Here is a 53,884-nt window from a genome sequence, read left to right as displayed (position 1 = left end):
GCCGATGGCAGTGGCTTGGCTGGTGATCGAGTCGCGCTGGTAAACCACCCCGGCGATGACCTGGGCGCGGATACGCTCCAGTTCTTCTGCGCTCGGTGGCTTGGCCTTCAGTTCATCCAGCAGGCGCCACAGGCCGGCTTCAGCCTGGGCCACGGTCTTTTTCTTCTGCAGGTTCGGGGTGGCGGTCAAGGTGAACAGGCTGTCACCGCGGGTGTAGGCGTCGTAGCTCGACGAACCGCCGGACACCAGCTCTTCGCCGCGCTCCAATTGCGTCGAGATGCGCGCGCTGTAGCCGCCGTCCAGCAGGGCCGAGATCAGGCGCAAGGCGTTGACCGAACGCTTGTCTTCAGCGGTGGCGAGACTGGGCACGTTGAAACCAAGGATCACGCTCGGCAGTTTGGTCTGTACGTGCATTGTCAGCAGGCGTTCGCCGGGCTCGGCCAGCTCCAGCGGGATTTTCGCCGGTGGCACGTCGCGCTTGGGGATCGGGCCGAAGTAGCGTTGGGCCAGGGTCTTGACTTCATCCGGGGTCACGTCGCCCACCACTACCAAGGTGGCATTGTTCGGCACGTACCAGGATTGGTACCAGTGGCGCAGCTCTTCAACCTTCATGCGGTCCAGGTCGGCCATCCAGCCGATGGTCGGCGTGTGGTAGCCGCTGGCCGGGTAGGCCATGGCCTTGAAGCGCTCGTAGGCCTTGGACATCGGGTTGTCGTCGGTGCGCATCCGGCGCTCTTCCTTGATCACCTCGATCTCGCGGCTGAACTCGTCGGCCGGCAGACGCAGGCTGGCCATGCGGTCGGCTTCCAGTTCGAAGGCAACGCCCAGGCGGTCACGGGCCAGCACTTGGTAGTAAGCGGTGTAGTCGTCACTGGTGAAGGCGTTTTCTTCGGCGCCCAGGTCACGCAGGATCAGCGAGGCTTCGCCGGGGCCGACCTTGGCGCTGCCCTTGAACATCATGTGCTCCAGGGCGTGGGACAAACCGGTCTGGCCCGGGGTTTCATAGCTGGAGCCAACCTTGTACCAGACCTGGGAAACCACCACCGGGGCGCGATGGTCTTCGCGCACGACGACCTTGAGGCCGTTGTCGAGGGTGAATTCGTGGGTGGGTTGTGGGTCGGCAGCCAAAGCTGAAAGGGGCAGACAAACTGTGCTGAGCAGCAGGCCTGCGGCGCGGCGGGCTAGAGCATTCATTCGTTTTTAAACCTGTTGAGCTGCCCGCTTGGTCTTAGCGTAGGCGGGCGAGGAGGTGCTAGGATACTGATCCGACCTAGGGACGGCCACTACGGCTGTCTTGTTGAGGCCCTATTTAGGCCTTACAAAATGTTGCGCATGAACGAGCTGGCTAAAAAACAGTCTGTTACGCATCGAATTTTATTTACCGACGTGCCCCTCGGCGCGTCGCTACCTTGAGATAGCCGTCTCCATGTTTGGTTCCAACGACGACAAGAAGACCCCAGCTGCGGCTGGCGAGAAAAAAGGCCTGTTCGGATGGCTGCGCAAAAAGCCGCAGGAAACCGTCGTCGAACAGCCACAGGTTCAAGCAGAACCGATCCCTGAATCCCCAGTAGAAGCCGAACCGGTTGCCGAAACCCCAGCCCCGGTGGTGTTGCCGATGGCCGAGCCGGTGTTGCAGCCGGTGGTTGAGGCAGCGCCTGAGCCAGAAGCCGAGCCTGAGCACAAACCGTGGCTGGTGTTGCCGGTGGCGGAAGAGCCCGTGGCACTGGTTGAAGACGAGCAGGCCGGGCATGTGACGCCGCCGATTCCGGCCCTCGTGGAGCCTGCGCCGGTTGTGGTCGAAGCGCCGCCAGTGATTGAGGTGCCTGCACCGGTTGTCGCCGAGCCTGCTCCGGTCGCAGTCGCCGCGCCAGCCATCATCGAAGAGCCTGCTGCTCCTGTCGAAACCAGCAAGACCGGCTTCTTTGCCCGCCTCAAGCAAGGCCTGAGCAAGACCAGCGCCAGCATCGGCGAAGGCATGGCCAGCCTGTTCCTCGGCAAAAAGACCATCGATGACGAGCTGCTGGAAGACATCGAAACCCGTCTGCTGACGGCCGACGTGGGCGTCGAAGCCACCGCCGTGATCATCCAGAGCCTGACCCAGAAGGTTGCGCGCAAGCAGTTGACCGACGCCGATGCACTCTACAAGTCGCTGCAGGCCGAGCTGGCGGCCATGCTCAAGCCGGTGGAAGCACCGCTGGTCATTGATACGCAGAAAAAACCGTTTGTGATTCTGGTGGTCGGCGTCAACGGCGCCGGCAAGACCACCACCATCGGCAAGCTGGCCAAGAAGCTTCAGCTGGAAGGCAAGAAGGTCATGCTGGCCGCCGGTGACACGTTCCGTGCTGCTGCCGTGGAGCAGTTGCAGGTCTGGGGCGAGCGCAACAAGATCCCGGTCATCGCCCAGCACACCGGCGCCGACTCGGCCTCGGTGATCTTCGATGCGGTGCAGGCTGCCAAGGCCCGCAACATTGACGTGCTGATCGCCGATACCGCCGGTCGCCTGCACACCAAAGACAACCTGATGGAAGAATTGAAGAAAGTTCGCCGCGTGATCGGCAAGCTCGATGCCGACGCGCCCCACGAGGTGTTGCTGGTGCTGGACGCCGGTACCGGCCAGAACGCCATCAGCCAGGCCAAACAATTCCACCAGACGGTCCAACTGACCGGCCTGGCATTGACTAAGCTCGACGGCACGGCCAAAGGCGGCGTGATCTTCGCCCTGGCCAAGCAGTTCGGGTTGCCGATTCGTTATATCGGCGTCGGTGAAGGCATCGACGACCTGCGCACTTTTGAAGCCGAACCCTTTGTACAGGCACTGTTTGCCGAGCGGGAGCGTTCATGATTCGTTTCGAACAGGTCGGTAAACGCTACGCCAACGGGCATGTCGGCTTGCATGAGCTGAGTTTCCGGGTGCGTCGCGGCGAATTCTTGTTTGTGACCGGCCATTCGGGTGCCGGTAAAAGTACCTTGCTGCGCCTGCTGCTGGCCATGGAACGCCCAACCACCGGCAAATTGCTGCTGGCGGGCCAGGACCTGGCCACCATCAGCAACGCACAGATTCCATTCCTGCGCCGGCAAATCGGCGTGGTGTTCCAGAATCACCAGTTGCTGTTCGATCGCACGGTGTTCAACAACATCGCCTTGCCGTTGCAGATTCTCGGGCTGTCCAAGGCCGAAATCATCAAGCGCGTGGATTCGGCCCTAGAGCGCGTCGCGCTCTCGGACAAGACCGACCTGTACCCGGGTGACCTGTCCACCGGCCAGCAACAGCGCGTCGGCATCGCCCGCGCCATCGTCCATCGCCCGGCCTTGCTGCTGGCGGACGAACCCACCGGTAACCTCGACCCGCGCCTGGCGGCAGAAATCATGGGGGTGTTCGAAGACATCAATCGCCTCGGCACCAGCGTGCTGATCGCCAGTCACGACCTGGCGCTGATCGCCCGCATGCGTCACCGCATGTTGACCCTGCAGCGCGGCCGCCTGATTGGCGACGGGGAGGCTGGGGTATGAGTGCTACACGCAGCCCTAAGGTTTCCGAACGCGTCGCGCCGAAAGCGGCCGACCCGCAACCTCAGAAGAAGAAACGCGACGAAGACGACGGCCCGGACTTCGGCACCCTGGTGCACGCCTGGATCGAAAGTCACCGCGCGAGCCTGGTAGACAGCCTGCGTCGCCTGGGCAAACAGCCGATTGGCAGCTTCTTTACCTGCCTGGTCATGGCCGTGGCCTTGAGCCTGCCGATGGGGTTGTCGCTGCTGCTCAATAACGTCGAGCGCCTTGGCGGCTCATGGCAGCGGGCGGCGCAGATTTCGCTGTACCTGAACCTGGATGCCAGCACCAAAGACGGCGAGTCGCTGCGCGACGAGATCAAAGAGCTTCCAGGTGTGGCCGAGGCTGAATACATCAGCCGTGATCAGGCCCTGGAAGAGTTCCAGCAACAGTCCGGCTTGGGTGAGGCGCTCAAGGAGCTGCCGCAAAACCCGCTGCCGGGCGTGGTGCTGGTAACGCCGAATGAGGTGGACAAGACGACCCTGGAAACCCTGCGACAAAAACTCGCAGAGCTGCCGAAGGTGCAGCAGGCCCAACTTGATCTAGTCTGGGTGGAGCGGTTGGCGGCAATTCTCAAGCTGGGCGACCGGTTTGTGTTCGGCCTGACGGTGTTGCTGGTTTCTGCATTACTTTTGGTGATAGGTAATACCATTCGTCTTCATATTGAAAACCGCCGCACCGAGATAGAAGTGATTAAACTCGTCGGCGGCACGGACAGCTATGTGCGTCGTCCTTTTCTGTACATGGGCGCGCTTTATGGCTTCGGTGCGGGGATTTTGTCCTGGGGCGTACTGGCTTTTGGCCTGAACTGGCTGAACGACGCGGTGGTGGGGCTTGCCGGCTTGTACGGCAGCGATTTTGCCCTGGCCGGCGTGCCGGCAGCCGATGGTCTGTCATTGTTGCTTGGGGCAGTGCTCTTGGGGTATATCGGTGCGTGGATTGCGGTCGCACGGCATTTACGTGAGCTGGCACCGAAGTAGTTAATGTCAGGGTAATGTGGTTTCGTTTGTATTGACCGTATCAGTGGTTTAGGGAACTTGTCCTACGGTTCCCGGTCAATTTTCGCAGTGCTGAACTGCACGAGTTATGTGAGTCGGAGGTTTTTTCGTATGACCACTTCTTTGCAACCTGCTTATGCTCTGGTCCCGGGTGCGAACCTGGAGGCCTATGTGCACACGGTCAACAGCATTCCATTGCTGACGCCCGAGCAGGAGCGTGAACTGGCCGAGAGTCTCTACTATGAGCAGGATTTGGGGGCGGCTCGGCAGATGGTGCTCGCCCACCTGCGTTTTGTCGTACATATCGCCCGTAGCTATTCCGGCTACGGTCTGGCCCAGGCTGACCTGATTCAGGAAGGCAACGTTGGCCTGATGAAAGCTGTAAAGCGCTTCAACCCGGAAATGGGTGTGCGCCTGGTGTCGTTTGCTGTGCACTGGATCAAGGCGGAAATTCACGAATTCATCCTGCGCAACTGGCGCATCGTGAAAGTCGCGACCACCAAGGCTCAGCGCAAACTGTTCTTCAACCTGCGCAGCCAGAAGAAACGCCTGGCCTGGCTGAACAACGAAGAAGTGCATCGCGTGGCCGAAAGCCTTGGCGTAGAGCCACGTGAAGTGCGCGAGATGGAAAGTCGCCTGACCGGCCATGACATGGCCTTCGACCCGGCCGCTGAAGCGGACGACGACAGCGCCTTCCAATCGCCGGCCAACTACCTGGAAGACCACCGGTACGACCCGGCGCGTCAACTGGAAGATGCTGACTGGAGCGACAACTCCAACCACAACCTGCACGAAGCGCTGGAAGTGCTGGACGACCGCAGCCGTGACATCCTCTACCAGCGTTGGCTGGCAGAAGAAAAAGCCACGCTGCACGACCTGGCGCAGAAGTACAACGTGTCGGCTGAGCGGATTCGCCAGCTCGAGAAGAGTGCGATGAACAAGCTGAAACTGTCGATCGCCGCCTAAACGGCAGCGAAGTGACAAAAAAATGCCCCGATCGAGAGATCGGGGCATTTTTGTTTGTGTTCGCACAACTCGAATTCAGCTCGGTCCACTGTGGGAGCTGGCTTGCCTGCGATGAGGGCCTGTCAGCCAACACACCTGCAGGCCGACACACCGCTATCGCAGGCAAGCCAGCTCCTGCAGTTGTTTTGTGGGGTGTCAGTCAGCCCAAGGCGCCTTGCGCGAGTTGTTCAGCTCATTCAGGTAGCTGTCGCCACCCAACTGACTCATCTGCTGCCGAATCCACGCCGCCCGTCGCGCCACATACGATGTTGGATGGCTGGCGCTCCACACCCGTGGGTTAGGCAGCACCGCCGCCAGGTAGCTGGCCTGCTGGCGGGTCAGCGCCTTGGCACTCACCCCAAAATGATGCCGCGCTGCCGCTTCGGCGCCGAACACGCCTTCATCCCATTCCACGCTGTTGAGGTAGACCTCAAGAATTCGCTGCTTGGGCCAGAGAATCTCGATCAGCCCGGTAAACCAGGCTTCCAGGCCCTTGCGGAAATAGCTGCGTCCGGTCCACAAAAACAGGTTCTTCGACACCTGCTGGCTCAAGGTGCTGGCGCCGCGAATCGAACCGCCGCGCTCGTTATGCAGCAACGCCGCCTGGATCGCGTCGAAATCAAAACCCCAATGCTGCGGGAAGCGCTGGTCTTCGCCCGCCATCACCGCCACTTTAAGCTCGTCGGAGATCTGATCCCACCGCACCCAGGTGCGCTGTACGTCAATCGGCTCGCCGTCGACCCAGGATTCGACCTTGCGCTCAACCATCAGCGCAGTTCCCGGTGGCGGCACGAAACGGAACAGCAGCACCAGCAGCACGCTGCCGATGGCAAACCATTTGAGGACTTTGAGAAAACGCTTGAAGAGGAGACGCAGCATAGAGATGGCTTGGCCGAACCCGTTGAGCGGGCCATTATACAGACCCTGCCCACTGAGTCTGACTGGAGTTCCTCATGTTGCGTGGCTTTCTGATGCTGGCTGCCTTTTTCGGTTTCACCGGCGTTGCCCTGGGCGCGTTTGCCGCCCATGGCCTGAAAAACCGCCTGAGCGCCGAGTACCTGGCGATTTTCCACACCGGCGTGACCTACCAACTGGTGCACACCCTGGCGCTGTTCGGCGTGGCATTGCTGGCGGTGCACATTCCCGGTCGACTGGTCACCTGGGCGGGCATCTCGTTCACCATCGGCATCCTGCTGTTCTCCGGCAGCCTGTATGTGCTGACCATGACCGGCATCAGCAAGCTCGGCATCATCACCCCGTTTGGTGGCCTGGCGTTCCTGCTGGGCTGGTTCTTCCTCGGTTTGGCGGCGTGGCGTCTACAGGCTGCCTGACCAAGGGGCTTGGGCCAGCAACGCCAATCACGCTAGAATGCTGGCCCCTAAAAACGATGGCGGCCCGTGGCATGCGCATTCAGTTGAACGGCGAATCTTTTGAACTGCCCGACGGTGAAACCGTTTCGGCCCTGCTGACCCGTCTGGATTTGACCGGGCGTCGCGTCGCAGTGGAGCTCAACCAGGATATCGTCCCGCGTAGCCAACACGCCGAGACCGCGCTCACCGAAGGTGACCAGGTCGAAGTGGTCCACGCCATCGGCGGCGGCTAGCCGCCCCGCGCCAAGAGCGCCAACCCGTATTCTGCAGAACCTCACCCCAACTCGAGGATTTCCCATGAGCATCGTTCGTAGCGACAAGCCTTTCGTCCTGGCCGGTCGTACCTTCCAGTCGCGTCTGCTGGTCGGCACCGGCAAGTACCGCGACATGGAAGAAACCCGCCTGGCCATCGAAGCCTCGGGTGCCGAGATCGTTACCTTCGCCGTGCGCCGTACCAACCTCGGCCAGATCGAGGGCGAGCCGAACCTGCTCGAAGTGCTGTCGCCGGATCGCTACACCTTCTTGCCAAACACTGCTGGTTGCTACGACGCCATCGAAGCCGTGCGCACCTGCCGCCTGGCCCGTGAGTTGCTCGACGGCCACAACCTGGTGAAGCTGGAAGTGCTGGCCGACCAGAAAACCCTGTTCCCCAACGTGATCGAAACCCTCAAGGCCGCCGAAACTCTGGTCAAGGAAGGCTTCGACGTGATGGTTTACACCAGCGATGACCCGATCATTGCCCGCCAACTGGCCGAAATCGGCTGCATCGCGGTAATGCCGCTGGCCGGTCTGATCGGTTCCGGTTTGGGTATCTGCAATCCGTACAACCTGCAGATCATCCTCGAAGAAGCCAAGATCCCGGTACTGGTGGATGCGGGCGTGGGCACTGCCTCCGACGCTACCATCGCCATGGAACTGGGTTGCGATGCGGTGCTGATGAACTCGGCCATCGCCCATGCCCAGCAGCCGATCATGATGGCCGAAGCCATGAAACACGCAATCGTCGCCGGCCGCCTGGCGTACCTCGCCGGGCGCATGCCGAAAAAACTTTACGCCAGCGCCTCCTCGCCGCTGGATGGTCTGATCAAGTAAGAGCCATTGATGACTGAATCAAACGAAACGCCGAACACCCTGGAAGAAGGCGACGAGTCCAAGCACCGCCGCATCAAGAGTTTTGTGATGCGCGCCGGTCGCATGACCGAAGGCCAGCAAAAAGGCCTGGAGCAGGGCACGCCGCTGTTCGTCCTGCCGCTGGTGGACGCACCGGTGGATTACGACCAGGTGTTCGGCCGCTCGGCGCCACGCTCCCTGGAAATCGGCTTCGGCATGGGCCATTCCCTGCTGGAAATGGCTGCAGCTTCGCCGGAGCAGGATTTTATCGGGGTTGAAGTCCACCGTCCGGGTGTTGGCGCGCTGCTGAACGGCGTGCTGACTCAGGGCCTGACCAACCTGCGGGTCTACGACTGCGACGCGATCGAAGTGCTCAACCGCTGCATCGCCGACAACAGCCTCGACCGCCTGATGCTGTTCTTCCCCGACCCATGGCACAAGAGCCGTCACCACAAGCGCCGCATCGTCCAGGCTTCCTTCGCGGAACTGGTGCGCAGCAAGCTGAAAGTGGGCGGCATCCTGCACATGGCCACCGACTGGGAGCCGTATGCCGAATACATGCTGGAAGTGATGAACGTCGCCCCTGGCTACCGCAACCTGGCGGAAGACGGCAAATGCGTCCCGCGCCCGGCCGAACGGCCGATCACCAAGTTCGAACGTCGCGGCGAGCGACTCGGGCATGGGGTTTGGGATTTGAAGTTCGAGAAGCAAAAATAAGTTGAAACTTATATAATGGCTAAGTAGTATTGGAGTCCAACGAGCTGGCTGCTGATAACGGGGTTAATACTCCGGGGCGGTACGCATCGCGAAAGCGGTGTTACTCCGTTAACTATCGTTTTTCGATTCGATGGGAAGAGTGGTTCGATTCCCTCCTCGTTAAAATTACTCAACTCAAAGCATCTATCTGTATATGGTCGGTGCTTTTTGCTGTATCTAGCATTTTTTGTGTGAGATTTTTTGCACCTTTAAAATTAGCAGAGCGCAGGTCTGCATTAGTGAAGTTCACTCCCTTGCAGTCGACGCCCTTGAAAATGGCACTTCGCAAGTTAGCATTGCTAAAGTCAACGCGTTCTATTTTGCATCCTGAAAAATCCATGCCTGATAGGTTTGCTGCGCTAAATTTGGATCTGTTGAGCGTTACGTTTCTTAAAGTCACATGGTGAAACTTGGCGTTGATGAAGTTTGTAGCGTCACATTGGCAGTTCGTTAACTCTACATTTGATAGCTTAGAGTTTTCAAAGTTGACTGCAATCATGTTTGTATCTTTGAGTTTTATGTTCTCTACATGCATTCCTTGTAAGTTTGCCTCAAAGCAAGGGAAGTCTATCGTACCTAATGCTAGCAATCTCTTAATTGTGCTCAGCGTTCTATGTGAGCAGTCGGAGCCTTTGTAGAACCTTAGGTCTGCCAAGGTTTCTTTATGTCTTGAGATTGCGGTGGATCGCTCTGAGGTTTCTTTGGCGATCCTCTCCCTTTTTTCTGTTCTTCGTTCGAACCAAAATAAGACAATACCAACCAGGAACAAATCTATAACAGTTCCGTGCGCTCCGACTAGGACGTTTTCGAAGAAGCTTTTTGTGTAGAGTCCCCATGTAGTATTGGGGAGAATTGAACTTGAGAGATAAGGCCAGAAGCCGGTTGCCAAAATGATAATTATTGAGAAGATAATTAAAACTGTTATAGGTGTGCGCATTTATTAACGTCCGTGTTTATGCATTGTTGCGTTGAGTTGAGCATCAGTCCATAAAGGCTGAATCCCTGTGAGCCTGCATAGGAGGTATTTCGGTTAAGTCAGCGGCGATCCGCCACCACCCCAATCAACACCAGCACCACCAACAACACCGGTGCCAGGCTGTAGTTGTTGAACTGGCTCAACCCGCGAACAATCCACGGTGTGGCATAGATCAGTGCCGCGCCGCTGCCGATCATGCACACCAGCGCCATCAGCGGCACGCGCAGCGCGCCCGCGATGCTGCCCAGTCGTGCTTCGACCCAGCCCTTGATGTCGGCGCCAAACAGCACCAGCAGGCACCCTACCAACGCCAGGGAGATTTCCGACAGGTTGCTACGGCTCCAGCGGGATACGGTGGCGAGCAGGTCGAGTACCAGATCCATTCGATTTCCTTAAGAGCAATCAGCTCAAAAACTTCTGCAGCAGGTCATTGAGAAAGAGTTGCCCGCGGTCGGTGGCCGCCAGGCGTGACGGTTCGACCTGCATTAAGCCACTTTGTTCTGCCTCACGACGGGCCTCATCGAGACTCGCCAGCTCAAGGCCGGTGCGCTCGGCGTAAAGCCTGGCTTCGACGCCGTCGGTGAGGCGCAGGGCGTTCATCAGGAACTCGAACGGTAACTCTTCGTTGGTCAGTTCTTTCGCGCCGGCCTGGTAGTTTTTCGCCGGGTTGAGGTAGTCCTTCGGTGCGCGGGTTTTCCAGGTGCGCACGATGCGCCCGTCCGGGTGGCTGAGCTTGCCGTGGGCACCGGCACCGATGCCGATAAAATCGCCAAAGCTCCAGTAGTTCAGGTTGTGCCGCGCCGGCCGGCCCGGTTGGGCGTAGGCCGAGACTTCGTACTGGGCGTAACCGTGTTCGGCAAGCAACGCCTGGCCGGCTTCCTGAATGTCCCACAGGGTGTCGTCTTCCGGCAGCACGGGCGGCTGGTTCCAGAACACGGTGTTGGGTTCCAGGGTCAGTTGATACCAGGACAGGTGCGTGGGCTTGAGGGCAATGGCCTGGCGCAGGTCGCTCAGGGCGTCGTCCAGGGACTGATCGGGCAAGCCGTGCATCAGGTCCAGGTTGAAGTTGTCGAACCCGGCCTGGCGCGCCATCCCGGCGGCACGCACGGCTTCGTCACCGTTGTGGATACGGCCCAGGGCTTCGAGTTTTTCCTGCTGGAAACTCTGGATACCAATCGACAGCCGATTGATCCCCAGCTTGCGGTACGCCACGAACTTCTCTTGCTCGAAGGTGCCGGGGTTGGCTTCCAGGGTGATCTCGATGTCGCTGGCAAACGGGATGCGCGCTTCCACGCCCTTGAGCAACCGGCCCAGCGCAGTGGCGCTGAACAGGCTCGGGGTGCCGCCGCCGAAAAAGATCGAACTCAGCTCACGGCCATACACCGCGTGCAGGTCCTGATCGAGGTCGGCCAGCAATGCGTCGACGTACTCTTCTTCCGGCAGCACCTTGCTGACGGTGTGGGAGTTGAAGTCGCAATAGGGGCATTTGCGCACGCACCACGGGATGTGGATGTACAGCGCCAGGGGCGGCAGGTGAGGCAGGGCTGCCCGAGGTGTTTGCGCGCCACCGAGAATCAGTGGCTGCGCGGAGGTGTTCTGGGTCATTTCAGTCCCAGACGCTGGCGCAGCAAATCCATTGCGCGAGCACGGTGGCTGATCTGGTTTTTGTCGGCCGGGCTGAGTTCGGCACTGGAGACATTGCGCTCCGGCACCCAGAACAGCGGGTCGTAGCCAAAGCCGTGCTCGCCGCTGGCCGCGTGCAGGATACGACCGTGCCACAGGCCTTCACAGAGGATCGGCAGTGGATCATCGGCGTGACGCACCAGGGCCAGTACGCAGACGAACTGTGCGCCGCGCTTCGCGTCGGGCACGTCCTTGAGGGCGTCGAGCAGTTTGGCGTTGTTGGCCGCATCGCCTTTGCCGTCGGCGTAACGCGCCGAGTAGATGCCTGGGGCACCACCGAGGAAATCCACGGCCAAGCCCGAATCATCGGCCAGTGCCGGCAGGCCGGAAATGCGCGCAGCATTACGGGCCTTGAGGATGGCGTTCTCGACGAACGAAAGGCCGGTCTCTTCCGGCTCTACCTGGCTGAACTCGCCAATCGAGCGCAATTGCACCGAGTCGCCGAGCATGGCCTGGAGTTCTTTGAGCTTGCCGGCGTTATGGCTGGCCAGTACGAGTTGTGTGAGGTTCATCATTCGGCCGGAAACAGTTCCTGGTTGAAACTGAAACCGTGGGCTTTGCCACCGGTTTCAACGTTGATGGTGAAAATCTTGGTTTCCTGCTGCGGCACCGGGTACTGGGCGACGTAAAGCGTAGAACCTTTCTGGGTAATTTTCTTGAACGTCAGCATCTCGCTCTTGCCGCTCAGGTCTTTGATCGTGCCGGTGACGGTGGCGTCTATCGATTCGACGCCCTTGTTCACAAACACATTGATCATGCCCAGCTCTTTGCTGCGTACGATCCCGGCTTCCTGGGCCATTTCCGGTGTCAGGAAACTGGTGGTCAGGGTGTTGTAGTGCACCGTGATATCGCCGAATTCTTTCTGGCGATTACCATCGATAACATCCGCCGCCATAGCGCTGACGCTCAGGCACGCGGTGAGTAAAAAAGTAGCCAAACGACTCATGTTCGTCCTCCTTGAAAATGGTTAGACGGCAATCTGGTGGTCCGTCAGGCCCGGGCTGCTGACCCGGTAGATCCCGATCTCACCCAGCAGGTTGGGCCATAGCTTACTCGCCCAGCCGTGACGGTGCTGTTGATCGACCGCAAGGCGGTTGATGACTTTGGCTTCGCGCTCGCTGCACAGCGCTTCGAAGTCTTCGAAGGTGCAGAAGTGGATGTTGGGCGTGTTGTACCAGGTGTAGGGCAGGAAATCCGACACCGGCATGCGGCCCTTGGTGGCCAGGTACCAGCGGCAGCGCCAGTGGCCGAAATTGGGGAAAGTAATGATGCACTGGCGGCCGACCCGCAACATTTCGTCGAGGATCCGGTCCGGGTAGTGCACGGCTTGCAGCGCCTGGGTCATGACCACGATGTCGAAGCTGTTGCTGGCAAAGTTGCCGAGGCCCTTGTCCAGGTCCTGCTCGATCACGTTGATGCCCTTGGCCACGCACTGGGCGATGTTGTCCGGGTCGTTTTCCAGGCCATAGCCGGTGACTTGCTTGTTGTCGCGCAGCCAGCTCAGCAGTTCGCCATCGCCGCAACCCAGGTCGAGCACGCGGCTGCCGGCGGGGATCCAGTCTTGGATGATTTCCAGGTCGGCTCTCATGGCGTTCTCCCAAAGCGTAAGCAATTCATATAAGCGCTATTCGGTTCATGTAGTTGCTAAAGGCCTGTAGGTAGCGCGGGATCGGGATCAGGAAGGCGTCGTGGCCTTGCGGTGCGTCGATCTCCAGGTAGCAGACGTCTTTCTTCGCGGCCATCAGCGCATCCACCAGTTCTCGCGAGCGGGCCGGGGAGAAGCGCCAGTCGGTGGTGAACGACATCACGCAGAACTTGGCGGTGGCCGCCTCGAAGGTGCGCGCCAGGTCATCGTCGAAGTTCGCCGCCGGGTCGAAGTAGTCCAGGGCCTTGGTCATCAGCAGGTAGGTGTTGGCGTCGAAACGCCCGGAAAACTCCTCACCCTGATAACGCAGGTAGCTCTCGACCTGGAACTCGACGCTGTGGAAGTCGTAGTTGAGCTTCTCGCTCTTGAGGCCACGGCCGAACTTCTCGCCCATGGAGTCATCCGACAGGTAGGTGATGTGCCCTACCATGCGCGCGAGCATCAGGCCGCGCTTGGGGATCACCCCCGCTTCCTGGAACGAACCGCCGTGGAACTCCGGGTCGGTGAGGATCGCCTGGCGCGCCACTTCGTTGAAGGCGATGTTCTGCGCCGACAGCTTGGGGGCCGAAGCGATGGCCAGGCAATGGCGCACGCGGTCCGGGTAGGTGATGGTCCATTGCAGGGCCTGCATGCCGCCCAGGCTGCCGCCGATTACCGCGGCCCATTGGGCGATGCCCAGTACGTCGGCCAGGCGCGCCTGGCTGTGCACCCAGTCTTCCACGGTCAGTACCGGGAAATCCGCGCCAAACGGCTTGCCGGTTTCCGGGTTGAGGCTGCTGGGGCCAGTGGAGCCGTTGCAGCCGCCGAGGTTGTTCAGGCTGACGACGAAGAACTTGTTGGTGTCGATCGGTTTGCCCGGGCCGATGCAGCTGTCCCACCAGCCGGGCTTGCGCTCGTCCATGCTGTGGAAACCTGCAGCGTGGTGATGGCCGGACAAGGCGTGGCAGATCAGCACGGCATTGCTGCCCGTGGCGTTCAGTTGGCCGTAGGTTTCATAGATCAGGTCGTAGGCGGGCAGCGAACGGCCGCAGGCCAGGGCCAGCGGTTCGCTGAAGTGCGCCACTTGGGGCACGACCAGTCCAACAGAATCGGGGGGAAGGCAGCTGGCATCGACCCTGCTCTCGTTTAAATGAGGCGTAAGTCTAAAGACCGCTGCACCCAGCGGCAAGCAAAGGCCTGCTGCTGGTGTTTTTAAGGCTTTTTGTGGCTAGGGAGCTTGCTCCCGCTGGAGCGCGAAGCGGTCCCAGTCCGGCTGCCGCAATTTTGCAGATGCAACGCGGTCGGCCTTTTGGGGCTGCTGCGCAGCCCAGCGGGAGCAAGCTCCCTCGCCACATTGTCGTCAGATCAGACCGAACAGTTCTTTGGGCATGAATGCGTAGAAAGCCAGGCGCGGAATCACCCAGCTTTGCAGCAGCTGAATCGCGATAAACGCGAAGATCGGCGAGATATCCAGGCCACCCAGGTTCGGTATCAGGCGGCGGAACGGTGCCAGCACCGGTTCAGTGATCTGCCCCACCAACTCTGCGCCAGGGCTGCGGCTACCCGGAGCGACCCAAGACAGGATCACGCTGATGATCATCGACCAGAAAATGATCTTCAAAAACAGCGAGAAAATCCCGATCAAGGCCCACGGCAGCAACAGCAGCGTGGTGGCCTGGTAGCCGTTGAGCAGCAAGATGACCGCGAACAGCAGGATTTGCAGGAGCAGCGCCAGCACCAGTGAGGACATGTCCAGGCCGAACATGCTCGGGATTACCCGGCGCAGTGGCTTGAGCAGCGGTTGCGTGGCCTTCACCACGAACTGGCACAGCGGGTTGTAGAAGTTCGCCCGCACCAGTTGCAGGATAAAACGCATCAGCACGATCAGCAGGTACAGGCTGCCCAGGGTCTGGATGATGAAAATGGCAGCGTCATTGATTCCGAGCATGTTTAATTCCTATGTGGGGGACAACTATTTGCCCAGCTGCTCGGCCATTTCGGCCGAACGATGTGCTGCGGCACCCAGTGCTTTTTCCACCAGGGCTTCAAAGCCCCCGGCCTGGAACGATTCGATTGCCGCTTGGGTGGTGCCGCCCGGCGAGGTCACGCGACGGCGCAACTCGGCGGCGTCGACATCACTGGTCACGGCCATCTGCGCGGCGCCCAGTGCGGTTTGCTCGGCCAATTGCTCGGCGACTTCCTGTGGCAGGCCGAGTTTCACGCCAGCAGCGGTCATGGCCTCGATCAGCAGGAAGAAATACGCCGGGCCACTGCCGGACACGGCGGTGACAGCGTCCAGTTGCTGCTCGTGTTCCAGCCACACGGCGATACCCACGGCGGATAGCAGCTCCTGTGCCTGATCACGCTGTTGGGCAGTGACTTCGGACGTGGCGTACAAGCCGCTCACGCCCTTGCGCAGCAGCGCCGGGGTGTTGGGCATGCAACGCACAATCGGCTGGGCGCCGAGCCAGTGGGTCATGCTGGCGCAGGTGATGCCGGCGGCGATGGACACCACCAGTTGATGGGGCTTGAGGCTTGGGCGCAGGCTTTCGCACACGGCTTTCATGGCTTGTGGCTTAACCGCCAGCACCACCACGTCCACGCCTTCAATCGCTTCTGCGTTGTCGGCGAAGGTGTCGATGCCGTGCTCGGCGCTGACGCGGGCGCGAGTATCGGCGCCCGGGTCGCTGGCGCGAATCTGTTGTGCTTCCAGGCCCTTGGCCCGCAGGCCGCCGATCAGGCTGGCCGCCATGTTGCCGGCGCCGATAAAGGCAATACGCGTGTTGCTCATGACAGGTCCTTATTCAAATGGAAGTCAGCCATTTCACGGCTGGCCGTAGTCGCGGGCACCAAACAGGGCAGTACCGATCCGCACCCAGGTGGCCCCTTGGGCGATGGCCGACTCAAGGTCATGGCTCATGCCCATGGAAAGTGTATCGAGCCCCAGGTTCAGGCTCGCTTGCAGGTCGCGTACGGTGGCGAAGGCTGCGTCCTGCTCTGCACGGTCGTCGGTTGGCTCGGGGATCGCCATCAAGCCACGCAGCTTCAGGCGCGGCAGGGCGCTGATGGCTTCGGCCAGGGCGGGCAGGTCGGCGGGTGTACAGCCGGACTTGCTGGCTTCGCCACTGACGTTGACCTGAATGCAGATATTCAGCGGCGGCAGGTCAGCCGGGCGTTGCTCGGACAGGCGTTGTGCGATTTTCAGGCGGTCCACGGAATGCACCCAAGCGAAGTTCTCGGCGATCGCACGAGTCTTGTTCGATTGAATGGGGCCGATGAAGTGCCAACTCAAGGGCAGGTCGGTTAATTCGGCCTGTTTGCCCAGGGCTTCCTGCAGATAGTTCTCACCAAAATCACGCAGCCCGGCGGCATAGGCTTCGCGCACGGCTTGTGCGGGTTTGGTCTTGCTCACGGCCAGCAGGTGCACGCTGCCTGCGTCGCGCTGCGCGGCCTGGGTGGCGGCACGGATCCGCTCGGAAACCAGGCCGATGTTGTCTGCTATGGTCGACATTCAAGTTGCGCCCGTGGATATGGAGTCCGCGGCATTCTACTGGAAATGGAAAGCCCTATGGATATCACTGAACTGCTGGCTGCCGGCGTACGCCGGCGGGCCTCGGACCTGCATCTGTCGGCCGGGTTGGCGCCGATGCTGCGAGTTGATGGCGAAGTCTGGCCTCTCGACTGGCCGGTGCTTGAACCTACGCAAATCGCGGAGTTACTCAGCCCCTTGCTGAACAATCATCAGCAAAAGGATTTCGAAACATCTCTTGAAACGGATTTTGCCTTCGAGTTACCCGAGGTGGCGCGGTTTCGGGTGAATGTGTTCCAGCAGCACCGGGGCATGGGCGCCGTGTTTCGTACCATTCCCTCAACGGTGCAGAGTTTGGAAAGCCTCGGGTTGGGCGAGGTGTTCCGGCGCATCGCGGACCTGCCTCGGGGGCTGGTACTGGTCACCGGGCCGACCGGTTCCGGCAAGTCCACCACCCTGGCGGCGATGATCGATTACCTCAACACCCATCGTCGCCACCACATCCTCACCCTCGAAGACCCGATCGAGTTCATCCATCAACCGAAAAACGCCCTGATCAACCAGCGGCAGGTGCATCGCGACACCCATAGCTTCTCGGCCGCCCTGCGATCGGCATTGCGGGAGGACCCGGATGTGATCCTGGTGGGCGAATTGCGGGATCTGGAAACCATTCGGCTCGCACTCACGGCGGCGGAAACCGGGCATCTGGTGTTCGGCACGCTGCACACCACGTCGGCGGCTAAAACCGTGGATCGAGTGGTGGATGTGTTTCCGGCAGGGGAAAAGGCCATGGTCCGCTCGATGCTCTCGGAGTCATTGCAGGCGGTGGTGTCTCAGGTGCTGGTGAAGAAAGTCGGCGGCGGGCGGGTGGCGGTGCATGAAATCATGCTGGGTACACCGGCGATCCGTAACCTGATCCGCGAGGACAAGGTGGCGCAGATGTACTCGGCGATCCAGACCGGTGGGGCGCTGGGGATGACGACGCTGGACATGAGCTTGAAGGCGTTGGTCAGCCAGGGGCTGATCAGCCGGGAACATGCGCGGGAGAAGGCGAGGGTGCCTGGGGATATTTGAGGTCGCGTGGGCGCTGAAAAACTAATGTGGGAGTCGGGCTTGCTCGCGAATGCGGTGTATCAGTCAAGCATGTATCGACTGACACTCCGCATTCGCGAGCAAGCCCGCTCCCACACAAGCCCGCTCCCAAGTCGGCCGGGTATCAGCGCTGCACTATCCGCAGATTGTTCTGCTCTTTAGGCAGGACACGCTTGGCAATCACGTAGTTCTTGTCCCAGAACGGCTTCTTCAGCGTATCGATGCTCACGGACTTGCCACGACGCGGTGCGTGGATAAAACGGTCGTTGCCTAGGTAAATGGCAACGTGGTTGACCTGGCGGCTCTTCAGTTTGAAGAACAGCAGGTCACCCGGTTTCAAGTCCTTGCGCTCAACCTTCAGCCCGTGGCCGGCGGCCATGGCGTTGGAAGTGCGCGGCAAATCCACGGCTTTTACGTCGTTAAACGCATATTTCACCAAACCACTGCAGTCGAACCCTTTACTTGGGCTGCTGCCGCCCCAACGATAAGGGGTACCGAGCACGTTGACGGCGCGGCTGAGGACGTTGCTGCTTTGCTTGGTGTTGACGGCCATCAGCCCTGGTGCTGTTTTACCGTGGGCCTTGCTCAGTTGAGTCGGGCGTTTCACGGTCAGCTTCACCGATTTGGCGGAGCTGGTGGTAGCGTGAACTTTAGGGGTGAAACCGTTAACGTTGGGAAGTCGTTGCTCACGATTGGTGGCGTGGGCGGCCAGTGGCATTAATAGGCAGATGGTTAGCCATGTCTTGAAAAATGGTCGCATTAGGCGTGGCTCTTTTTGGTTTGCGCGCAACTTTATAACAGCTTTTTGTGTCGTTCTAAGGCCGTTTGTCGACTGAACCCTGGGGTCAAATTCAGGAAAAACGCGACGAATTGCCGCTATTGTCCTACTCAGGTCAGGTGGCATAAGGCTTTGCGGGAAGGAAGATACCATTTGCCGTGCGTCGGGCGCCCGTAAAAAAGTCACAAAGAAAATGAAAAAATTTATCTATCGAGGCAAAAGAGGTACTCCATGAACACCTATCGACAGGATGTTTCGCAACAAGACACCCACAGCAAGGTGATCGGTTACCTGCTCTGGATTTTCGGTTTTACCGGTGCTCACCGCTTTTATTACGGCAAGCCGGTGACCGGGACGATCTGGTTTTTCACCTTCGGTTTGTTCGGGATCGGCTGGCTGATCGACTTGTTCCTGATTCCGGCAATGGACCGGGAAGCGGACCTGCGATTTACGGCCGGGCCGATTGAATACAACGTGGCCTGGATCCTGTTGGCGTTCCTGGGCGTGTTCGGGTTGCACCGCATGTATCAGGGCAAATGGATCAGCGGGATCATTTACTTGCTGACTGGGGGCTTGTTCCTGATCGGTGTGTTGTATGACTTCTGGACGTTGAATACGCAGATTTCGATCCGCAATGCCGAGCGCAACGGCGGTCGTTAAGCCTCACACAAATCCCATGTAGGCACGGTCAATGTGGGAGTCGGGCTTGCCCGCGATAGCATCGCCTCGGTGCATCAGATACACCGAGGTGCCCGCATCGCAGGCAAGCCAGCTCCCACACTGACTGTGCCCACTCTGGATCGGTTTTCAGGCCTGGTAGCTGATCCGCCCATCCACCAAGGTGTACCGCACAGTCGCCGGCAGGCTATGGCCGATGAACGGGCAGTTCTCACCCTTGGACAGCCAGTGCTCCCCGGCAATCGTGGAGCTGGCCGGATCAAACAGCACCAGGTCCGCCGCCGAACCCACTGCCAACTTGCCCGCCGGCAGGCGCAGGGCCTCGGCAGGGCCTGCACTGAGGCGCGCCAGCAGCGTCGGCAGGTCCAGCAAGCCATCCTCCACCAATGTCATTGCCAGCGGCAGCAACAGCTCGACGCTGCTGATACCCGGTTCCGTCGCGCCGAACGGCGCCAGCTTGGCGTCACGCTCGTGGGGTTGGTGATGGCTGGAAATCGCCGAAACCACCCCGGACTTCACCGCCGCCCGCAAACCGTCACGGTCAGCGCGAGTACGCAGGGGTGGCTGCACGTGATACAGGCTGGAGAAGTCGATCAGCGCCTCGTCCGTCAAAATCAGCTGATACAACGCCACATCCGCCGTCACCGGCAAACCGCGGGCTTGGGCCTGAGCGATCAGGGCCACGCCGCGAGCGCTGGTCAACTGGCTGAAGTGCGCACGCACGCCGCTTTGCTCCACCAGCAGCAGGTCCCGGGCCAGGGCCACGGTCTCGGCGGTTTCCGGGATGCCCGGCAGGCCGAGGAAGCTGGCGGTGGCGCCTTCGTGGGCCAGGCCGCCTTCGGCCAGGTCGCGGTCCTGGGAGTGGAAAATCACCGTCAGGTCGAAGGTCGCTGCATATTCCAGGGCGCGGCACAGGGTGCGGGTGCTGCGAAAGCTCTCCAGACCGTTGCCAAAGGCCACACAGCCAGCGTCGCGCAAGGCGATCAGCTCGGCCAACTGTTCACCGTCCAGGCCTTTGCTCAGGGCGCCGATGGGGAACACTTTGCAGTTACCGGCTTCGCGGGCGCGGTCGAGGATCAGCTCGGTCACGGCCGAGGTGTCCAGCACCGGCTTGGTGTGGGGCGGGCAGCACAGGCTGGTGACGCCGCCGGCTGCGGCGGCGCGGGTTTCGCTGGCGATGCTGCCTTTGCGGCTGTAACCCGGTTCGCGCAGGGCGACGTTCAGGTCCACCAGCCCGGGCGCGGCGATCAGGCCTTTGGCGTCGATGGTTTCACTGGCGCTGAAGCCTGCGGGTGCGGCGCCGATGGCAATGATCTTGCCGGCTTCCAGATGCAGATCGGTGACTTGATCCAGGCCGCTGGCCGGATCGATGACTCGGGCGCCGAGAATGCTGAGCTTCACTGGGCGTTCTCCTGCTCGAATTGACGTTGTGCGGTTTGCCCGCTCATGGCCATGGACAACACGGCCATGCGGACGGCGATGCCGTAGGTCACCTGGTTGAGAATCACCGACTGCGGGCCGTCGGCCACTGCCGACTCAATCTCCACCCCTCGGTTGATCGGCCCCGGGTGCATCACGATGGCATCCGGCTTGGCGCCGGCCAGGCGCGCGGTGGTCAGGCCGAACAGGCGATAGAACTCGCCTTCGCTCGGCAACAGGCCGCCCGCCATGCGCTCGCGCTGCAGGCGCAGCATGATCACCACGTCCACATCCTCGAGGCCTTCGGTCATGTCGGTGTAGACCTTCACGCCGTACTGCTCGATGCCGATCGGCAGCAGGGTTTTGGGGGCGATCACGCGGATGTCCGGGCAACCCAGGGCTTTCAGGGCCAGCATGTTCGAGCGCGCTACCCGCGAGTGCAGGATGTCGCCGACGATGGCCACCGAGAGGTTTTCAAAGCTGCCCTTGTGCCGGCGGATAGTCAGCATGTCGAGCATGCCTTGGGTCGGGTGGGCGTGACGGCCGTCGCCGCCGTTGATGATCGCCACGTTCGGGCACACGTGCTCGGCGATGAAGTGCGCAGCACCGGAGTCGCCGTGGCGCACCACGAACATGTCGGCGGCCATGGCTTCCAGGTTGCGCAGGGTGTCGAGCAGGGTTTCGCCCTTGCTCGCCGACGAGGTGGACACGTTCAGGGTGATCACGTCGGCCGACAGGCGCTGGGCCGCCAGCTCAAAGGTGGTGCGGGTGCGGGTCGAGTTCTCGAAGAACACGTTGCAGATGGTCTTGCCGCGTAACAGCGGGACTTTTTTCACCGCCCGACCGCCGACTTCGAGGAACGAGTCGGCCGTGTCGAGGATTTCGGTGAGCAGTTCGCGGGGCAAGCCGTCGAGGGACAGGAAGTGTTGCAGCTGGCCCTGAGCATTGAGCTGCAGCGGGCGCTTGGCATCTAGAGGCGTCATCGCGGGGACTCTTTACAAGGCGGTTTAAAGGGCAAGGTCTTGCAGTTCGAGTTCGAGCGGCGTGGGACCGGACAATTTTACCCGCTGGTGGGCTTCCAGGGACAGGGTGGCACCGACCACGTCCGGGCTGATCGGCAATTCACCGGCATCCAGGTCCAGCAGGCAGACCAGCGTCACGCTGGCCGGGCGGCCGTAGTCGAACAGCTCGTTCATGGCGGCGCGGATGGTGCGACCGCTCATCAGGACGTCATCGATCAGCACCAGGTGCTGGCCTTCGATCTCGAACGGCAAGGCCGAAGGACGCACTTGCGGGTGCAGGCCGTTCTGGCTGAAGTCGTCGCGGTAGAAGGACACGTCCAGGGTGCCGAGGGGCGAGTCGCTGCCCAGTTCTTCCAAGAGCGCCTGGGCCACCCACACGCCACCGGTGCGGATGCCGATAAAACGCGGCTCGCTGATGGCGCGGTGTTCCAGGTGCGCCTTGAGGCGGATCGCCATCTGGCTGATCAGGTCGGCGGGATTGGGCAGGCTCATGGTGGCTCCTTCAAGGCCTTGCGCGGCGGGGGTTGCCTGCAAGGTCCGGGCTCAAACGTAAGAAGACGCGGCAAGCCGCGTCAGTCAGGATTCAAATAAAGCGGTGTTTTCATCCAGCCAGCCCTGCAACAGCAAGGCTGCGGCGATGGCATCCACCGGGTTGTCGCGGTAGCTGCCTTTCTGCCCGCCACGATCGCGGCGCTCGCCCTTGGCTTCAAAGGTGGTCAGGCGTTCATCGTGGGTATAGAAGGGCAGGTTGTAGCGGCCATTCAGGCGTCGGGCGAACTTTTCAGCCCGCAGGCACATCTCGCTCGGGGTACCGTCCATGTTCAAGGGCAGGCCGACCACGACGGCGTCGGGCTTCCACTCCTTGATCAGGGCTTCGACCTGGTTCCAGTCCGGCACGCCGTTCTGGGCTTTCAAGGTGCACAGCTCGCGGGCCTGGCCGGTGATGACCTGGCCGACCGCTACGCCGATCTGTTTGGTGCCGTAGTCAAAGCCGAGGATCAGACGCAAGGCCATCAGGCGTGCCCCGCCTGGCTGGTCAACAGGCTGAGGTTGATCCGCAGCTTGGCGGCGGCGGCTTCAAGGCGCAGTTCGCTGGGGGTGTTGAACAGGATGTCGGCGTCAAACGGGCAGGTCAGCCAGGCATTGCTCGCCAGTTCGGCCTCCAGTTGCCCGGCTTCCCAACCGGCGTAGCCCAGGGTGATTACGCTTTGATCAGGCCCGATGCCATCGGCGATGGCGAACAACACATCCTGGGAAGTGGAAAGCGACAGCCCTTCAAGGTCCACGGTCGCCTGGAATTTCGGCCCGGTGGGGTGCAGCACAAAACCCCGGTCAGTCTGCACTGGCCCGCCGATATAGATCGGTACGTGCTGGCAGTTGGCTGGCGGGTCGATGTCCGGGCGCAGTTGCTCGAGGATATCGGCCAGGTTCAGGTCTTGCGGGCGGTTGACCACCAGCCCCATCGCACCATTGGCGGTGTGCTCGACGATGTAGGTCAAGGTCTGCGCAAAGTTCGGGTCGGCCATATGGGGCATGGCGATCAGGAATTGGTGCTTGAGGTAGGTCGGGCTGACATTTTTCATGTCCGCTAGTGTGGCGTTGGAGGGGCGAACTGACAAGCTGAGGATGCGCAGGAAGTCACCGTCAGCGTCAATTGCTCGACAGCCGATCACCTTTGGCAAAGCGCCAGGTGCGAATGATTTCCAGACGGTCGATGTCGTTCAAGTCCCCGGTAAACGGCGCAAAAGGCGCCGCCAGGCGCACGATGCGTTGCGCCGCCTGGTCCAGTAGCGGTTGGCCGGAGGACTCCAGCACCTGCACTTCGTACAAGGTGCCGTCGCGGTTGATCGACACCAGCAGTCGCAAATTGCCGTAGATCTGCTGGCGGCGGGCTTCGTCCGGGTAGTTCAGGTTGCCGATGCGCTCGACCTTCTTGCGCCACTCGTCCTTATACCAGGCGCCTTTGTCGCGCATGGTGGAGGCAGCATTCAGGCGGTAGATCCGCGGGCGCTTGGCGTACAGCTGTTGTTCGTGGGCCAGTTCGGCTTCCAGGCTGGAGATTTCACTGGAGAGTTGCGAGCTATCAAACGTCGGGGCCGGCGGGGCAGGCGTGGGTTCGGTCTTGGCCTTTTCCCGTTGAGTGGGCGCTTTTTGCGGTTTGGGTGCGACGGTAGTGACAGCGGCCTTGGGTGCAGCCTGTTTCACCTCCGGCTTGGGCGCTGGCGGTGGCGTGACCTTATTGACCTTGTTGTCTTGGAACGGCGCCACTTCGGTGGTCTTGGGCACGGCCTTCTTGTCGAGGGTGCCGCTGCCTTGCTGGTTGTCCTGGGCGAGAAAATCAGCCTTCTCGGGCTTCTTTTCGCTTTTGAAGGTGGCGAGGGTGATTTCCAGGGTCTTGGTGATCTGCTTGGGTTCGGCAAAGGTGAAACCCAGGCCGAGGATCAACGCCAGGTGAATCAACGCCGCGAGAAACAGGGTAAATCCGAGCCGATCAGCCGGGCGCACGCCGCTGTGGGAGAGTTCGGGGGGCAGATCGGGCGGGAGCGTCATGACAAGAAAACCAACATCGCGCGTTTCACAGGTGGCGCATGATAACGCAATGTTGGTTTGTGTCCGGCTGTTCTATGTCACTTGGCTTGTAGCTTGGAGGCAATGGCCGCCATCAGCATTTCGCCGATGTTCGTGCCAAATGCATTGTCGATCTCGCGAATACAGGTCGGACTGGTGACGTTGATTTCGGTGAGGTTCTCGCCAATTACGTCCAGTCCTACAAACAGTAGGCCCTTTTCGCGCAGGGTTGGGCCGACTTGGGCGGCAATCCAGCGATCCTTGTCCGTCAGCGGGCGGGCTTCGCCCCGGCCGCCGGCTGCCAGGTTGCCACGGGTCTCGCCGGCTGCCGGAATGCGTGCCAGGCAATAAGGCACCGGCTCGCCATCGATCATCAGGATGCGCTTGTCGCCGTCCTTGATTGCCGGAATATAGGCCTGGCCCATGATCTGCTGGGTGCCCAGCGCGGTCAGGGTTTCCAGGATCACCGACAGGTTCGGGTCGCCCGCACGATGGCGGAAGATCGACGTGCCGCCCATGCCGTCCAGCGGCTTGAGGATCACATCACCGTGCTTGGCGGCGAATTCACGCAGCACATCGGCGCGGCGGCTGACCACGGTGGGCGGTGTGCACTGTGGGAACAAGGTGGCGAACAGCTTTTCATTGCAGTCGCGCAGGCTCTGGGGCTTGTTGACGATCAGCACGCCCGCGCGCTCGGCCTGCTCCAGCAGGTAGGTGGAGTAGACGAACTCCATGTCGAACGGCGGATCCTTGCGCATCAGGATCACGTCGAGGTCGCTCAGGGGGCTGTCGATTTCGTCTTGCAGTTCGAACCACTTCTCAGGGTTGGCAAACACCTGCAGCGGGCGCATCCGCGCCCGCGCTTCACCGTCGCCCTGGTAAAGGTCCGGCTGCTCCATATAGAACAGGCTCCAGCCGCGGGCCTGGGCGGCCAGCAGCATGGCCAGCGAGCTATCCTTTTTATAGGAGATGCTGGCGATAGGGTCCATGACAATGCCGACGCGAACGCTCATGGGGGATTTCCTCTAGCAAATAAGGGCGCATAAAAGTGGCGTCAGAGTGGCGCTGCGGCTGTTGTGGGTCAAGGAAAAACCACCGCGCGGGTCGGCCGATAGATTGCGTTCTGAGACTGTGCTAAAAAGGCTGCCATGGCACATCAGCCCTTGAATTCCGAGGCTTTTGACGCTCGTCCTGTGCAACATCAGGCAGTACACACCGAAAACCTATTCGCTGTGGCGATGGTAGAGCAGATATGGAACAGCATTCCAACGCCTTGAAAGTGATGGTGATCGACGATTCGAAAACGATTCGCCGCACGGCCGAAACACTGTTGAAGAACGTAGGGTGCGACGTCATCACGGCCATCGACGGTTTCGATGCCCTGGCCAAGATTGTTGACCATCACCCGCACATTATCTTTGTCGACATCATGATGCCGCGCCTGGATGGCTATCAGACCTGCGCGCTGGTGAAGAACAACCCGGCGTTCAAGTCGATCCCGGTGATCATGTTGTCTTCCAAGGATGGTCTGTTCGACAAGGCCAAGGGGCGCATCGTCGGTTCTGATCAATTTTTGACCAAGCCTTTCAGCAAGGAAGAACTGCTGAGCGCGATCAAGGCCTATGTACCGGGCTTCGCCGCAGTAGAACAAGCACACTGACGAGGGCCCCCACGAGGGCTGGCGTCTACTAAAGAAGTGGGGATAACCATGGCACGTGTTCTGATCGTCGACGACTCGCCGACTGAAATGTACAAACTGACTGAAATGCTCGAAAAGCATGGTCACGAAGTCCTCAAGGCCCAGAACGGCGGCGACGGCGTCGCGCTGGCCCGCCAGGAAAAGCCTGACGCGGTATTGATGGACATCGTCATGCCGGGCCTCAATGGCTTCCAGGCCACCCGGCAACTGACCAAAGACCCTGAAACCGGGCACATCCCGGTGATCATCATCACCACCAAGGATCAGGAAACCGACAAGATCTGGGGCGAGCGCCAGGGCGCCAAGGATTACCTGACCAAGCCGGTGGACGAAGAAACCCTGATCGCCACCCTGAACAAGGTGCTGGCCGGCTGACGGCACGTTCCCATGACCGAGTCGCAAACCGCCTTCGAGCTGCTGCTGGACATCGACCGCCGCTGCCGCTTGCTGGCCGCCGACCTGCCGTCCCAGGAAACCCGGCTGCACAGCTGGAGCGGGATCGGGTTTCGCCTGGGTGAACACTGGTACGTGGCGCCCATGGGTGAGGTCGCAGAAGTGCTGCACGAACCGCGCTGCACCTTGATGCCGGGGGTCAAGCTGTGGGTCAAGGGCGTGGCCAACCTGCGGGGGCGCTTGCTGCCGGTGATGGATTTGGGCGGGTTCCTCGGCCTTGACCTGTCGGTGGCGCGCAAACAGCGGCGGGTGCTGGTGGTGGAATATCAGGACGTGTTTGTCGGCCTGTTGGTGGACGAGGTGGTGGGCATGCAGCATTTCGCACAAGACGCATTGTCGACGAGCACCGCAGGCGACGCGCCGTTTATCCAGGGCCAGTTCGACGGCGACCAGCTGTGGCAGGTCTTCAGCCCCTTCGCCCTGGCCCAGGCTCCAGGCTTCATGGATGTTGCCGCATGAGTACCGTTACCCCCGCCAAACCCCAGGAAGCGTCCCGCAGCCGCTCGCAGATCATCGTGCTGTTTATCGCGCTGATCGTGTTCATCATGCTGCTGTTCGCCAACTTCGCGTACCTCAATACCCAGTCCACCTACGACAAACAGTACATCGGTCACGCCGGTGAGCTGCGGGTGCTGTCCCAGCGCATCGCCAAGAACGCCACCGAGGCCGCCGCCGGCAAGGCCGCTGCGTTCAAGCTGCTGGCGGATGCGCGCAACGATTTTGCCCAGCGCTGGGGTTACCTGAAAAAAGGTGACCCCGCCACCGGCCTGCCTGCTGCGCCCACCGCCGTGCGTGCGGAAATGCGCGCTGTGCAGACCGACTGGGAAGCGCTGCTGAAAAACGCCGATGCGATTCTGGCCAGCGAGCAAACGGTGCTGTCACTGCATCAAGTGGCCGCGACCCTGGCGGAAACCGTTCCGCAATTGCAGATGGAGTCGGAAAAGGTCGTCGACATCCTCCTGCAGCGCGGTGCTCCGGCCAGCCAGGTGGCGTTGGCCCAGCGCCAATCGTTGCTGGCCGAACGCATCCTCGGCGCAGTGAACACCGTGCTGGCGGGCGACGAAACCGCCGTGCAGGCCGCCGATGCCTTTGGCCGCGATGCCAACCGTTTCGGCGTGGTGCTCAGCGGCATGCTCAACGGCAATCCCGGGCTGCGTATTACCCAGGTTGAAGATCACGACGCCCGCGCCCGGCTGGCGGAGATTTCCGAGCTATTCGAATTCGTCTCCGGCTCCGTGGATGAAATCCTCGAGACTTCGCCGCAGCTGTTCCAGGTGCGCGCCTCGGCGAGCAATATTTTCAACCTGTCGCAAACCCTGCTGGACGAAGCCTCGCACCTGGCCACCGGTTTTGAAAACCTGGCGGACGGGCGCACTTTCGACACCATCGGCGGCTACGTGCTGGGCTTGCTGGCGCTGGCCTCGATCATCCTGATCGGCCTGGTGATGGTCCGCGAGACCAACCGCCAGTTGCGGGAGACCGCCGAGAAGAACGAGCGCAACCAGAACGCGATCATGCGCCTGCTGGACGAGATTGAAGACCTGGCCGACGGCGACCTGACCGTCACCGCCTCGGTCACCGAAGACTTCACCGGCACCATCGCCGACTCCATCAACTATTCCGTGGACCAGCTGCGCGACCTGGTGGCGACCATCAACCTCACCGCCGGCCAGGTGGCTGGCGCGGTGCAGGACACCCAGGCCACCGCGATGCACCTGGCCCAAGCGTCGGAGCATCAGGCGCAGCAGATTGCCGAAGCCTCCACGGCGATCAACCAGATGGCCCAGTCCATCGACCAGGTGTCGGCCAACGCCGCCGAATCGTCGGCAGTGGCCGAGCGTTCGGTAGAGATTGCCAACAAAGGCAATGAGGTGGTGCACAACACCATCCACGGCATGGACAACATTCGCGAACAGATTCAGGACACCGCCAAGCGCATCAAGCGCCTGGGGGAATCGTCCCAGGAGATTGGCGACATCGTCAGCCTGATCGATGACATCGCCGAGCAGACCAACATCCTCGCCCTCAACGCGGCGATCCAGGCGAGCATGGCCGGTGACGCCGGGCGTGGTTTTGCGGTGGTGGCCGATGAAGTACAGCGCCTGGCCGAGCGTTCTTCAGCGGCGACGCGGCAGATCGAAACCCTGGTGCGGGCGATCCAGACGGACACCAACGAAGCGGTGATTTCCATGGAGCAGACCACCACCGAAGTGGTGCGCGGTGCGCGGCTGGCCCAGGACGCCGGCGTGGCGCTGGAAGAGATCGAAGGCGTGTCGAAAACCCTGGCGGCGTTGATCCAAAGTATCTCCAACGCGGCGCAGCAGCAGACGTCGTCGGCAGGGCAGATTTCCCTGACGATGAACGTGATTCAACAGATCACCACTCAGACTTCGTCGGGCTCCACGGCCACTGCCGAGAGCATCGGCAACCTGGCAAAAATGGCCAGTCAGTTGCGGCGGTCGGTGTCGGGGTTCACCTTGCCGGCGGCACGGCAGGTGGATGAATGAAATGCGCCCTCAAGAACCCCACCGAGCCCATGTGGGAGCGGGCTTGCTCGCGAAAGCAGCGTGTCAGTCGATTCATCTTTAGCTGACCCACCGCATTCGCGAGCAAGCCCGCTCCCACAGTTGATCTCCTTTGTTTTGAGATCGGTGTACGCATGACCCAGCACTACCAGCAACTCATGAATTCAGACGGGAGCGGTTATGGTTGATCGGCACGACTACGTGGCCCTCGAATGGGTCAAGGGCGAAATTGCCGAAACCCTGAAACAGGCCCGTTCGGCGCTGGACGCCTATGTAGATGAAGGCAGCAGCGAAGCCATCGGCCAATGCCTGGAATGCATTCATCAGGTCCACGGCAGTTTGCTGATGGTCGAGTTCTACGGTGCAGCCTTGTTCGCCGAAGAAATGGAGCAACTGGCCCTCGCCCTGCAAGGCGCGCGCGTCAGCCAGCGCGACGAAGGCATTCGCCTGCTGCAACAGGGCCTCGGCCAACTGCCGCTGTACCTCGACCGCGTGCACAGCGCCCGCCGCGACCTGCCCCTGGTGGTGCTGCCGCTGCTCAACGACCTGCGCAGCGTGCGCGGCGAGAGCCTGCTCTCGGAAACCAGCCTGTTCAGCCCGCAACTGCTGGTGATCCCGTCGCTGCCCGAGGAAGCGCTGGCCCAGCGCACGCCGGAGGATTTCCCCGAGCTGCTGCGTCAGTGGCGGCAGATGCTGCAACAGGCGTTGGTCGGCTTGCTGCGCGAAGACCACGGCCCCAGCAACCTGGAAGACATGGCGCGGGTGTTCGCCCGCCTCGAAGCCCTGTGCCATGGTGCGCCGCTGTTACCGTTGTGGCAGGTGACCTCGGCGCTGGTGGAAGGCATGCTCATTGGCGTGGTTGCCAATAGCCCGGCGTTACGCAGTTTGCTCAAAGCCTGCGACAAGGAACTCAAGCGTCTGCTGATCCAGGGTATCAACGGCATCAACACCCCGGCCCCGGATGAGTTGCTCAAGAGCCTGTTGTTCTACGTTGCCAAAGTCACCCGACCGACTCCACGGATGCAAAGTTTGAAAGAACGTTATGGCCTCGATGAAGCCCTGCCCGACAGCGCCGTGGTGGATGCCGAACGCGCCCGCCTGGCCGGCCCGGACCGCGACGCGATGGGCTCGGTGCTCGGCGCGTTGTGCGAGGAGTTGGTGCGGGTCAAGGAACGCCTGGACCTGTTCGTACGCAGCGACCGCCAGCACGCCTCCGACCTTGAGGCCTTGCTGGCGCCCTTGCGGCAGATCGCCGATACCCTGGCGGTATTGGGTTTCGGCCAGCCGCGCAAAGTGATCATCGACCAATTGGCGGTGGTGCTCGGCCTGGCCCAAGGGCAGCGCGAGCCCAACGATGCGGTGTTGATGGACGTCGCCGGCGCCTTGCTCTACGTCGAGGCGACGTTGGCCGGGATGGTCGGCACGGTTGAGCCGGAACGCCGGGAAGAAAGCCGCCTGCCCACCACCGACCTGACGCAGATCCATCACCTGGTGATCCGCGAATCCTGCCAGTGCCTGACCCAGGCCAAAGAGCTGGTGATCGACTGCATCGAGGCCCACTGGGATCGTCAGCGCCTGGAGTCACTGCCCGAGTTGCTGACCCAGGTGCGCGGTGCGCTGGCGATGATTCCGCTGCCCCGTGCGGCGAGCCTGATGCGCGGCTGCAACGATTACGTCAACGAGCAATTGATGGTCAGTGAGGCCGCGCCTTCCGAGGCGCAGCTTGAGCATTTTGCCGATGTGCTCACCAGCCTCGAGTACTACCTGGAGCGCATGCTGCAGGACCACGACGCCCCGGGGGAACGGGTGCTGGAAGTCGCCGCCGAAGGCCTCGCTGCACTGGGCTATTTGCCGGCCGAGAAGCCGTGGCGCCAGGCCCTGCTTGAGCAGGGTGAGACGCCCATGGAGCAAACCCCGTTCCTCGCCGATGCGTTGGCCAGCCCCACTTCACGACTCAACCCGCCAGCACTCCAGCGTCCCGGCAGCCTGTTGCCACCGCCCGCCGGTGAAGAAGCCATCGATGATGAACTGCGGGAAGTCTTCCTCGAAGAAACCGCCGAAGTCCTCGACGTGCTGCATCGCTACGTACCCGCCGGCACTGCGAGCCTGGCAGACAAGGCCACCCTGAGCGAAATGCGCCGCGCCTTCCACACCTTGAAAGGCAGTGGCCGTATGGTGCGCGCCCTGGTGTTGGCGGAGCTGGCCTGGGCCGTGGAAAATCTGCTCAACCGCGTGCTGGAGCGCAGCGTCGCACCGGGCCCGGATGTGCAAGCGGTGCTCGACGATGTGTTGGAATTGCTGCCTGAGCTGATCACCGATTTCGCCGACGATGCCCAGCGCCAGCGCGATGACGTAGACGAACTGGCGGCGCGGGCGCATGCCTTGGCCAGCGGGGTCGAGCCTTCGGCCACCGACCCGGCCACCCTGGACCCGCAGTTGCTGGAAATCTTCCGCAACGAAGCCCAGAGCCACCTCGACAGCCTCAACCATTTCCTGCAACAGGCCACCGAGCACCTGCCGCTGCAAGTCAGTGATGAATTGCAACGGGCGCTGCATACCCTCAAGGGCAGCGCCTATATGGCCGGCGTGTTGCCCATCGCCGAACTGGCGCGCCCGCTGGATCACCTGACCCGCGAATACAAGGCCCATCGCCTGCCGCTGGACCTGGATGAAATCGAATTGCTGCTGGAAGCCGAGGCGCTGTTCCAGCGTGGCGTGCGCCAGCTGGATAATGATCCCCACGCGCCCATCAACGGCGCAGCAGCCTTGATCGAACGCACGCAAAACCTGCTGAACAGCCAGCTTGAAGCCCTGCTGAATGCACCCAGCACTGGGCTACGCATCAAGCGCGACCCGCAGTTGATCACCAACTTCCTGGCCCAGGGCATGGACATCCTGCTGGACGCCGAAAGCCTGTTGCGTCGCTGGCAACAGCATCCCGGCGAGCGCCAGGAATTGAGTGCGCTGCTGGACGAACTGACCACCCTCGGCGAAGGCGCGCACCTGGCCGACCTGCACCCGATGGATGAATTGTGCGAAGCCTTGCTCGACCTCTACGGTGCGGTGGAGGAAAGCAGCCTGGCGGTCAGCGAACGCTTCTTCCACGAGGCGGAACAGGCCCACGAAGCCCTGATCAACATGCTTGACCAACTGGCCGCCGGCCAGGAAATCAGCGCGGCGCCGGCACGGGTTCGAGCCCTGCGCGAGCTGCTGGATGAAGGCCTCGACCCGTCCGCCACCGGGCTGATCAAAACCGATGGCAGCCGCGCGCTGAGCATCTCCGAACTGGGCGCCGCCACGGCGAAGCTGGACCAAGGTTTTGCGGTAGACGATGAGATCGTCGAGATATTTCTTGAAGAGGCGGTGGACATCCTCGACAGCGCCGGCCAGTCCCTCAAGCGCTGGCTGCTGGACCCGGATAACGCTGCCCCCCTCTCATCGTTGCAACGGGATTTGCACACCCTCAAGGGTGGCGCGCGCATGGCTGAAATCGGCGCGGTGGGCGACTTGGCCCTTGAGTTGGAAAACCTTTACGAAGGTTTGGTGGACCGTCGCTACAGCTATTCCAGCGAGTTGGCGAACGTGTTGATGGCCAGTCATGAGCGACTGGCACTGCTGCTTGAGCAGTTGCAACATCAGCAACCGTTGAGCGACTCCTCCGACCTGATCAGCCATTTGCGTGAGTTGCGCCACGGCATCGGACAAGCGGCGCCCGCCGCAGCCGCCGAAGTCGAGACGGCGGGCAGTGATCCCGAGCTGCTGGATATCTTTCTCGAAGAAGCTGCCGACATCCTCGACAGCTCCGGCGCCGCGCTGTTGCGCTGGCAGGCCGAGCCAAAAAATCGCCAGGAAGTCGAGACACTGCTGCGTGACCTGCATACCCTCAAGGGCGGCGCGCGGATGGTCGAAATCGGCCCGATTGGCGACCTGGCCCATGAGCTGGAGTTTCTCTACGAAGGCTTGTCCGCTGGTTTGCTGGCGCCCTCGGCGGAACTCTTCGCGTTGCTGCAAGGCTGCCACGACCGCCTGGCGCAGATGATCGATGCAGTGGCGGCGGGTATGCCGGTGGGCTCGGTGGATCTGCTGATCGAGCGGATCAAAAGCCTGGTGCATCCGGCTGAAGTGACGGCCGCACCGGTGGCGTTGACGGCTACCAAAACCGACGCGGTGCCGGCCAGCGATCCGGCTGCCGACATGGTGAAGATCTCTGCCGACTTGCTCGATGACCTGGTCAACCTGGCCGGTGAAACCTCGATCTTCCGTGGGCGTATCGAGCAGCAGGTCAACGATGCGCGCATTGCCCTCAACGAAGTGGAAACCACCATCGAGCGTATGCGCGACCAACTGCGTCGGCTCGACACCGAAACCCAGGGCCGCATTCTCAGCCGTCAACAAGCTGAGGCCGAACGCCTGGGCTACGAAGAATTCGACCCGCTGGAAATGGACCGCCATTCCCAACTGCAACAACTGTCCCGGGCCCTGTTCGAGTCCGCCTCCGACCTGCTCGACCTCAAGGAAACCCTCGAGCGTCGCAACCAGGACGCCCACAACCTTTTGCAGCAACAGGCGCGCATCAACACCGAGCTGCAGGAAGGCCTGATGCGCACGCGCATGGTGCCCTTCGAGCGCATGCTGCCACGGCTTAAACGCATCGTGCGGCAAGTGGCGGGCGAACTGGGCAAGGATGTGGAATTCATCGTCGGCAACGCCGAAGGCGAGATGGACCGCAACGTGCTGGAACGCATGGTTGCGCCGCTCGAGCATATGCTGCGCAACGCCGTCGACCATGGCCTGGAATCCCGCGATGCGCGATTGCTGGCGGGCAAGCCCGAGAAAGGCCGGATCACCCTGGACCTGACCCACGAAGGCGGCGACATCGTTTTCGACATGCGCGACGACGGCGCCGGCGTGCCGCTTGAAGCCGTGCGGCGCAAGGCGATCAAGCGTGGCTTGCTCGACCCCAACCTGGAAATCAGCGACCGCGACGTGTTGCAGTTCATCCTGCAACCGGGGTTTTCCACTGCCGAAAAAATCACCCAGATTTCCGGGCGTGGCGTGGGCATGGACGTGGTGCATGAGGAAGTGCGCCAGCTGGGCGGCTCGATGGTCATCGACTCGACGCCGGGAGAGGGCGTGCACTTTCGCATTCGCCTGCCGTTCACCGTGTCGGTCAACCAGGCGTTAATGGTGCAGTGTGCAGATGATCAATACGCGATCCCGCTGAACACCATCGAAGGCTTGGTGCGGGTCATGCCCCATGAGCTGGAAGGGCACTATCAGCTGAATCCGCCGCGTTACGAATACGCCGGCCAGCGCTACGAGCTGTTCTACCTTGGCGACCTGCTGCACACCGTCGGCCGTCCGAATTTACTGGGTCAGTACCAGCCGCTGCCGGTGCTGCTGGTGCAGTGCAACGAACGGCGTGTGGCGGTGCAGGTGGACGCCATGGCCGGGACCCGGGAGATCGTGGTCAAGGGCCTGGGGCCGCAATTTGCCGGAGTGAAGGGCCTGTCGGGCGCAACCATCCTTGGCGATGGCCGCGTGGTGCTGATCATCGACCTGCTGGCGCATATCCGCGCACGGCCCCCGGCGTTGCCGGCCCAGGCAGCCGATGCACCGTTGATCCTCAACGACCCCCTGAAAAAGCGCCCGTTGCTGGTGCTGGTGGTGGACGACTCGGTCACCGTACGCAAAGTCACCAGCCGCCTGCTGGAGCGCAACGGCATGAACGTGCTCACCGCCAAGGATGGTATCGACGCCATGGCCGTGCTGGAAGAACACACGCCGGACCTGATGCTGCTCGACATTGAAATGCCGCGCATGGACGGCTTCGAAGTGGCGATCCAGGTGCGCGACGACCCACGGCTGATGCGCATGCCCATCATCATGATCACCTCTCGCACCGGGCAAAAACACCGTGATCGTGCGATGGCGATTGGCGTCAACGACTACCTCGGCAAGCCTTATCAAGAGTCGGTGTTGCTGGAAAGCATCGCTTATTGGAGCAAGTCCCGTGCTTGATCACCGCGCTACGCAACTCACCGGCTTGCTGCTGCCATTGGCGGATCGCTACCTGTTGCTGCCCAACGTCGCCGTGGCCGAGCTGATCGACTTCCAGCGCGGCGAACCGGCCAGCGACGCGCCGCCGTGGTATTTGCGGCAGGTTACCTGGCGGGATCGGCAGTTGCCGTTGATCAGCTTTGAGGCCGCGTGTGGTGAGTCGGGCGTGGTCGGGGAGCGGGCACGGATTGTGGTGCTGAATACCTTGGGCGGACGGCCGACGTTGAAGTTTATTGCGTTGGTGATCCAGGGGATTCCGCGTTCGTACAAGCTCGATAGCCAGCTGAGTTATGTGGACGTGCCGTTGTGCCCGCTGGAACTGGCGGCGGTGCAGGTGGGGGAGCATGTGGCCCGGGTGCCGGACTTGATGGGGTTGGAGGCGTTGTTGGTGGAGGCTGGGTTGGCCTGAGTGTAACCGTCAGTCAATCCGTGCAAACCGTTCGATTTTCGGTTGATCTCGATGCTCTGCCTGCCACAGGTCATAGGCACTTTGCATCGAAAGCCACAACCGAGCTTTGCTGATACCTGCCCGTTCAAGCCTTACCGCAAGATCCGGGCTGATTGGCGCATGTCCGTGGAGGATTCTAGAGAATGTTTCTCTGGCGAAGCCAAGGCGCCGTGCCATTTCAGTAATGGTGATGCCCAAGGCTGGGATCACGTCCTCAAGCAGGATTTCGCCAGGGTGGGGAGGGTTATGCATGTCCATATCGATGCCTTTACTCAGTGATAGTCCAAATAGTCGACCAGTTCTACCTGGTCGTTGAACATCCGAAAAATAATGCGCCAGTTACCGCTGATACTGACGGACCAGTAGTCGATCAGATCGCCTTTCAATCGGTGAAACCGCCAACCGGGCATGTCCAGTTCATCACGGTGTGTGGCTCTATTCAGAACCAGCAACACACGACGCAAGCGTTTTGCATGGTCTGCGTTGATACCTTTAGTAGAACCAGTCTCAAAAAAGACCCTGAGGCCTTTATGCTTCCAGCTAACGATCATGGCGAGATTGTGATGTGATACATCACGCTCTGCAATGGCCTTGTATCAGGTTTGGATATCAGATTCATAACGCCCAATCGGTGACATGCTTCGGACCGAAAAGGCTAGAGAGACGGGTTCCGAGCAACAACCCGAAAAGTTTGTAGGAGCAATCGGCGTGTGCTTTACAGTCGGATTTTTCCTGCAACCTCTCGCGCTGTGCATGAACTTGTTGTGCCCTGCGATCGCGCCTAGTCTTCGTCCGTCATCGCAAAAAACGGTGACACGGACGTGCAAGTCCGGTTACATGTCGGCGCACCAACGCCCATAGCCATTCAACGGGCGTTTTTTATGCCTGCTGTATTTCTTATGGCGGCTGTGCGTGGGAGATCCCTTGGGGTCTGCCGGGGTCCGATATGCCCGGTCTTGCACACCTGCGCACAGCTGCCACCTTATTCGCGTGCAAGCGGACGGTGTCAGCTTCCCTAATACATATCGGAGCTGCACATCATGTTCAAACCTACCCCCAATCCGCCTCACAGCGCTGAAATCGAACACCGCAAACTCCAGGCCGCCGCCGAGCGTGCCATGGATCATTACTTTCCGACTCCTGCGTCATCGTCACTCTTTGCCGTCTCTCCCTCTCAATCCACCGAAGCCCTGCTGGCCAACGCTTCTGAAACCTTTGCCTCACTCAACGCGTTGACCTCCAACCTGGCCTTCGAATTGGAAGGTTCCCAGCGCGGTGTGGTGCTGGCCATTCAGCAGATGAGTGAGCTGGGGCAGTTACTGGTTGATCAGGCGTTGGAGCAGGTGAGCCCAGCGGCGATATGACGAAGTGGGATCGGTCCCAAAAAGGGACTGATCGTTCCCATTTTGGGACTTCTGCGCACGTTCTCCCGAACAGCGCTGAGCAAATGTGGGAGCGGGCTTGCTCGCGAATACGGTGTGTCAGTACCAGATTTATCAACTGACCCACCGCATTCGCGAGCAAGCCCGCTCCCACATTTGAACTGCGCTTAGCCAGAGCCTCAGCGTTTTCTGGCAAACCATTACTCCAATCGTAACGGTTCACCGCGCAGCTTGATTGATGCCCCCCCAATACCCTCCTATGGTACAGCCCACGACAGCAAATCCCGTGGAGCGACCATGACAACAACAACTTCCCCCGACTCGCGCTGGACGCGGCGGCGCGATGAGAAGCAGCGCCGCCTCGCATTGGTGCGATCCTTCGCCGATGGCGCCGTGCTCCCCAGCGAGCGCATCGTCGAAGCCCTGGAAGCCCTGATCCTCCCCGGCGACCGTGTGGTGCTGGAAGGCAACAACCAGAAGCAGGCCGATTTCCTCTCCCGCTCCCTGGCCAAGGCCGATCCCGCCAAGCTCCACGACCTGCACATGATCATGCCCAGTGTCGGCCGCTCCGAGCACCTGGATCTGTTTGAAAAGGGCATCGCGCGCAAGCTGGACTTCTCTTTCGCCGGCACCCAATCCCTGCGCATCAGCCAGTTGCTGGAAGACGGCCTGCTGGAAATCGGCGCGATCCACACTTACATCGAACTCTACGCGCGGTTGGTGGTGGACCTGATTCCCAATGTGGTCCTGTCCGCCGGTTTCATGGCCGACCGCGCCGGCAATATCTACACCGGCCCCAGCACGGAAGACACGCCAGCGCTGATTGAGCCGGCCGCCTTCAGCGATGGCATCGTCATCGTCCAGGTCAACCAACTGGTGGATGACGTCACCGACCTGCCTCGCGTTGATATTCCGGCAAGCTGGGTCGATTTCGTGGTGGTCGCCGACAAGCCTTTCTACATCGAACCGCTGTTCACCCGCGACCCACGGCACATCAAGCCGGTGCATGTGTTGATGGCGATGATGGCGATCCGTGGCATCTACGAAAAACACAACGTTCAGTCGCTGAACCATGGCATCGGTTTCAACACCGCCGCAATCGAATTGATCCTGCCAACCTACGGTGAATCCCTGGGCCTGAAGGGCAAGATCTGCCGCAACTGGACGCTCAACCCGCACCCAACCCTGATCCCGGCCATCGAAAGCGGCTGGGTCGAAAGCGTGCATTGCTTCGGCACCGAACTGGGCATGGAAAACTACATCGCCGCCCGGCCGGATGTGTTCTTCACCGGCCGCGACGGCTCGCTGCGTTCCAACCGAATGTTCTGCCAGCTGGCCGGCCAATACGCGGTGGACCTGTTTATCGGTGCCACCCTGCAGGTCGATGGCGACGGGCATTCCTCCACCGTCACCCGTGGCCGCCTCGCCGGTTTTGGCGGCGCACCGAACATGGGCCACGACCCGCGCGGTCGCCGCCACGGCACGCCCGCCTGGCTCGACATGCGCCACGACGATGCCCCGGAAGCCTTGCTCGAACGCGGCAAAAAACTCGTGGTGCAGATGGTCGAGACCTTCCAGGAAGGCGGCAAACCGACCTTCGTTGAAACCCTCGATGCAGTGGAAGTCGCACGAAAAAGCGGCATGCCCCTGGCGCCGATCATGATCTACGGCGATGACGTCACGCACCTGCTCACCGAAGAAGGCATCGCCTACCTGTACAAGGCCCGCTCCCTGGAAGAGCGCCAGGCGATGATCGCCGCCGTCGCCGGGGTGACCGCCATCGGCATGCGCCACAACCCCAAGGACACCGCGCGCATGCGTCGCGAAGGCCTGATCGCGCTGCCCGAAGACCTCGGCATCCGCCGCACCGACGCCACCCGCGAGTTGCTGGCCGCCAAGAGCGTGGCCGATCTGGTGGAGTGGTCCGGTGGCTTGTACAACCCGCCCGCCAAGTTCAGGAGCTGGTAAATGCACGCACTCAAACTGCACGATCTGACGCTGGCCGAACGCCTGGCGGATATGGCCGTTGACGCATTGATTGATGAAGCCGACCTGTCGCCGAAACCTGCCCTGGTGGACCGTCGCGGCAATGGCGCCCATACCGATTTGCACCTCGGCTTGATGCACGCCTCGGCGCTGTCGCTGTGGCCGGCGTTCAAGGAAATGGCCGAGGCCGCTATCGAATTTGGCGAAGTGGGTTTGCCCTTGCGTGAAGCCCTCGGGCGGATCGGTCGCGAAGGCGAACAGGCGATGCTCGTCACCACCAGCGGCGTGAATACCCATCGGGGTGCGATCTGGGCCCTCGGCCTGTTAGTCGCTGCCGCCGCACTGCAACCCGAATGCTGCACTGCCAGCGCGGTGACGTTGCGCGCCGCCCGCCTGGCCTTGCTCAACGATCGCTACGCACCTCAACCGCTGAGCCACGGTGCCCAGGTCGCACAACGCTACGGCGCACGGGGGGCCCGTGAAGAAGCGCAACTGGGCTTCCCGTCAGTGCTACAGCGCGGCCTGCCACAGCTGAAAAAAAGCCGCCTGCAACAACACGGCGAACAGAACGCGCGCCTCGATGCGTTGCTGGCGATCATGACGGACCTGGCCGACACCTGCGTGCTCTACCGCGCCGGCCCTGAAGGCTTGCAGGCCATGCAACAAGGCGCCCAAGCGGTGCTGGACGCCGGTGGCAGTGCAAGCCTCGCCGGCCGCCGCCAACTGCACGAGCTGGACCAGCAACTGCTGGCGCTGAATGCCTCCCCCGGTGGCGCCGCCGACCTGTTGGCCGCCTGCCTGTTTATCGACCGCCTCGACGGAGCGCTGTGATGGAAACCTTATCCTTTGAATTCCCCGCCGGGCAGCCCGCCAAGGGCCGCGCGCTAGTGGGTTGCGTCGGCTCCGGCGATTTGGAAGTGCTGCTGGAACCGGGCACCGCCGGCACCCTGACGATTCAGGTGCAGACCTCGGTGAACGGTGCGCAGCTACGTTGGCAGCATCTGTTTGAACGGATTTTCCAGGAGCAGACGCCCCCCGCACTGAATATCGATGTCCACGACTTCGGCGCCACACCCGGCGTGGTGCGCTTGCGCCTGGAGCAAGGCTTCGAGGAGATCGGTCATGACTGACTTGCTCAACAAACACAGCTTCGTCGAACTCGGCGCCCGGCAGCGGGCCAAGGCCTTGCTTGATGCAGGCAGCTATCGCGAACTGATCGATCCGTTCCAGCGCGTCATGTCGCCATGGCTGAGTCGCCAGGGTGTGGTGCCTCAGGCAGATGACGGCGTGGTGATCGCCAAGGGCAGCATCGCCGGCTTGCCGGTGGTCATCGCCGCTATCGAAGGCAATTTTCAGGGCGGCAGTCTCGGTGAAGTCGGCGGCGCAAAGATGGCCGGTGCCCTGGAGCTGGCCGCTGAAGACAACCGCAACGGCATCCCGACGCGGGCCATCCTGCTGCTGGAAACCGGCGGCGTGCGCTTGCAGGAAGCCAACCTGGGCCTGGCCGCGATTGCCGATATCCACGCGGCGATTGTCGACCTGCGCCAATACCAGCCGGTGATCGGCGTGGTGGCGGGCAGCGTCGGTTGCTTCGGCGGCATGTCCATCGCGGCAGGCCTGTGCAGTTATCTGCTGGTGACCCGCGAGGCGCGCCTTGGCCTGAACGGCCCGCAGGTGATCGAACAGGAAGCCGGGCTTGAGGAATACGACTCCCGCGACCGGCCTTTCATCTGGAGCCTGACCGGCGGCGAGCAACGCTTTAACAGCGGCTTGGCCGATCGTTATGTGGCCGACGACGTGGCGCAGATTCAGCAGCAAATCACTGAGCTGCTGCAACAAGGCTTGCCGGAAAAACAGCGCAGCCGTCAGGTTGATCACTATCTGGAACGCCTGGCCGCACTGAACGCCGAACCGCAAATCGACCCGGCGACGGTTCGCGATCTGTATCAGGGAGAACGCTCATGAGAGGTTTGCAGTGGTTCAACGCATTGAGCGGCGATGCAACGCCGGTGAGTGGTTTGCCTAATTCGCTGAAAGTCGCCGACGGTGTGCTCGGTGATCAGCCTGTGCGCTTTATCGCGGTGGTCACCGATGCACAAAACCGCTTTCCCCGCGCTCGCAATGGTGAGGTCGGTTTGCTGGAAGGCTGGGGCTTGGCCAAGGCGGTGGATGAAGCGATCAGCACCGGCGACAAGCGTCCGCTGATTGCCATCGTCGATGTGCCGAGCCAGGCCTACGGTCGTCGCGAAGAGGCCTTGGGCATCCATCAAGCCCTCGCCGCCGCTGCCGACAGCTACGCTCGCGCTCGCTTGGCCGGTCACCCGGTGATCGCGCTGCTGGTGGGCAAGGCGATGTCCGGCGCGTTCCTCGCCCATGGTTACCAGGCCAACCGCCTGATTGCCCTGCGCGATCCCGGCGTGATGGTGCATGCCATGGGCAAAGCCTCGGCGGCGCGGGTGACCCTGCGCAGTGTCGAAGAGCTGGAAGCCTTGGCCGCCAGCGTGCCGCCGATGGCCTATGACATCGACAGTTATGCCAGCCTCGGCCTGCTCTGGGAGACATTATCTGTCAGCCAGATTGAGCGGCCCACCACCGAAGATGTGGCGCGTGTCAGCGATTGCCTGGTGCAGGCGATCAAGGATGTGCAGGCAGGCGGCCGTGACCTGAGCAGCCGCCTGGGCGCCACCAATCGCGCGGCCTCCAGCCATGTGCGTCAACTGCTGCGGGAGCAATGGTGAACGCCCACGACTTGCTCTGGGGCATGACCCCGGTGCATGCCCCCGCTGATGCACCGGCCTGGGTGCTGGATGCATTGGCCGCTGGGCATCCGGTGGTGGTGCGGCGTGCCATCGCGCCGCCGGGCTATGTGCCGGTGGGTGTGCGTGGACGCTTGCGCGAGCAGCGCTTCGCCGCCGTGATGCCGATGGCCGCCGTGCGGCGACGCGTGGTGCCGGAAGACCTGCGGGACGTGATTTCGCCACGGGATTTACCGACGTTGCAGGCCCTCGCTCAATTGCGTCCGGTGTTGGCGAAGGAGGACTGGGGCGTCACCGGCAGTGCCGGTTTCGAGTTGGCCAGCGGCATCGAAGCGCTGCATGCCAAGAGCGATCTGGATTTGATTTTGCGCACGCCCGAGCGACTTGATCGCGGCGATGCCGAAGACTTGCTGGCGATACTGGATACAGCGGTGTGCGCCGTGGACCTGCAACTGCAAACGCCGTTTGGCGCCGTCGCGTTGCGCGAGTGGGCCGGTGGTTCGCGTCGCGTGCTGCTGAAGAACGCCAGCGGCGCGCAGTTGGTGGTCGACCCGTGGCAGGCCGTGGCATGAGTAGCCTCCTGGCATTCCCGGGGCAGGGCGCCCAGCGTCCCGGCATGCTCCAGCAACTGCCGCGCGCGGTGCTGGACGAAGCCAGTGCTGCCTTGAATGAAGACGTGCTGAAACTCGATTCTGCCGAAGCGCTGGCCTCGACCCGTGCCGTGCAGCTCTGCCTTTTGATTGCCGGTGTCGCCAGTGCGCGCTTGCTGGAACACACCCCCGATTACGTAGCCGGCCTGTCCATCGGCGCCTATCCGGCAGCTGTAATTGCCGGCTCCCTGGACTTTGCCGACGCGTTGAAACTCGTCAGCCTGCGCGGCGAATTGATGCAACACGCGTATCCCCACGGCTACGGCATGACCGCGCTTATCGGCCCGGACCTGTCCACCGTCGAAGCCTTGCTCGCCCAGGTCCACAGCACACAAACCCCGGTGTACCTGGCCAATATCAATGCCGATAACCAGACGGTTATCGCCGGCAGCGACGAGGCAATGAAAGCAGTCGCCAATCTGGTCCGCGGCAACGGCGTCGCCAAACGCTTGGCCGTCAGCGTGCCGTCCCATTGTGCGCTGCTGGAAAAACCTGCCGAAACACTGGCTCAAGCCTTCGCCCAAGTGACACTGAAACCGCCGAGCATCACTTACCTGAGCAGCACCCGCGCCCGGCCGATCCACAACACCGAACATCTGCGCGACGACCTCGCTTTCAACATGTGCCGCATCGTCGATTGGCGCGGCACCGTGCAAAGCGCCTATGAGCGTGGTGTGCGCCTGCATCTCGAACTGCCGCCCGGCGCCGTGCTCACGGGTCTCGCGCGCCGGGTATTCGAGCAAGGCACCGTCATCGCCTTCGAAGGTGCCCGCCTGGACACCTTGCAGGCCTTGCTGCGAGAGGAGGGCGCCCACCACCGATAAAGCTCCACCCAAGGCTTTCGAAGCACAAAAACAACAATTTCGATGAAGCACTTTGAGGACAACCATCATGATTATTTACGGTGTGGCGTTGCTGGCGATCTGCATGTTGGCAGGCGTGATTCTGGGAGACATGCTCGGGGTGTTGCTGGGCGTTAAATCCAACGTGGGCGGGGTGGGCATCGCAATGATCCTGCTGATCTGCGCGCGGCTGTGGATGCACAAGCACGGCGGCATGACCAAGGAATGCGAGATGGGTGTCGGCTTCTGGGGCGCCATGTACATCCCGGTGGTGGTGGCGATGGCGGCCCAGCAAAACGTCGTGACCGCGCTGCACGGCGGCCCGGTGGCGGTGCTGGCGGCGATTGGTTCGGTGGTGGTGTGCGGTTGCGCGATTGCCTTGATCAGCCGTACGCACAAAGGCGAACCGCTGCCCGATGAAGAGCCGCTGATCGCGGCTGCACCTGTCGCGGGAGGTCGCTGATATGTGGGAACTCATCGAGAAAGGCCTGGCAAATAACGGCTTGGTCACCGCCTTTGCATTTGTCGGCGTGGTGATGTGGATTTCGGTGGTGCTGTCCAAGCGCCTGACCTTCGGACGCATCCACGGCTCAGCCATCGCGATTGTGATCGGGCTGGTGCTGGCCTGGGTGGGCGGCACCTTGACCGGTGGGCAGAAAGGCCTGGCGGACGTGGCGCTGTTTTCCGGGATCGGCTTGATGGGCGGCGCCATGCTGCGGGACTTTGCCATCGTGGCCACGGCATTTGAAGTACAGGCCACCGAGGCGCGCAAGGCCGGTTTGATTGGTGCGATTGCCTTGCTGCTGGGCACGGTGTTGCCGTTTATTGTGGGCGCGAGTATCGCCTGGGCGTTTGGTTATCGCGATGCGATCAGCATGACCACCATTGGTGCGGGCGCGGTGACTTACATCGTCGGGCCGGTGACCGGGGCGGCGTTGGGTGCAAGCTCGGATGTGGTGGCGCTGTCCATTGCGACTGGGTTGATCAAGGCGATCCTGGTGATGGTGGGCACGCCCATGGCGGCACGCTGGATGGGCCTGGATAATCCGCGCTCGGCGATGGTGTTTGGCGGCCTGGCCGGTACCGTGAGCGGTGTGACGGCAGGACTGGCAGCGACGGATCGTCGGTTGGTGCCGTATGGCGCGTTGACCGCCACCTTTCACACCGGGCTTGGGTGCTTGCTGGGGCCGTCGGTGCTCTACTTCATCGTGCGCGGGATTGTTGGCTAGATCCAAACGCTGGGTTGAATGGGCTGGCCTCATCGCGGGCAAGCCCGGCTCCCACATTTGACTGGGTTGTCTGGGAGTACTCGGTCAAATGTGGGAGCTGGCTTGCCTGCGATAGCGGTCTCAAGTCTGGCGGTTCGCGTACATCCGGCACTCTGCCAACAGCGCGAGCAAGTTCGGGTCGCGCTCCTTGGCTTTCAGAAACACCACGCCAATGTGCTGCTGCAAACGGTAGCGCGGTTGCAGGGGAATCAGCTTGACCCGGTTCTCGTACACCGCCGCTATCCGCCCCGGCAGCAGCGCATAGCCCACACCCGAGCTGACCATGCTCAGCAGGGTAAAGATGTCGTTGACCTGCATCGCCACCTTCGGCTCGAACCCTGCCTGCTTGAATACGCGGTTGCCGTCCTGGTGGGTGGCGAAGCCCTGGGTGAGGGTAATGAAGGTGGCGTCGCGCACATCCGCCAGGTCGATTTCCTGTTCGCGGTCGAAGGGTGAATCGGCCGGGGTGGCGAGGAAAATATCGTCGGAGAACAGGGCGATCTGCTCGCAGTCGGGATCGTTGGCGTGCTCGTCGAGGGAGATCAGGATCGCGTCGACTTCCATGTTTTTCAACTTGTAGAGCAAGTCGAAATTGGAGCCGAGGATCAGGTCGATGTTGAGTTCGCTGCGGCGAATCTTCAGCCCCATGATCAACTGCGGCACGGTCTTCACCGTCAGCGAATACAACGAGCCCAGCTTGAAACGCTCGGCGGAAAAGCCGGCGGCCTCGCGGGTCACCCGCACACTGTCCACCACATCCTGCACCAGCTTCTGCGCACGCTCTTCCAGCACATAGGCGCTTTCCAGCGGTGTGAGGTTGCGGCCTTCGTGTTTGAACAGCGGGCAGCGCAGGGCGTTTTCCAGGGAGTGGATCGCCCGGTGCACGCTGACGTTGCTGGTCTGCAATTCAGCCGCCGCCCGCGCCAGGTTGCCGGTGCGCATGAACGCCAGGAAGATTTCCAGCTTTTTGAGGGTGAACTCTTCGTCGATCAGCATGGGCGTGACTCTTGTTCGAATGCCGTCGATTGTGCCCCTAAAACCAGTTCACTCCCAGCCATGCGCTGCACAGGCCCAACACCACGCCGAGGATGATCAGCCAGATTGCGTTGAGCCTTGTGTAATACACCACGGCGGCGCTGGCCAAGGTCAGCACCAGGCTGGTGGCATTGTTTTCCAGGCTGTTCATCAGGATGTAGCTGGCGGCCAGGATCAGCCCGATGGAGATCGGCAACAGGCTGCCTTTGACCCGCTGCACCCACGGCGTCTCGGTGTGTTTTTCCAGCCAGCCGGCGCCGAAGTAGGTGAGCACCGAGCAGGGCACCAGCTTGGCGGTCAGCGCCACCAGCGCGCCCGGCAACCCGGCGGCTTGCTGGCCGATAAATACCAGGAACATGCCATTGGGCCCCGGCAAGGCCTGGGACAAGGCGAAGAAGGCGACGAACTGCGCGTCGGTGATCCAGTTCATGTCGGTGACGGTGTAGCGGTGGATATCGCTCAGGGCCACGGTGTTACCGCCAATCGCCATCAGCGACCACAGCGCGCATTGGATCATCAGGTGAAACAGCACGCTCTGCATCAGCCGGCCACCTTTTGCTTGCCCATGAAACTCAAGGCCAGGGAGCTGGGAATGCAGATCAACAAGACCATCCACAACGGCAACACCAGCACCGCCATCAACACGAAGGTCAGGACGAACGCGCTGTAATTCGCCAGGGTCCGCGGCATGGCCTTGAGCAGGCGCAGAGTGGTGCCGAGCATCAGGCCGGTGGCGATCGGCATGACCGCGCCGAAGATCTGCTGCACCACGTCATGGCTCCACCATTTGGCATAGGCGAAGCCGGCCAGCACGGTGATCAGCGAGGGGAACAGATACAAGCCGACCACGGTCACAACCGCACCCGGCAAGCCGCGGAGGCGCCGGCCGTAGATGATGCCGACGTTGGCGATATTCGGCCCGGGGAAAAATTGGCCGGTGGTCAGCAGCTCGTTGAAGCCTTGTTCGCTGACCCACTGCCTGCGGTCGACCATCATCTGCCGCGCCCAGGGCATCACGCCGCCGAAGCCAAACAGGCCGACCATGGCGAAGTTGTAAAACAACTGCCACAGGCTCGGGTGGGGCTGGGCAGGTTCAAGGTCGGGCATGGGCGTTACCGATGAGGGGTTTTATGTGGGAGCTGGCTTGCCTGCGATAGCGGTGGGTCAGACATGTATCTGCTGCTGATACACCGCTATCGCAGGCAAGCCAGCTCCCACAGGATGAAGCGAATCATCCATCGGCTCGTGTATTTGGGCAAATGAAGAAAGGTTGTTACCTGATATTGGATGGGTGACGTCAGAATGGTCTGGGTGATAACCGTTATTCGAGGTGAGTGACACATGTATCACGGGGAACGATTCAACGCCTGGAGCCACTTGCTCGGGGCGGTTGCGGCTTTTGTGGGTGCGGTATGGATGTTGGTGGTGGCCAGTATGGACGGCAACCCCTGGAAGATTGTCAGCGTAGCGATCTACGGTTTCACATTGCTGGTGTTGTACAGCGCGTCCACCGTTTACCACAGCGTGCGCGGGCGCAAGAAAGCGATCATGCAGAAGGTCGATCACTTTTCGATCTACCTGCTGATCGCCGGCAGCTACACGCCGTTTTGCCTGGTGACGCTGCGCGGGCCGTGGGGCTGGACGCTGTTCGGGATTGTGTGGGGGCTGGCGGTGATCGGCATCCTGCAGGAGATCAAGCCACGCTCCGAGGCGCGGATCCTGTCGATCGTGATTTACGCCGTGATGGGCTGGATCGTGCTGGTGGCGGTCAAGCCGCTGATTGCTGCGCTGGGCCCCACGGGTTTTGCCTGGCTGGCGTCGGGCGGGGTGCTGTACACCGTGGGCATTATTTTCTTTGCCCTGGAGGACCGCTTGCGGCACTCCCACGGGATCTGGCATTTGTTCGTGATCGGCGGCAGCCTGCTGCATTTCGTGGCGATCATGGGGTACGTGTTATAGCCGGTCCAATTGCTCCTGGGCCCGGCTGCCGAAGATCTCCAGCAGGCTCGCCAGCATATGCGGCGGCGGTTCGTCGGCGCGGGTCAGGGCGTACAAGGTGATTGGCAGCGGTGGCGCCAGCGGGCGAATGCAGGTGGTGGCCGGTGATGCGCCGAGGGCGGTGAACGGATCGATCACCGCCAGCCCGGCGCCGGATTCGACCATGGCCCTGGCCAGGGAATAGGTCTGCACTGCGATGCTGACCCGTGGCGGTGGATCGACCGCTTCCAGGTAGCTGTCCAGCTTCGCCGACAACGGGTCGGCGCTGGACAGGCCAATCAACGGCGCGCCCGCCAGGGCCATCAGCGGCAACGGTTTGCCCAGCTCGTTTTCCTTCCAGTAACCCTGCGGTGCCAGCGCCACTAGCACGCCGTGGGCCAACGGCTGGGCGCTCAGCCCTGGGTGATCGGGCGGTTGCAGCGTCAGCGCCACATCGACCTCACGCATCAACAGGTTTTGCACCAGCTCGCGGCTGTGGGCGCTGGACAGCTCGCAGGCGATGTCCGGGTAGCGTTGGGTCCATTCGCGGATGGCCGGCGGCAGCAACGACAAGGCCAGCGCGGGTGTTGCGCCGATACGCAGGCTCTGGCCCGGCTCGCGGCGCAGGTTCTGCGCCAGGCGCCGCACGCCTTGCAGGCTTTCGGTCACCTTGTCGACTTCGCGCTCCAGCGCCAGCGCTTCCGGCGTTGGTTGCAGCTTGCCGCGTATGCGCAGGAACAGCGGGAACCCCAGCTGCAACTCGGCATGCTGCAACACCTTGCTCACCGCCGGCTGCGAGACATGCAGCAGTTGAGCCGCGGCGCTGATGGAGCCGGTCTGGCGGATGGCCTGGAAGATTTCGATATGACGCAAGCGCATGAGCAGTCCATAACCTTTGTTTATGGGTGACCCATCTTTATTCATTGTCCCGCCGTTGTCACCTGCCTCTAACCTTCAAGCCTGACATCGCACGGTTAAGGGACGCACATGGCTCAGCAGGTTTGCATCATCGGTGGTGGAGTTATCGGCCTGGCGAGTGCCTACGCCCTGGTGCGTGCCGGTATGCAGGTGACTGTGGTCGAGGCTCGGGAAACCCTGGGCAGCGAGACCAGTTTCGCCAATGGCGGACAGCTGTCCTACCGCTATGTCGCGCCGTTGGCCGACAAGGGCGTGCCGCTGCAAGCCATCGGCTGGATGCTGCGCGGTGACTCGCCGCTGAAGCTGCGCCCGCGCATGGACCCGGCGCAGTGGCGCTGGATGGCGTCGTTCCTGGGTGCCTGCCGTGGCTCGGTGAACCAGCGCAATGCGGGCCATCTACTGCGCCTGGCGTCCCTGAGCCAGGACACCCTGCAACGCTGGCGTGAAGAGGACCAGTTGGGGGATTTCCACTGGCGGCGCAATGGCAAGCTGGTGACCTTTCGCAGCCTCGACAGCTATGAGCGCGCGCTGAATAAAGTGACCGACCCGTTGCAGCAACAAGTGCTCTCGGCGGCGGACTGCGCACGGCTGGAACCGACCCTGGACGGTGCCAGTTTTGCCGGCGGTATCTATACGCCCAATGAAGAAGTCGGTGACTGCCATGGGTTCTGCCAACAGTTGGCGGCGCGGCTTGAAGCGTCGGGGCGTTGCACGTTCCTGCTGGGGCGTAAGGTGACGGGGATTCTCCACAGTGCGGGCACCGTGCAGGCGATCGAGATGGGCAGTGAGCGGCTGCCCTTGCAGCACCTGGTGCTCGCCGCCGGGCACCGCAGCCCCGAGCTGGCCTTGCCCGGCATGTCGCTGCCGCTCTATCCCCTCAAGGGCTACAGCCTGAGCGTGCCGATTGGCGCGCAGCATCAGGCGCCGAACATCAGCATCACCGACTACGACCGCAAGATCGTCTATGCGCGCATCGGTGAGCAGCTGCGGGTGGCGGCGATGGTGGACATCGTCGGCTTCGACACCCGCCTTGAACCCAAGCGCCTGGCGCTGATTAAACGTCAGGCGCTTGAGACGTTCCCGCTGGCCGGAGATTACTCGCAGGCGGTCGAATGGGCCGGCATGCGCCCGGCCACGCCTACGGGTGTGCCGCTGATTGGCGCCAGCGCTTATAGCAACCTGTGGCTTAACCTCGGCCACGGCGCCCTTGGGTTTACCCTGGCTTGCGGCAGCGGCCAGGTGCTGGCCGAGTTGATTGGCCGGCACACCACTTCCATTGATATGCAGGGCTTCGCGCCCCGTGCCGCTTGAGGATGTTTAGATGACCATCACCCGAATCAACAGCAACAGTCGCCTGTCTGGCGCCGTGGTGTTTCAGGACCTGGTGTTTTTGTCCGGCCAGGTGCCGGGGGAAGGGCGCGATGTGACGACCCAGACCGAAGAGGTGTTGGCCAAGATAGATGCGCTGCTGGCCGAGGCCGGCAGCGACAAGGATCATCTGCTGAATGCGACCATCTACCTGAACAATATTCAGGAGGGTTTTGCGCCGATGAATGAAGTCTGGTCCGCCTGGTTGTCGCCGGGGCAGGCACCGACGCGTACCACGTTGCAGGCACAGTTGGCGCGACCGGACGTGCTGGTCGAGATCAGTGTCATTGCGGTGCGCCGTACCTGAACCTTTAACCACCAACGGAGAATAACAATGCAAAAAATCACGTTGATCGGCTGCACCCTGGGGCTGTTATTGGGGGCTCAGGCCCATGCCACTGAGGCCCCCTTGGACGGCACGCTGAGCAAGATCGCCAACGCCAAGAGCATCACCCTCGGCTACCGCGATGCCTCGGTGCCGTTTTCCTATGTGGGTGACCACAGCGGCAAGCCCATGGGCTATTCGGTGGAGCTGGCGAACAAGATCGTCGAGCGTATCCAGCAGAAAACCGGCGTGCCGAAGCTCAACGTGAAGTACAACCTGGTGACTTCCCAGACCCGCATAGCCCTGGTGCAAAACGGCACCGTTGACCTCGAATGCGGTTCCACCGGTGTGACGGCCGAGCGGCAGAAGCAGGTGGCGTTTTCCTACGGGTTTATCTACGTGAAGGGCCAGTTGCTGACCGCCAACGACAGCGGCATCAAAAGCTTCGCCGACCTGCAAGGCAAGAACGTGGTAACCACCGCCGGTACCACCAACGAGCGGTTTCTCAAGAGCTACAACGTTGATCACAAACTGAACATGTCGGTGATCAGCGCCAAGGACCATGGCGAAGCCTTCCAGATGCTGCAATCGGGCCGGGCGGCGGCGTTCTACATGGACGACGCATTGCTCTACGGCGAGCGCGCCAAGGCCAAGGACCCGCACAAGTGGGTGGTGGTGGGGGAAGAGCAGTCGCGGGAAATCTACAGCTGCATGGTGCGCAAGGACGACCCGCAGTTTCTCGCGGTGGTCAACGAGACCCTGGCCGGGCTGTACAGCTCGGGGGAGATCAACGGGATTTACCAGCGCTGGTTTGAGCAGCCGATTCCGCCCAAGGGCCTGAACCTGGAATTCCCGATGACCAGTGAGTTGAAGGCGATTATTGCGACGCCTGTGAGTGACCCGGTGGAGTAGTGGAGTGGAAACCCGATCAAAATGTGGGAGCAGGCAAGCCAGCTCCCACATTTGATTGGGTTTGCAAGGCAGGGTTTAGAAGTCGCCCCAGAGTTGTTGGGCTACGGCCAGCGCCACGACCGGCGCGGTTTCGGTACGCAGTACCCGTGGGCCCAGGCGTGCAGAATGAAAACCCGCACCTTGTGCCGTCTCGACTTCCCCATCAGTCAATCCACCCTCCGGCCCGATCAGGAAGGCCAGGCTCCCAGGCTTGGCGTGGCTCACCAGCGGCTCGGCTACCGGGTGCAGCACCAACTTCAAATCCGCCTCCGCCTGCTTCAACCAATCTGCCAGCAACAGCGGTGGGTGAATCACCGGCACCCGCGAGCGACCGCATTGCTCGCACGCGCTGATCGCCACCTGCCGCCAGTGCTGCAGGCGTTTGTCGGCACGTTCGTCCTTGAGGCGCACTTCGCAGCGGTCGCTGAAGATCGGGGTGATTTCATTCACCCCAAGCTCGGTGGCTTTCTGGATCGCCCAGTCCATCCGCTCGCCACGGGACAGGCCCTGGCCGAGGTGAATCTGCAAGGGCGATTCGACCTGCCCGGCGAAGGTTTCGGTGACCTGCACCACCACGCGTTTTTTACCGACTTCCAGCAAGCTGGCGCGAAACTCCTGGCCGGAGCCGTCGAACAGTTGCACGGCGTCGCCTTCGTTCATACGCAAGACGCGGCTGATGTAATGCGCCTGGGCCTCCGGCAGCTCGTGGTCGCCAAGGCTCAGGGGGGCGTCGACAAAAAAGCGGGACAGTCTCATTTCTGTTCTCGGAAGAAATACAAAACCTGTGGGAGCCGAGCTTGCTCGCGATCGCGGCAGCCCGTGCACCCGATTAATCAAGTGAACTCAATCAGCCCGGATCACGAAACCCCGGGTGGAAATCCTTGGGCACCGCCACGCTGACCTTGCTGTTGGTGGCGATATCAATCCCTTCGCTGGCCACTTCAGCCAGGAAGTCGATCTGCTCCGGGGTGATCACATACGGTGGCAGGAAATACACCACGCTGCCCAACGGCCGCAGCAACGCGCCACGTTCCAGGGCATGCTCGAATACCTTCAGGCCACGGCGTTCCTGCCACGGGTAGGCGGTCTTGGTGGCCTTGTCCTGCACCATCTCGATGGCCAGCACCATGCCGGTCTGGCGCACTTCCGAGACATGGGGATGATCCACCAGGTGCGCGGTGGCGGTTGCCATGCGCTGGGCAAGGGCCTTGTTGTTTTCGATGACGTTGTCTTCTTCGAAGATATCCAGGGTTGCCAGGGCCGCCGCACAGGCCAGCGGGTTGCCGGTGTAGCTGTGGGAATGCAGGAAGGCGCGCAGGGTCGGGTAGTCGTCGTAGAAGGCGTCGTACACATCGTCGGTGGTGATCACCGCCGCCAATGGCAGGTAGCCGCCGGTCAGGGCCTTGGACAGGCACAGGAAGTCCGGGCGGATGCCGGCCTGTTCACAGGCGAACATCGTGCCGGTGCGGCCAAAGCCCACGGCGATTTCGTCGTGGATCAGGTGCACGCCATAGCGGTCGCAGGCTTCACGCAGCAGCTTGAGGTACACCGGGTGGTACATGCGCATGCCGCCGGCGCCCTGGATCAGCGGTTCGACGATCACGGCGGCCACGGTGTCGTGGTGTTCGGCGAGGGTCTGTTCCATGGCCAGGAACATGTTCCGGGAATGCTCTTCCCAGCTCATGCCGTCGGGGCGCAGGTAGCAGTCCGGGCTCGGCACCTTGATGGTGTCCAGCAGCAAGGCCTTGTAGGTTTCGGTGAACAGCGGCACATCGCCTACCGACATCGCGGCGATGGTTTCGCCGTGATAGCTGTTGGTCAGGGTGACAAAGCGCTTCTTGTTCGGCAGGCCACGGTTGAGCCAATAGTGAAAGCTCATCTTCAGCGCGACTTCGATGCACGACGAACCGTTGTCGGCGTAGAAGCAGCGGGTCAGGCCTTCGGGGGTCATCTTCACCAGGCGCTCGGACAGTTCGATCACCGGCTGGTGGCTGAAACCGGCGAGGATCACGTGCTCCAGCTGGTCCACCTGGTCCTTGATGCGCTGGTTGATGCGCGGGTTGGCGTGGCCAAACACGTTGACCCACCAGGAGCTGACGGCGTCGAGGTAGCGTTTGCCTTCGAAGTCTTCCAGCCAGATGCCTTCACCGCGCTTGATCGGGATCAACGGCAGTTGCTGGTGGTCTTTCATCTGGGTGCAGGGATGCCACAGCACTGCAAGGTCGCGTTGCATCCACTGATTATTCAAACCCATGTTCATTCTCCTCGAAGCGGCTCGCGACGTGCGCGGGCGAAACAATCGCGCAAGCCTATGCAATGCAGACGTGTGTCACAACCCATTGCGAGTTTGAAGCGTAAATTGGTGGTAAACGCAGGACAGTCCGTCACGTTTCTTCTGGATAGTCCTTAATCTCTTGTTAACTTACTCTGCATACGCTCTTGATCGTATTTCTCGATATTTCAAAGCGAAATTTTCCGCTTTAATTCGATAGGTAAATCGATAGTCTTGCCACAGCTCTTACGGGATTTGGGACATGCAACTACGTAATTCACCGGCCCGCTATGGCTGGGTCAGCATCGTTTTGCACTGGGGCGTGGCCCTGGTGGTGTTCGGTCTGTTCGCATTGGGCCTGTGGATGGTCGGTCTCGACTACTACAGCACCTGGCGCAAAGACGCCCCGGACCTGCACAAAAGCATTGGCATCACGCTGTTCGCCATCATGCTCGTGCGGATCGTCTGGCGCCTGGTCAGCCCGCCGCCACCACCGCTTGCCAGCTATAGCCGCATGACGCGTCTGGGGGCTGCGTTTGGCCACGCATTCCTGTATCTCGGGCTGTTTGCCGTGATGATTGCCGGTTACCTGATTTCCACCGCAGACGGTGTCGGGATCCCGGTGTTTGGCCTGTTTGAGATTCCTGCACTGGTTTCCGGGCTACCGGACCAGGCAGACACTGCAGGCGTGGTGCATTTGTACCTGGCCTGGGTATTGGTGGTGTTCGCCGGCCTGCATGGCGTGGCCGCGCTGAAACACCATTTCATTGATCGTGATGTGACCCTGGTTCGTATGCTGGGGCGCAAAGCCT

58 protein-coding genes and 1 pseudogene (2 of these 59 only partly in view) are annotated in these 53,884 nt (G+C 61.5%); 31 read left to right on the top strand and 28 right to left on the bottom strand.

All coding sequences use genetic code 11. The features are described 5' to 3' along the window. A protein-coding gene (locus JFU58_RS22350) for a M16 family metallopeptidase (RefSeq protein ID WP_003213786.1) crosses the window boundary here: on the bottom strand, positions 1 to 1,194 show its 5' portion. It extends 162 nt beyond the left edge of the window; 1,194 of the gene's 1,356 nt are visible here — the first part of the coding sequence; the start codon lies at positions 1,192 to 1,194; its stop codon lies beyond the left edge, outside the window. Between the two features lie 232 nt (positions 1,195 to 1,426). Here JFU58_RS22350 and ftsY point away from each other — a divergent pair, with 232 nt between their 5' ends. The 4 genes from ftsY to rpoH all read left to right on the top strand — a co-directional run bounded on the left by ftsY (position 1,427) and on the right by rpoH (position 5,513). Continuing rightward, positions 1,427 to 2,842, top strand: a complete 1,416-nt coding sequence (gene ftsY / locus JFU58_RS22345) for a signal recognition particle-docking protein FtsY (RefSeq protein WP_201142328.1) — start codon at positions 1,427 to 1,429, stop codon at positions 2,840 to 2,842. Then, complete coding sequence (ftsE, locus tag JFU58_RS22340; protein ID WP_017476533.1) at positions 2,839 to 3,510, top strand: cell division ATP-binding protein FtsE; 672 nt, start codon at positions 2,839 to 2,841, stop codon at positions 3,508 to 3,510. Before ftsY ends, ftsE begins: the two co-directional genes overlap by 4 nt. Beyond that, the gene (ftsX, locus tag JFU58_RS22335) at positions 3,507 to 4,529 is read left to right on the top strand and encodes a permease-like cell division protein FtsX (protein WP_201142326.1); all 1,023 of its coding nucleotides are present in this window, start codon (positions 3,507 to 3,509) and stop codon (positions 4,527 to 4,529) included. The genes ftsE and ftsX overlap by 4 nt, the downstream gene beginning before the upstream one ends. 129 nt (positions 4,530 to 4,658) lie before the next feature. Next, positions 4,659 to 5,513 carry an RNA polymerase sigma factor RpoH gene (gene rpoH / locus JFU58_RS22330; RefSeq protein WP_003176698.1) on the top strand — a complete coding sequence of 285 codons (855 nt, stop codon included), beginning with the start codon at positions 4,659 to 4,661 and terminating at the stop codon, positions 5,511 to 5,513. 195 nt (positions 5,514 to 5,708) lie between these two features. Here the strand turns inward: rpoH and mtgA are convergent, their stop codons facing one another. Then, entirely contained in the window at positions 5,709 to 6,431 is a 723-nt protein-coding gene (mtgA, locus tag JFU58_RS22325; protein ID WP_201142324.1) for a monofunctional biosynthetic peptidoglycan transglycosylase, read from the bottom strand. 74 nt (positions 6,432 to 6,505) lie between these two features. Between mtgA and JFU58_RS22320 the strand changes: the two genes are divergently transcribed. The 4 genes from JFU58_RS22320 to trmB all read left to right on the top strand — a co-directional run bounded on the left by JFU58_RS22320 (position 6,506) and on the right by trmB (position 8,749). Beyond that, entirely contained in the window at positions 6,506 to 6,883 is a 378-nt protein-coding gene (locus JFU58_RS22320) for a DUF423 domain-containing protein (RefSeq protein ID WP_093204045.1), read from the top strand. A 71-nt stretch (positions 6,884 to 6,954) separates the two neighbouring features. Next, positions 6,955 to 7,155, top strand: a complete 201-nt coding sequence (gene thiS / locus JFU58_RS22315) for a sulfur carrier protein ThiS (protein ID WP_063026500.1) — start codon at positions 6,955 to 6,957, stop codon at positions 7,153 to 7,155. 64 nt (positions 7,156 to 7,219) lie between these two features. Next, positions 7,220 to 8,014, top strand: coding sequence for a thiazole synthase (locus JFU58_RS22310; RefSeq protein ID WP_177025606.1), 795 nt, complete (start codon positions 7,220 to 7,222; stop codon positions 8,012 to 8,014). Positions 8,015 to 8,023: 9 nt separating this feature from the next. Continuing rightward, positions 8,024 to 8,749 (top strand): tRNA (guanosine(46)-N7)-methyltransferase TrmB, encoded by a 726-nt coding sequence (gene trmB / locus JFU58_RS22305; protein ID WP_201142322.1) that lies wholly within the window; start codon positions 8,024 to 8,026, stop codon positions 8,747 to 8,749. Between the two features lie 169 nt (positions 8,750 to 8,918). On the opposite strand, the gene JFU58_RS22300 is transcribed toward trmB, so the two are convergent. The 10 genes and pseudogenes from JFU58_RS22300 to JFU58_RS22255 form a co-directional block, all read right to left on the bottom strand. Beyond that, the gene (locus JFU58_RS22300; protein ID WP_201142320.1) at positions 8,919 to 9,725 is read right to left on the bottom strand and encodes a pentapeptide repeat-containing protein; all 807 of its coding nucleotides are present in this window, start codon (positions 9,723 to 9,725) and stop codon (positions 8,919 to 8,921) included. Between the two features lie 98 nt (positions 9,726 to 9,823). Then, positions 9,824 to 10,147, bottom strand: coding sequence for a DUF3392 domain-containing protein (locus JFU58_RS22295; RefSeq protein ID WP_003213776.1), 324 nt, complete (start codon positions 10,145 to 10,147; stop codon positions 9,824 to 9,826). A 19-nt stretch (positions 10,148 to 10,166) separates the two neighbouring features. Continuing rightward, the gene (gene hemW / locus JFU58_RS22290) at positions 10,167 to 11,369 is read right to left on the bottom strand and encodes a radical SAM family heme chaperone HemW (RefSeq protein ID WP_242488310.1); all 1,203 of its coding nucleotides are present in this window, start codon (positions 11,367 to 11,369) and stop codon (positions 10,167 to 10,169) included. After that, complete coding sequence (rdgB, locus tag JFU58_RS22285) at positions 11,366 to 11,962, bottom strand: RdgB/HAM1 family non-canonical purine NTP pyrophosphatase (protein WP_093204057.1); 597 nt, start codon at positions 11,960 to 11,962, stop codon at positions 11,366 to 11,368. The genes hemW and rdgB overlap by 4 nt, the downstream gene beginning before the upstream one ends. Further along, on the bottom strand, positions 11,959 to 12,393 hold the full coding sequence (locus JFU58_RS22280; RefSeq protein WP_017476526.1) for a DUF4426 domain-containing protein: 435 nt from the start codon (positions 12,391 to 12,393) through the stop codon (positions 11,959 to 11,961). Before JFU58_RS22280 ends, rdgB begins: the two co-directional genes overlap by 4 nt. A 21-nt stretch (positions 12,394 to 12,414) precedes the next feature. After that, on the bottom strand, positions 12,415 to 13,035 hold the full coding sequence (metW, locus tag JFU58_RS22275; protein ID WP_076012994.1) for a methionine biosynthesis protein MetW: 621 nt from the start codon (positions 13,033 to 13,035) through the stop codon (positions 12,415 to 12,417). 25 nt (positions 13,036 to 13,060) lie between these two features. Beyond that, positions 13,061 to 14,202 (bottom strand): annotated as a pseudogene (gene metX, locus JFU58_RS22270) (homoserine O-succinyltransferase MetX). Positions 14,203 to 14,431: 229 nt separating this feature from the next. Continuing rightward, positions 14,432 to 15,019: a YggT family protein gene (locus tag JFU58_RS22265; protein WP_017476523.1), complete on the bottom strand. Its 588-nt coding sequence runs from the start codon at positions 15,017 to 15,019 to the stop codon at positions 14,432 to 14,434. A 24-nt stretch (positions 15,020 to 15,043) separates the two neighbouring features. Continuing rightward, positions 15,044 to 15,862 carry a pyrroline-5-carboxylate reductase gene (gene proC, locus JFU58_RS22260; protein WP_063026514.1) on the bottom strand — a complete coding sequence of 273 codons (819 nt, stop codon included), beginning with the start codon at positions 15,860 to 15,862 and terminating at the stop codon, positions 15,044 to 15,046. 33 nt (positions 15,863 to 15,895) lie between these two features. Further along, positions 15,896 to 16,582 carry a YggS family pyridoxal phosphate-dependent enzyme gene (locus JFU58_RS22255; protein ID WP_201142318.1) on the bottom strand — a complete coding sequence of 229 codons (687 nt, stop codon included), beginning with the start codon at positions 16,580 to 16,582 and terminating at the stop codon, positions 15,896 to 15,898. 57 nt (positions 16,583 to 16,639) lie between these two features. Between JFU58_RS22255 and JFU58_RS22250 the strand changes: the two genes are divergently transcribed. Further along, positions 16,640 to 17,674: a type IV pilus twitching motility protein PilT gene (locus JFU58_RS22250; protein ID WP_201142316.1), complete on the top strand. Its 1,035-nt coding sequence runs from the start codon at positions 16,640 to 16,642 to the stop codon at positions 17,672 to 17,674. A 142-nt stretch (positions 17,675 to 17,816) separates the two neighbouring features. Here JFU58_RS22250 and JFU58_RS22245 read toward each other — a convergent pair whose 3' ends face one another. After that, a complete protein-coding gene (locus JFU58_RS22245; protein WP_032868331.1) occupies positions 17,817 to 18,452 on the bottom strand; it encodes a C40 family peptidase in 636 nt (211 codons plus the stop codon). Positions 18,453 to 18,701: 249 nt separating this feature from the next. On the opposite strand from JFU58_RS22245, the gene JFU58_RS22240 reads away from it, so the two are divergent. Then, positions 18,702 to 19,130: an NINE protein gene (locus JFU58_RS22240; protein ID WP_003213752.1), complete on the top strand. Its 429-nt coding sequence runs from the start codon at positions 18,702 to 18,704 to the stop codon at positions 19,128 to 19,130. A 147-nt stretch (positions 19,131 to 19,277) separates the two neighbouring features. Here the strand turns inward: JFU58_RS22240 and JFU58_RS22235 are convergent, their stop codons facing one another. The 7 genes from JFU58_RS22235 to gshB all read right to left on the bottom strand — a co-directional run bounded on the left by JFU58_RS22235 (position 19,278) and on the right by gshB (position 25,170). Continuing rightward, positions 19,278 to 20,549, bottom strand: a complete 1,272-nt coding sequence (locus JFU58_RS22235; protein ID WP_063026517.1) for a dihydroorotase — start codon at positions 20,547 to 20,549, stop codon at positions 19,278 to 19,280. After that, positions 20,546 to 21,550, bottom strand: coding sequence for an aspartate carbamoyltransferase catalytic subunit (locus tag JFU58_RS22230; RefSeq protein WP_201142314.1), 1,005 nt, complete (start codon positions 21,548 to 21,550; stop codon positions 20,546 to 20,548). The genes JFU58_RS22235 and JFU58_RS22230 overlap by 4 nt, the downstream gene beginning before the upstream one ends. A 24-nt stretch (positions 21,551 to 21,574) precedes the next feature. Beyond that, positions 21,575 to 22,081, bottom strand: coding sequence for a bifunctional pyr operon transcriptional regulator/uracil phosphoribosyltransferase PyrR (gene pyrR, locus JFU58_RS22225; RefSeq protein WP_003213746.1), 507 nt, complete (start codon positions 22,079 to 22,081; stop codon positions 21,575 to 21,577). Between the two features lie 84 nt (positions 22,082 to 22,165). Next, the gene (gene ruvX / locus JFU58_RS22220; protein WP_003213744.1) at positions 22,166 to 22,603 is read right to left on the bottom strand and encodes a Holliday junction resolvase RuvX; all 438 of its coding nucleotides are present in this window, start codon (positions 22,601 to 22,603) and stop codon (positions 22,166 to 22,168) included. Beyond that, entirely contained in the window at positions 22,603 to 23,172 is a 570-nt protein-coding gene (locus JFU58_RS22215) for a YqgE/AlgH family protein (protein WP_063026519.1), read from the bottom strand. Before JFU58_RS22215 ends, ruvX begins: the two co-directional genes overlap by 1 nt. A 67-nt stretch (positions 23,173 to 23,239) precedes the next feature. After that, positions 23,240 to 24,139: an energy transducer TonB gene (locus JFU58_RS22210; RefSeq protein WP_017476513.1), complete on the bottom strand. Its 900-nt coding sequence runs from the start codon at positions 24,137 to 24,139 to the stop codon at positions 23,240 to 23,242. A 77-nt stretch (positions 24,140 to 24,216) separates the two neighbouring features. Further along, positions 24,217 to 25,170: a glutathione synthase gene (gshB, locus tag JFU58_RS22205; RefSeq protein ID WP_010167673.1), complete on the bottom strand. Its 954-nt coding sequence runs from the start codon at positions 25,168 to 25,170 to the stop codon at positions 24,217 to 24,219. Between the two features lie 239 nt (positions 25,171 to 25,409). Here gshB and pilG point away from each other — a divergent pair, with 239 nt between their 5' ends. The 6 genes from pilG to JFU58_RS22175 all read left to right on the top strand — a co-directional run bounded on the left by pilG (position 25,410) and on the right by JFU58_RS22175 (position 35,303). Continuing rightward, a complete protein-coding gene (gene pilG / locus JFU58_RS22200) occupies positions 25,410 to 25,817 on the top strand; it encodes a twitching motility response regulator PilG (protein ID WP_003213736.1) in 408 nt (135 codons plus the stop codon). 48 nt (positions 25,818 to 25,865) lie between these two features. After that, on the top strand, positions 25,866 to 26,231 hold the full coding sequence (gene pilH, locus JFU58_RS22195) for a twitching motility response regulator PilH (RefSeq protein WP_017476512.1): 366 nt from the start codon (positions 25,866 to 25,868) through the stop codon (positions 26,229 to 26,231). Positions 26,232 to 26,243: 12 nt separating this feature from the next. After that, a complete protein-coding gene (locus JFU58_RS22190; RefSeq protein WP_063026522.1) occupies positions 26,244 to 26,768 on the top strand; it encodes a chemotaxis protein CheW in 525 nt (174 codons plus the stop codon). Further along, on the top strand, positions 26,765 to 28,816 hold the full coding sequence (locus JFU58_RS22185; RefSeq protein ID WP_177025597.1) for a methyl-accepting chemotaxis protein: 2,052 nt from the start codon (positions 26,765 to 26,767) through the stop codon (positions 28,814 to 28,816). Before JFU58_RS22190 ends, JFU58_RS22185 begins: the two co-directional genes overlap by 4 nt. Positions 28,817 to 29,014: 198 nt before the next feature. Beyond that, a complete protein-coding gene (locus JFU58_RS22180) occupies positions 29,015 to 34,855 on the top strand; it encodes an Hpt domain-containing protein (RefSeq protein WP_201142312.1) in 5,841 nt (1,946 codons plus the stop codon). Further along, complete coding sequence (locus JFU58_RS22175) at positions 34,848 to 35,303, top strand: chemotaxis protein CheW (protein ID WP_093204100.1); 456 nt, start codon at positions 34,848 to 34,850, stop codon at positions 35,301 to 35,303. The genes JFU58_RS22180 and JFU58_RS22175 overlap by 8 nt, the downstream gene beginning before the upstream one ends. A 9-nt stretch (positions 35,304 to 35,312) precedes the next feature. On the opposite strand, the gene JFU58_RS22170 is transcribed toward JFU58_RS22175, so the two are convergent. Both JFU58_RS22170 and JFU58_RS22165 read right to left on the bottom strand, forming a co-directional pair. Beyond that, positions 35,313 to 35,600 carry a HigA family addiction module antitoxin gene (locus tag JFU58_RS22170; RefSeq protein ID WP_087693245.1) on the bottom strand — a complete coding sequence of 96 codons (288 nt, stop codon included), beginning with the start codon at positions 35,598 to 35,600 and terminating at the stop codon, positions 35,313 to 35,315. Positions 35,601 to 35,614: 14 nt separating this feature from the next. Continuing rightward, entirely contained in the window at positions 35,615 to 35,893 is a 279-nt protein-coding gene (locus tag JFU58_RS22165) for a type II toxin-antitoxin system RelE/ParE family toxin (protein ID WP_087693244.1), read from the bottom strand. A gap of 489 nt (positions 35,894 to 36,382) precedes the next feature. Here JFU58_RS22165 and JFU58_RS22160 point away from each other — a divergent pair, with 489 nt between their 5' ends. From JFU58_RS22160 to madM, 10 genes are all read left to right on the top strand, one after another. After that, positions 36,383 to 36,706, top strand: a complete 324-nt coding sequence (locus JFU58_RS22160; protein ID WP_201142305.1) for a DUF6124 family protein — start codon at positions 36,383 to 36,385, stop codon at positions 36,704 to 36,706. A 315-nt stretch (positions 36,707 to 37,021) separates the two neighbouring features. Further along, positions 37,022 to 38,692, top strand: a complete 1,671-nt coding sequence (mdcA, locus tag JFU58_RS22155; RefSeq protein ID WP_026077844.1) for a malonate decarboxylase subunit alpha — start codon at positions 37,022 to 37,024, stop codon at positions 38,690 to 38,692. Beyond that, positions 38,693 to 39,541 (top strand): triphosphoribosyl-dephospho-CoA synthase, encoded by an 849-nt coding sequence (locus tag JFU58_RS22150; RefSeq protein WP_177070870.1) that lies wholly within the window; start codon positions 38,693 to 38,695, stop codon positions 39,539 to 39,541. Further along, positions 39,541 to 39,840, top strand: a complete 300-nt coding sequence (locus JFU58_RS22145) for a malonate decarboxylase subunit delta (RefSeq protein WP_201142303.1) — start codon at positions 39,541 to 39,543, stop codon at positions 39,838 to 39,840. Before JFU58_RS22150 ends, JFU58_RS22145 begins: the two co-directional genes overlap by 1 nt. Then, positions 39,833 to 40,675 carry a biotin-independent malonate decarboxylase subunit beta gene (locus JFU58_RS22140; RefSeq protein WP_177041208.1) on the top strand — a complete coding sequence of 281 codons (843 nt, stop codon included), beginning with the start codon at positions 39,833 to 39,835 and terminating at the stop codon, positions 40,673 to 40,675. Before JFU58_RS22145 ends, JFU58_RS22140 begins: the two co-directional genes overlap by 8 nt. After that, positions 40,672 to 41,448 carry a biotin-independent malonate decarboxylase subunit gamma gene (gene mdcE / locus JFU58_RS22135; RefSeq protein ID WP_201142301.1) on the top strand — a complete coding sequence of 259 codons (777 nt, stop codon included), beginning with the start codon at positions 40,672 to 40,674 and terminating at the stop codon, positions 41,446 to 41,448. The genes JFU58_RS22140 and mdcE overlap by 4 nt, the downstream gene beginning before the upstream one ends. Beyond that, complete coding sequence (locus JFU58_RS22130) at positions 41,442 to 42,038, top strand: malonate decarboxylase holo-ACP synthase (RefSeq protein ID WP_093204117.1); 597 nt, start codon at positions 41,442 to 41,444, stop codon at positions 42,036 to 42,038. The genes mdcE and JFU58_RS22130 overlap by 7 nt, the downstream gene beginning before the upstream one ends. Continuing rightward, the gene (mdcH, locus tag JFU58_RS22125) at positions 42,035 to 42,940 is read left to right on the top strand and encodes a malonate decarboxylase subunit epsilon (RefSeq protein ID WP_177070867.1); all 906 of its coding nucleotides are present in this window, start codon (positions 42,035 to 42,037) and stop codon (positions 42,938 to 42,940) included. Before JFU58_RS22130 ends, mdcH begins: the two co-directional genes overlap by 4 nt. A 67-nt stretch (positions 42,941 to 43,007) precedes the next feature. Next, positions 43,008 to 43,421, top strand: coding sequence for a malonate transporter subunit MadL (madL, locus tag JFU58_RS22120; protein WP_201142299.1), 414 nt, complete (start codon positions 43,008 to 43,010; stop codon positions 43,419 to 43,421). A gap of 1 nt (position 43,422) precedes the next feature. Then, positions 43,423 to 44,187: a malonate transporter subunit MadM gene (gene madM / locus JFU58_RS22115; protein WP_003216820.1), complete on the top strand. Its 765-nt coding sequence runs from the start codon at positions 43,423 to 43,425 to the stop codon at positions 44,185 to 44,187. A gap of 120 nt (positions 44,188 to 44,307) precedes the next feature. Here madM and JFU58_RS22110 read toward each other — a convergent pair whose 3' ends face one another. From JFU58_RS22110 to JFU58_RS22100, 3 genes are read right to left on the bottom strand one after another with little or no spacing between them, the layout of a single operon-like run. Continuing rightward, on the bottom strand, positions 44,308 to 45,222 hold the full coding sequence (locus tag JFU58_RS22110) for a LysR family transcriptional regulator (RefSeq protein ID WP_003216822.1): 915 nt from the start codon (positions 45,220 to 45,222) through the stop codon (positions 44,308 to 44,310). Between the two features lie 37 nt (positions 45,223 to 45,259). Further along, positions 45,260 to 45,802: a chromate transporter gene (locus JFU58_RS22105; RefSeq protein ID WP_063026551.1), complete on the bottom strand. Its 543-nt coding sequence runs from the start codon at positions 45,800 to 45,802 to the stop codon at positions 45,260 to 45,262. Next, positions 45,802 to 46,368, bottom strand: coding sequence for a chromate transporter (locus JFU58_RS22100; RefSeq protein ID WP_201142297.1), 567 nt, complete (start codon positions 46,366 to 46,368; stop codon positions 45,802 to 45,804). The genes JFU58_RS22105 and JFU58_RS22100 overlap by 1 nt, the downstream gene beginning before the upstream one ends. A 234-nt stretch (positions 46,369 to 46,602) precedes the next feature. Here JFU58_RS22100 and trhA point away from each other — a divergent pair, with 234 nt between their 5' ends. Further along, a complete protein-coding gene (gene trhA, locus JFU58_RS22095; protein WP_003216828.1) occupies positions 46,603 to 47,220 on the top strand; it encodes a PAQR family membrane homeostasis protein TrhA in 618 nt (205 codons plus the stop codon). On the opposite strand, the gene JFU58_RS22090 is transcribed toward trhA, so the two are convergent. Beyond that, complete coding sequence (locus JFU58_RS22090; RefSeq protein WP_017476493.1) at positions 47,215 to 48,117, bottom strand: LysR family transcriptional regulator; 903 nt, start codon at positions 48,115 to 48,117, stop codon at positions 47,215 to 47,217. The two genes, trhA and JFU58_RS22090, sit on opposite strands and share 6 nt — an antisense overlap. Positions 48,118 to 48,225: 108 nt before the next feature. On the opposite strand from JFU58_RS22090, the gene JFU58_RS22085 reads away from it, so the two are divergent. Genes JFU58_RS22085 through JFU58_RS22075 form a run of 3 tightly spaced genes read left to right on the top strand, consistent with a single transcriptional unit; the run spans position 48,226 to position 50,761 of the window. Continuing rightward, positions 48,226 to 49,467: a D-amino acid dehydrogenase gene (locus JFU58_RS22085; RefSeq protein WP_201142295.1), complete on the top strand. Its 1,242-nt coding sequence runs from the start codon at positions 48,226 to 48,228 to the stop codon at positions 49,465 to 49,467. 10 nt (positions 49,468 to 49,477) lie between these two features. Beyond that, positions 49,478 to 49,831, top strand: a complete 354-nt coding sequence (locus tag JFU58_RS22080) for a RidA family protein (protein WP_201142293.1) — start codon at positions 49,478 to 49,480, stop codon at positions 49,829 to 49,831. 27 nt (positions 49,832 to 49,858) lie between these two features. Next, positions 49,859 to 50,761 (top strand): transporter substrate-binding domain-containing protein, encoded by a 903-nt coding sequence (locus JFU58_RS22075; RefSeq protein ID WP_063026559.1) that lies wholly within the window; start codon positions 49,859 to 49,861, stop codon positions 50,759 to 50,761. A 75-nt stretch (positions 50,762 to 50,836) separates the two neighbouring features. Here JFU58_RS22075 and JFU58_RS22070 read toward each other — a convergent pair whose 3' ends face one another. After that, positions 50,837 to 51,556, bottom strand: a complete 720-nt coding sequence (locus JFU58_RS22070) for a 16S rRNA (uracil(1498)-N(3))-methyltransferase (RefSeq protein WP_063026561.1) — start codon at positions 51,554 to 51,556, stop codon at positions 50,837 to 50,839. A 91-nt stretch (positions 51,557 to 51,647) separates the two neighbouring features. Continuing rightward, positions 51,648 to 53,054 carry an adenosylmethionine--8-amino-7-oxononanoate transaminase gene (locus tag JFU58_RS22065; RefSeq protein WP_201142291.1) on the bottom strand — a complete coding sequence of 469 codons (1,407 nt, stop codon included), beginning with the start codon at positions 53,052 to 53,054 and terminating at the stop codon, positions 51,648 to 51,650. Between the two features lie 280 nt (positions 53,055 to 53,334). On the opposite strand from JFU58_RS22065, the gene JFU58_RS22060 reads away from it, so the two are divergent. Then, positions 53,335 to 53,884 carry the 5' portion of a cytochrome b gene (locus JFU58_RS22060; RefSeq protein ID WP_063026565.1) on the top strand. The gene runs 2 nt beyond the window's last position, so the window shows 550 of its 552 coding nt (coding positions 1-550); its start codon is at positions 53,335 to 53,337; its stop codon straddles the right edge of the window (only 1 of its three bases is visible, at position 53,884).

This window comes from Pseudomonas sp. TH34 (genome assembly GCF_016650865.1).
In the GTDB taxonomy this organism is placed as follows: domain Bacteria; phylum Pseudomonadota; class Gammaproteobacteria; order Pseudomonadales; family Pseudomonadaceae; genus Aquipseudomonas; species Aquipseudomonas yamanorum.
The sequence above is the reverse complement of the archived record's forward strand: the minus strand, read 5'-3'. Positions and strand labels throughout refer to the sequence as shown.

What these genes read in the sequence shown, in the direction of transcription:
- ftsY (WP_201142328.1), top strand. Translation starts at nt 1,427, where the DNA reads ATGTTTGGTTCCAACGACGACAAGAAGACCCCAGCTGCGGCTGGCGAG.
- ftsE (WP_017476533.1), top strand. Translation starts at nt 2,839, where the DNA reads ATGATTCGTTTCGAACAGGTCGGTAAACGCTACGCCAACGGGCATGTC.
- ftsX (WP_201142326.1), top strand. Translation starts at nt 3,507, where the DNA reads ATGAGTGCTACACGCAGCCCTAAGGTTTCCGAACGCGTCGCGCCGAAA.
- rpoH (WP_003176698.1), top strand. Translation starts at nt 4,659, where the DNA reads ATGACCACTTCTTTGCAACCTGCTTATGCTCTGGTCCCGGGTGCGAAC.
- mtgA (WP_201142324.1), bottom strand. Translation starts at nt 6,431, where the DNA reads ATGCTGCGTCTCCTCTTCAAGCGTTTTCTCAAAGTCCTCAAATGGTTT.
- JFU58_RS22320 (WP_093204045.1), top strand. Translation starts at nt 6,506, where the DNA reads ATGTTGCGTGGCTTTCTGATGCTGGCTGCCTTTTTCGGTTTCACCGGC.
- thiS (WP_063026500.1), top strand. Translation starts at nt 6,955, where the DNA reads ATGCGCATTCAGTTGAACGGCGAATCTTTTGAACTGCCCGACGGTGAA.
- JFU58_RS22310 (WP_177025606.1), top strand. Translation starts at nt 7,220, where the DNA reads ATGAGCATCGTTCGTAGCGACAAGCCTTTCGTCCTGGCCGGTCGTACC.
- trmB (WP_201142322.1), top strand. Translation starts at nt 8,024, where the DNA reads ATGACTGAATCAAACGAAACGCCGAACACCCTGGAAGAAGGCGACGAG.
- JFU58_RS22300 (WP_201142320.1), bottom strand. Translation starts at nt 9,725, where the DNA reads ATGCGCACACCTATAACAGTTTTAATTATCTTCTCAATAATTATCATT.
- JFU58_RS22295 (WP_003213776.1), bottom strand. Translation starts at nt 10,147, where the DNA reads ATGGATCTGGTACTCGACCTGCTCGCCACCGTATCCCGCTGGAGCCGT.
- hemW (WP_242488310.1), bottom strand. Translation starts at nt 11,369, where the DNA reads ATGACCCAGAACACCTCCGCGCAGCCACTGATTCTCGGTGGCGCGCAA.
- rdgB (WP_093204057.1), bottom strand. Translation starts at nt 11,962, where the DNA reads ATGATGAACCTCACACAACTCGTACTGGCCAGCCATAACGCCGGCAAG.
- JFU58_RS22280 (WP_017476526.1), bottom strand. Translation starts at nt 12,393, where the DNA reads ATGAGTCGTTTGGCTACTTTTTTACTCACCGCGTGCCTGAGCGTCAGC.
- metW (WP_076012994.1), bottom strand. Translation starts at nt 13,035, where the DNA reads ATGAGAGCCGACCTGGAAATCATCCAAGACTGGATCCCCGCCGGCAGC.
- JFU58_RS22265 (WP_017476523.1), bottom strand. Translation starts at nt 15,019, where the DNA reads ATGCTCGGAATCAATGACGCTGCCATTTTCATCATCCAGACCCTGGGC.
- proC (WP_063026514.1), bottom strand. Translation starts at nt 15,862, where the DNA reads ATGAGCAACACGCGTATTGCCTTTATCGGCGCCGGCAACATGGCGGCC.
- JFU58_RS22255 (WP_201142318.1), bottom strand. Translation starts at nt 16,582, where the DNA reads ATGTCGACCATAGCAGACAACATCGGCCTGGTTTCCGAGCGGATCCGT.
- JFU58_RS22250 (WP_201142316.1), top strand. Translation starts at nt 16,640, where the DNA reads ATGGATATCACTGAACTGCTGGCTGCCGGCGTACGCCGGCGGGCCTCG.
- JFU58_RS22245 (WP_032868331.1), bottom strand. Translation starts at nt 18,452, where the DNA reads ATGCGACCATTTTTCAAGACATGGCTAACCATCTGCCTATTAATGCCA.
- JFU58_RS22240 (WP_003213752.1), top strand. Translation starts at nt 18,702, where the DNA reads ATGAACACCTATCGACAGGATGTTTCGCAACAAGACACCCACAGCAAG.
- JFU58_RS22230 (WP_201142314.1), bottom strand. Translation starts at nt 21,550, where the DNA reads ATGACGCCTCTAGATGCCAAGCGCCCGCTGCAGCTCAATGCTCAGGGC.
- pyrR (WP_003213746.1), bottom strand. Translation starts at nt 22,081, where the DNA reads ATGAGCCTGCCCAATCCCGCCGACCTGATCAGCCAGATGGCGATCCGC.
- ruvX (WP_003213744.1), bottom strand. Translation starts at nt 22,603, where the DNA reads ATGGCCTTGCGTCTGATCCTCGGCTTTGACTACGGCACCAAACAGATC.
- JFU58_RS22215 (WP_063026519.1), bottom strand. Translation starts at nt 23,172, where the DNA reads ATGAAAAATGTCAGCCCGACCTACCTCAAGCACCAATTCCTGATCGCC.
- JFU58_RS22210 (WP_017476513.1), bottom strand. Translation starts at nt 24,139, where the DNA reads ATGACGCTCCCGCCCGATCTGCCCCCCGAACTCTCCCACAGCGGCGTG.
- gshB (WP_010167673.1), bottom strand. Translation starts at nt 25,170, where the DNA reads ATGAGCGTTCGCGTCGGCATTGTCATGGACCCTATCGCCAGCATCTCC.
- pilG (WP_003213736.1), top strand. Translation starts at nt 25,410, where the DNA reads ATGGAACAGCATTCCAACGCCTTGAAAGTGATGGTGATCGACGATTCG.
- pilH (WP_017476512.1), top strand. Translation starts at nt 25,866, where the DNA reads ATGGCACGTGTTCTGATCGTCGACGACTCGCCGACTGAAATGTACAAA.
- JFU58_RS22190 (WP_063026522.1), top strand. Translation starts at nt 26,244, where the DNA reads ATGACCGAGTCGCAAACCGCCTTCGAGCTGCTGCTGGACATCGACCGC.
- JFU58_RS22185 (WP_177025597.1), top strand. Translation starts at nt 26,765, where the DNA reads ATGAGTACCGTTACCCCCGCCAAACCCCAGGAAGCGTCCCGCAGCCGC.
- JFU58_RS22180 (WP_201142312.1), top strand. Translation starts at nt 29,015, where the DNA reads ATGGTTGATCGGCACGACTACGTGGCCCTCGAATGGGTCAAGGGCGAA.
- JFU58_RS22170 (WP_087693245.1), bottom strand. Translation starts at nt 35,600, where the DNA reads ATGGACATGCATAACCCTCCCCACCCTGGCGAAATCCTGCTTGAGGAC.
- JFU58_RS22165 (WP_087693244.1), bottom strand. Translation starts at nt 35,893, where the DNA reads ATGATCGTTAGCTGGAAGCATAAAGGCCTCAGGGTCTTTTTTGAGACT.
- JFU58_RS22160 (WP_201142305.1), top strand. Translation starts at nt 36,383, where the DNA reads ATGTTCAAACCTACCCCCAATCCGCCTCACAGCGCTGAAATCGAACAC.
- mdcA (WP_026077844.1), top strand. Translation starts at nt 37,022, where the DNA reads ATGACAACAACAACTTCCCCCGACTCGCGCTGGACGCGGCGGCGCGAT.
- JFU58_RS22150 (WP_177070870.1), top strand. Translation starts at nt 38,693, where the DNA reads ATGCACGCACTCAAACTGCACGATCTGACGCTGGCCGAACGCCTGGCG.
- JFU58_RS22145 (WP_201142303.1), top strand. Translation starts at nt 39,541, where the DNA reads ATGGAAACCTTATCCTTTGAATTCCCCGCCGGGCAGCCCGCCAAGGGC.
- JFU58_RS22140 (WP_177041208.1), top strand. Translation starts at nt 39,833, where the DNA reads ATGACTGACTTGCTCAACAAACACAGCTTCGTCGAACTCGGCGCCCGG.
- mdcE (WP_201142301.1), top strand. Translation starts at nt 40,672, where the DNA reads ATGAGAGGTTTGCAGTGGTTCAACGCATTGAGCGGCGATGCAACGCCG.
- JFU58_RS22130 (WP_093204117.1), top strand. Translation starts at nt 41,442, where the DNA reads ATGGTGAACGCCCACGACTTGCTCTGGGGCATGACCCCGGTGCATGCC.
- mdcH (WP_177070867.1), top strand. Translation starts at nt 42,035, where the DNA reads ATGAGTAGCCTCCTGGCATTCCCGGGGCAGGGCGCCCAGCGTCCCGGC.
- madL (WP_201142299.1), top strand. Translation starts at nt 43,008, where the DNA reads ATGATTATTTACGGTGTGGCGTTGCTGGCGATCTGCATGTTGGCAGGC.
- madM (WP_003216820.1), top strand. Translation starts at nt 43,423, where the DNA reads ATGTGGGAACTCATCGAGAAAGGCCTGGCAAATAACGGCTTGGTCACC.
- JFU58_RS22110 (WP_003216822.1), bottom strand. Translation starts at nt 45,222, where the DNA reads ATGCTGATCGACGAAGAGTTCACCCTCAAAAAGCTGGAAATCTTCCTG.
- JFU58_RS22105 (WP_063026551.1), bottom strand. Translation starts at nt 45,802, where the DNA reads ATGCAGAGCGTGCTGTTTCACCTGATGATCCAATGCGCGCTGTGGTCG.
- JFU58_RS22100 (WP_201142297.1), bottom strand. Translation starts at nt 46,368, where the DNA reads ATGCCCGACCTTGAACCTGCCCAGCCCCACCCGAGCCTGTGGCAGTTG.
- trhA (WP_003216828.1), top strand. Translation starts at nt 46,603, where the DNA reads ATGTATCACGGGGAACGATTCAACGCCTGGAGCCACTTGCTCGGGGCG.
- JFU58_RS22090 (WP_017476493.1), bottom strand. Translation starts at nt 48,117, where the DNA reads ATGCGCTTGCGTCATATCGAAATCTTCCAGGCCATCCGCCAGACCGGC.
- JFU58_RS22085 (WP_201142295.1), top strand. Translation starts at nt 48,226, where the DNA reads ATGGCTCAGCAGGTTTGCATCATCGGTGGTGGAGTTATCGGCCTGGCG.
- JFU58_RS22080 (WP_201142293.1), top strand. Translation starts at nt 49,478, where the DNA reads ATGACCATCACCCGAATCAACAGCAACAGTCGCCTGTCTGGCGCCGTG.
- JFU58_RS22075 (WP_063026559.1), top strand. Translation starts at nt 49,859, where the DNA reads ATGCAAAAAATCACGTTGATCGGCTGCACCCTGGGGCTGTTATTGGGG.
- JFU58_RS22070 (WP_063026561.1), bottom strand. Translation starts at nt 51,556, where the DNA reads ATGAGACTGTCCCGCTTTTTTGTCGACGCCCCCCTGAGCCTTGGCGAC.
- JFU58_RS22065 (WP_201142291.1), bottom strand. Translation starts at nt 53,054, where the DNA reads ATGGGTTTGAATAATCAGTGGATGCAACGCGACCTTGCAGTGCTGTGG.